Below are 55,943 nucleotides of genomic sequence, written 5' to 3'. Positions count from 1 at the left end.
AGCAGCCGCCAGACCGGCTGCCCGAGCGACTTGCCGAGGATGTCCCAGAGCGCGATGTCGACGGCGCTGATCGCCGCCACGCTCATGCCGCGCCGCGCCAGCTGCGGCATGGCATGACCGGCATGCGCCGCCGTCTCGTGCCGCACGCCGTTGTAGAGCATCTCCCAGATGATGCCGATGTCGGCGGGATCGCGACCGATGAGCTGCGGGCCTATCTCATGGTTGAGCATATGGACGAGCGCGCCATAGCTGCCGGCGCTGCCGGCGGCGTTCTTGCCTTCACCCCAGCCGATCAGGCCGTCATCGGTCTCGATGCGCAAAATGGCGGCGTCGAATGTCGTCACCTGACCGAAGTCGCTGCGATGCTGCTTCGCGACTTCGATCGGAACACGAACCCACCAGGCCTGGACGCTTTTTATGCGCATGTTTTCCCTTCGGTCCTCCGCCCGCCGGGCGGAAGGGACAGGTTTCAATCGGAGGTCACTTGATCAGGGGCAGCAGCGTTTCGGCAGTGATGCGCATCTGGTCGGTGTAGAATTTTTCCGTGAGCAGGCTGGAACCGTGGTCCTGGATGAATTTCAGCTGCTCGGGCGAGATGTCGACCGGATTGCGCTCGACCATGTCCGGATAGGGCGCGGCCGGCGTGCGGTCGACGGGCGCGACGAACTCGTTGGTCAGCGCGCCGTCATAGCCGATTTCCTTCAGCGTACGTACGATCTTCGGCCAGTCGATCTGGCCGAGGCCGGCGGCGAAGCGGTTATTGTCGGCGACATGGAAGTCGAACAGGCGCTTTCCGACCTGACGGATCGCGTCGTAGACGTTAAATTCCTCCATGTGGATGTGGTAGGCATCGAGGCAGACGCCACATTCGGGGCTTACCGCGTCGGCGAGCGCCAGGGCCTGGGCGCCGCGGTTGAAGAGATAGGTCTCGAAGCGGTTGAGCGGCTCGACGGCGATCCTGACGCCGACCTTCTTGGCATGCGTGAAGCATTCGCGCGTGGCGTCGACCACCCAGCCCCATTCCTCCGCCTCGGTGCCGTCCGGCACGACCTTGCCGACGGTCGCGGGCACCAGCGTGATGATTTCGCCGTCGAGCTCGCTCACCATGGTGAGCACGTCCTTGACATATTGGACGGAGCGTTCGCGCTGGCCCTGGTCCCTGGCGGCGAGGTTGCGCTCGCCCAGCATCAGCGTCACCGAACCCCAGCAGCGGATGCCGTGCTCCTTGAGCAGCGCACGCGTCTCCTTGGTCTTGTACTGCTCTGGCTCGCCGGAAATCTCGATCGATTCGTAGCCGAACTTCTTGATGCGCTTAAGCGTCACCTCCAGCGGCTCCGCCCGCATCCAATTGTGCGTCGAAAGATGCATGGTCTATCCTTCCCAGAATTCGCCTGTCACATTTTACCCCGCGACGCCTCCGGTAGAGGCGGCCGGACGACTCCTCCCCAAGGCGTTGCCAGCATTTTCCTCGAAACTGGTTCGACCAATTGGGCCTGCCATGACCTCTACAGCAAATTTTCATGCGCGGCAAGAAGTGGGCATGGGAAGCTCCCCACGTTAGGCAATTCCATGATTTAACGACGCAATTTCGTTCTTTTGGTTGCCGGCAGGACCCCTCCTCCAGCTTTTCAAGCGCTTGACCGAACTGCGGGATTTGGTAATACCAGAATGACATGGCGTTTGGATCCCGGTAGGACTGACCAAACAGGCTGGCCCTCGCTCCAATCGGCGCTATGCTTGGTTCGCGAAAACAATGAGGGAGGATGCCGATGCCGACGACGATGAAGGGGCCCGGCCTGTTTCTGGCGCAGTTCGCGGGCGACGCCGCGCCGTTCAATTCACTGGCTTCGATCACCAAATGGGCGGCCGGCCTCGGCTACAAGGGCGTGCAGATCCCGACCTGGGACGGTCGCCTGTTCGACCTTGAGAAGGCGGCGTCGTCGAAAGCCTATTGCGACGAGGTGAAAGGCATCTGCGCCGACGCCGGCGTCGAGATCACCGAACTGTCGACGCATCTGCAGGGGCAATTGGTGGCGGTGCATCCCGCGTATGACGCGCAGATGGATGGCTTCGCGCCGCCAACGGTGCACAACAATCCCAAGGCGCGTCAGAAATGGGCCGTCGAACAGATGAAGTTCGGCGCCAAGGCATCGCGCAATCTCGGGCTCAACGCCTCGGTGTCGTTCACCGGCTCGCTGGCTTTCCCTTACCTCTATCCCTTCCCGCAGCGGCCGGCCGGGCTGATCGAGGAAGCCTTCGGCGAACTCGGCAAACGCTGGAAGCCGATCCTCGATGTCTATGAGGACAATGGCGTCGATGTCGGTTACGAGATCCACCCTTCAGAGGACGTGTTCGACGGCGCGACCTTCGAGATGTTTTTGGACGCGGTCGGCGGGCACAAGCGCTGCAACATCAACTACGATCCTTCGCACTTCCTGCTGCAGCAGCTCGACTATCTCGAGTTCATCGACATCTACCACGAGCGGATCAAGGCCTTCCACGTCAAGGATGCCGAGTTCAACCCAACGGGACGGCAAGGCGTCTATTCCGGCTACCAGGGCTGGGTGAACCGGGCTGGCCGCTTCCGCTCGCTGGGCGACGGGCAGGTCGATTTCGGCGGCATCTTCTCCAAGCTCGCCCAGTACAACTACGATTCCTGGGCGGTGCTGGAGTGGGAATGCTGCCTGAAACATCCCGAGGACGGGGCGGCCGAGGGCGCCCCCTTCATCCAGCATCACATCATCCGGGTAACCGAGAAGGCCTTCGACGATTTCGCCGCCGGCACGACCGACAAAAAGCTGCTGCGTGCGATGATGGGGATTTGACCCGGGAACTTCCGTGGGAATGTTCGGCCGCGGGGCCGGATGGGGTTGAATTCCAAGTCGCGGCGGACCTTTATATCCCGCCCCGACGCCGCGCGTCGGCCCTCTCCGCAAGGGGGGAGGGTGAGGAGCCAAAGAGGAGAGGACGAAGAATGGTCGGCGCATCGAAGTCGGAAGCGGGAGGCGGCCCGATCCGCTACGGCATGGTTGGGGGCGGGCAGGGCGCCTTCATCGGCGCGGTGCATCGCATCGCCGCGCGCATGGACAATGATTTCGTGCTGGTCGCCGGCGCGCTGTCGTCGGACCCGGCGCGGGCCAAGGCTTCCGCCGCCGAACTCGGGCTCGATCCGCAGCGCAGCTACAGCTCCTATGCCGAGATGGCCAAGGCCGAGGCCAAGCGTCCCGACGGCATCGAGGCGGTGGCGATCGTCACGCCCAACAATGTGCACGTGCCGGCTGCGAAAGCCTTCCTGGAGGCCGGAATCCACGTCATCTGCGACAAGCCGCTGGCGACCTCACTGGCGGAGGCCAAGAAGCTTGCCGCGCTCGTCGAGAAGACCGGCAAGGTGTTCGTTCTGACGCATAATTACACCGCCTATCCAATGATCAGGCAGGCGCGCGAGATGGTGGCCAAGGGACAGCTCGGCGACATCCGCATCGTGCAGTCGGAATATCCGCAGGACTGGCTGACCGAAGACCTCGCCGCCACCGGCCAGAAGCAGGCCTCATGGCGCTCCGACCCCAAGCAGGCAGGCGCCGGCGGCGCGCTGGGCGACATCGGCACGCATGCCTATAATCTTGCCCGCTTCGTGTCTGGGCTGGAGCTGGACTCGCTCTCAGCTGATCTCGACGCCTTCGTGCCGGGCCGCCAGCTCGACGACAATGTCAATGTCATGCTGCGCTTCAAGCCGGTCGGCAACAAGCATCCGGCCAAGGGCATGATCTGGGCAAGCCAGGTGGCGCCTGGCCATGAGAACGGGCTGAAGCTGCGCATCTATGGCTCCAAGGGCGGACTGGAATGGGTGCAGGCCGACCCGAACTATCTTTGGTACACGCCGTTCGGCCAGCCGAAGCAGCTTTTGACGCGCGCCGGCGCCGGCGCGATGCCGGTGGCCGCGCGCGTCAGCCGCGTACCGTCCGGCCATCCAGAAGGCTATCTCGAAGGTTTCGCCAACATCTACCAGGAGGCCGCCCGCGCCATCCGGGCGGCGCGCCGAAAGGGCGGCAAGCCGGCCAAGGACGTGGTTTTCCCGACGATCGCTGACGGCGTCGAAGGCATGGCCTTCATCGAGGCCTGCGTGAAGTCGTCGAAGAAGAATGGGGCGTGGACGAAATTGTAGGCGGCGGCGCCTCCTCACCCGGATTCCCAGCCGAAATGCGAAGGCAATTCGGGGCAATCCGACCTTTCCCCGAGGGGAGAGGAGGCGCCGGTGCCGACGACAATCTCTTCTCCCCACCGGGGAGAAGGTGGCCGCGAAGCGGCCGGATGAGGGGGAGTGTGGCCCGCCAACGCAAGCGGCTGGCCGCAAGTTGGGGAGGGGTGTCGATGAAAATCGGCATGTGCATGTTCTTGTGGACCACCAGCGTCTCGAAGAAGCACGAGGCGTTGCTGAAGGACATCAAGGCGACCGGTTTCGACGGCGTCGAGATACCGGTCTTCGCGGGCGCGCCTGACGACTACAAGAAGTTGGGCGAGATGCTCGACCGCATCGGGCTGGAGCGTACCGCGGTCTCGGCCATGGGCGATCCGGCGATGAACCTGATCTCGCCGGATGCGGCGACCCGCAAGGCCGGCATCGACTACATGAAATGGGCGATCGATTGCAGCGCCGCGCTCGGTGCCGACAGGCTGAGCGGGCCGCTGCATTCGACGCTTGGCACTTTTTCCGGCAGCGGGCCGACGGCTGCCGAGAAGAAGCGCTCGGTGGCCTCACAGCGCGCCATCGGCGACCATGCCGGCAAGAAAGGCGTGACCATCGGGCTCGAAGCGCTCAACCGCTTCGAATGCTATCTCGTCAACACCATGGCCGACCTGTCGGAACATATCGACGCGATCGACCGGCCGCACATCAAGGCGATGTACGACACGTTCCACGCCAACATCGAGGAGGCCGACCCGATCGGCGCCTATACGAAGCATCGCCGCAATGTCGTGCATATCCACATTTCGGAGAACGACCGCGGCGTGCCGGGGCGCGGCAACATTCCGTGGAAGGAGACTTTCTCCGCCATTCGCCGGACTGGCTATGACGACTGGCTGACCATCGAGTCGTTTGGCCGCTCGCTGAAGGATCTGGCGGCGGCGACCAAGGTGTGGCGCGATTTCGCGGAGAGCCCGCAGGCGGTTTATCGCGAGGGGTATAGACATATCAAGGAGGGGTGGAAGAAGGCGGCTTAGGGTGCACCGTCCGACGGGCGCCGCGATCCTTCGCGCCCCCCTCTGTCCTGCCGGACATCTCCCCCACTTGGGGGGAGATTGGCAGCTTCGGCGCTCCGCCCAATTCTGCGACGTAGGATATTGGCGAAAGCCGCGGTGACGGCTAATCTCCCCCCTTGTGGGGGAGATGCCCGGTAGGGCAGAGGGGGGCGCTGTCCCGCCGACCCTTCGCTTGATTCCGTGGCGACGAGCTACCCCCGCTCCGCCTGCAGCCTGTTGTAATCATGCAGCGTGCGGCTCAGTCTTCGGCGCAGGAAGTTCGAGATGTTGTCGAAGATGAAGACGACGAGCAGCGTCAAAAGCACCATGTAGAAGACGTTGGCCCAGTTCGAATTGGTGCGCATCGCTTCCCACAACTTCAGCCCGATGCCGCCGGCGCCGACGGCGCCGATGATGGTCGCGCCGCGGGTGTTCGATTCCCACTGGTAGAGCGTCTGGCTGATGAAGACCGGCACCACTTCCGGCAGCACGCCGTAGCGCTGCACCAAAATGCCGTTGGCGCCGGTCGACAGCACGCCTTCGCGCGGCTTGTCGTCGATGTTCTCCAGCGCCTCGGAATAGGTTTTGCCCAATGTGCCGATCTCGGTGAAGAAGATCGCCGCGCTGCCGGCCAGCGGGCCGGGGCCGAAGGCGCGGGTGAAGAACAGCGCCCAGATCAGCATGTCGACCGAGCGCATGAAATCGAAGAAGCGTTTCAGCACCTGGCTGAGCAGACCGCTCGGCGTGATGTTGCGGGCGGCGAAGAAGGCCAGCGGGAAGGCGACGATGCCGCCGAGCAGCGTGCCGAGGAACGCCATGACGATGGTCTGCAGCAGCTTCGTCCAGACGTCGCCATGCTGCCACTGCGCATTGTTCCAGATGTTGTCGGCGGCCAGGGCGAGGTTCGACGTGCCGGGCTGGAGCTCTGGCCCGGAGAGGATCAGCGAGATGACCTCGCTGGCCGGTTTGCCGAAGAAAGGCGAGCGTGTGTCGAAGACGAAATTCGCCCAGCCGAGGAAGCGCTTGCGCACCTTGACGCGGTCGACGGTGACGCGCACCTCGCCGACAAAGCCCATCCTGGCGACGATCTCGTCGTCGTGGACGGTCACCCAGTCGGGTACCGGACCCGTGACCACCGGCTTGCCGCCGGTCAGCGATATCGGCACGGTCACGCCGTTGGCCGTGATCGTCGCCCGGGTCTTGTCGAAGGTGACGGATTTGGCATCGCCGTCGATCCGGACCGTGTAGGTGCCGTCGGGGTTCTTGACCACCCAGTCCGGGTTGGGGTTCTCGCCAAGCGCCGAGAAGCGCGGATATTTCGGCGTGATCTCGGGCTGGTCGAGGCGGAACTCCGGCTGCAGATCGTAGCTGATCCATTGCGACAGGAAGAGCGGCAGGCGCTCCCAGTGCGACTCGCGCAGCACTTGCGGCAGGCTGAAGAACCACAAGGCGTAGGCGAGATAGAGCACCGTGCCCGCGATCAGCAGCAGCGGCCAGAAGCGCTTGTAAGCCGGCCGCTGGAAAATCTGCGGATGGCGTTCCTCGATTGCGGCGATTTCGTCCACCGTCATTGCCATGGGTCACCTTTAAGGTTGACCATGATCTTGTCCGAAAACCAGTCTCCACTTTCCGCTAACGCGGTCCTTCGGTTCGGGATCATGGTCTAGGCGCTCATCAGGAAAGCCTGCTCGCCGACGAGCTTGCGGCGCAGCCAGGCGGAGAACTGGTCGACGAGGAAGATGGTGACGAAGAGCAGCAGCACCAGCGCCAGCGTCTTGGCGCCGAAGCCGCGCGAGATGGCAAGCTTCAGCTCCTCGCCGATGCCGCCGCCGCCGACCGCGCCCATGATGGTCGAGATGCGCACGTTGATCTCGATGCGGAGCAGTGTGTAGGACATGAAATTGGGCAGCACCTGCGGCAGGTCGGCGAAGCGCACGCGCTCGAACCAGTTGGCGCCGACGGCGCGCAGGCCTTCCTCCGGGCGCATGTCGATGTTCTCGTTGATCTCGTAGAACAGCTTGCCCAGCGCGCCGATCGAATGCAGGCCGATGGCGATGATGGCGGCGACCGGGCCGATCGAGACGATGGCCGCGAACAGGCCGGCAATGACGATCTCGGGGAAGGCGCGCAGCAGTTCCATGAAACGCTTGACGACGAGCCGCAAGATCGGGCTCGGCGTCAGGTTGCGCGCGGCGATGAAGGAGAAGGGAACGGCGAAGACGAAGCCGATGAAGGTCGAGACCAGCGCCACGTTCACCGTGGTCAGCATCAACTCGAAATATTCGGGGATGTAGAAGCCGCCCCAGATATAGACGCGGCCGAGCGGGAAGTTGAACTCCTGCGTGCCCTTGTCGTTGGGCGAAGCGATGTCGAACAGCGCCCGCCAGACGTCGTTCCAGTCCTTCGGAACCAGCCAGCTCAGGAAATCGAGGATGTGCGGCAGCCGGTCGAAGAAGTGGCCGGCATTGGCCTCGTCGGCGAACCACATGGTCGCGCCCATGGCGACAAGCAGCAGGCAGACGCCAAGCGCGGTGTAGAAGCGGCGCAGCGACGTCTGGCGCCGCCAGGCATCGGCCTGCTGGCGGGTCGCGTCGGAATGGATCGTTGTCGAAAGGGTCATGATTGTGAATGCAAAAAGGGCGGCGTTTTGCAGCGCCGCCCTTTTCCTGATGCCTTTAACCGCCGATAGCGGCTTTGCGGGCTTCAATGATGACGTTGTAGAAGTCCGGCTTCACCGGGACGTAGCCGGTGAAGTCGCCACCCTCGACTCCTTCGAAGCAGGCCTTGTCCTTGGCCGGCAGGGCGGTGAAGAAAGCGGCCAGCTTGGCGGTCATATCGTCGCCGAGCGCGGTGCGCACGACCAGCGGGCCATTCGGGATCAGGCCCGAGCGCCACACTTCGACGAAGTCGTTCGGGTCGACGGCGCCCTTGGCGACTTCCTTGTGGAAGGTGCCGGAGGTGTAGCCGTTCTTGAAGTCGCCGATGCCGGAAGAATCGTCCACCGCCACGTCGACCTTGCCGTCGCGGACGGCCAGGATGTTGTTCTCATGGCCGCCGTTGAACTGGGTCGAGGCGAAGTAGGTTTCGTTGGAAGCGCCGGTGTCCTTCGGAATCTGGGTCAGCGGGATCAGATAGCCCGAGGTCGAGTCCGGATCGGCGTAGCCGAGCTTCTTGCCCTTGGCCGACTTGATGTCGGTGATGCCGGAGGACTTCAGCGCCAGGCCGATCGAATAATAGCCGGTCGAGCCGTCGGTCTGCTTGGTGGTGAGGATCGGGGTGACGGCCTTCGGGTCCTTGAGGTAGACGCTGGCATAGCCTGACGCGCCGAGCTCGGCGAAGTCGAGCGTGCCGCCGAGCAGGCCCTGGATGACACCGTCATAGTCGGCGGCCGGGAACAGCGACACCTTCTCGAAGCCGAATTCGGCCTTCAGATGATCGGCGAGGCACTGGTAGTTGCGCAGACGGTCGGTCTCGTTCTCGCCGCCGAGGATGCCGACGCGGAATTCCTTGATGTCGGCGGCGTACGCGGCGCTTGCCGCCATGGCGAGCAGCGAAACCGCCCCAAAAACCATCTTCCTGAACATTTTGATCTCTCTCCTGTTGTTCCGGCTGCGCGCCGGCGGCGTTCTGATTTTTCAAGTCTTGCCGTTGACGCTGGCGGGCGATCCGGGTTGCTCGGCTGAAATCCGCGATTTGCCCGGACCGCTGGGCCGGGCGGCGGAGTCAGTAGCCAGGAAAGGCTGGTTCGAGCGGTCCGGCGGATGCGGTGATCTTCGGCTTGACGGTCACGCTGGTCGACGTGATCGCCTCGGAGATCTCGGCGCCGCTGGCGTCGGCGCCGTAGACGGTGCGCACGGCGTCGCGGTCGAGGTCCTCCGGGGCGCCGTCGAAGACGACCTTGCCGGCGGCCATGCCGATGATGCGGTTGCAATAGGCGCGCGCGGTGTCCAGCGTGTGCAGATTGGTCACCACGGTGATGCCTTCGCGCAGATTGATGTCGCGCAGCGAGTCCATCACCACCTTGGCGTTGAGTGGGTCGAGCGAGGCGATCGGCTCGTCGGCCAGAAGCACTTTCGGCTGCTGCATCATGGCGCGGGCGATCGCCACCCGCTGCTGCTGGCCGCCGGACAGCGTGCCGGCCGGCTGCAGCGCGGTGCGGGCGATATCGAGGCGCTCCAGCGCGGCCACCGCCTCGGCGCATTCGGTTCGCGTGAACAGGCCGAGCAGGTTGGAAAGCGTGGAGCGATGGTTGAGGCGGCCGAGCAGGACGTTGGTCAAGACGTCGAGGCGCGGCACAAGGTTGAACTGCTGGAAAATCATCGCGCAGTCGCGCTGCCAGCGGCGCAGCGGCGAGCCCTGCAGGCTGGAGACCTCGGCGCCGTCAAAAAATATCGACCCCTGGCTGGGATCGATGAGGCGATTGATCATGCGCAACAGGGTCGACTTGCCGGCGCCCGAACGGCCGATGATGCCGACCATCTGTCCGCGCGGAATCGAGATGTTGATGTCGCTGACAGCGGTGTTCTTGCCAAATCGTCGGGTTACGCCGCGGATTTCCAGCGTGGCCGATGATGCTGACATACCAAAACTCCAGTCCGTCGCGGTTTTGCAGGTCTGTTAACCTTCGCTAGCGCAGGCGGATGAAGCTGAGGTGTCGGATTGATGTCAGTTTTGTTACGAGTCACAGGCTTGGGATTCAACCAAGCACCAGCAATTCCTCGAAATGCTTCATGTCCTTGAAGCTGCAGAAGGCCGGAGCCTTCAGCTCGATCACCGGAGCCTCGCGCTCGAGGAACGACAAGCAGTCGTCGAACAGGTCCTGCCAGGCAGTTGCCCGCTCGTCGGCGAGGCGGCGGATCTGATAGGCGAAGGTGATGTGGAAGACGTAAGCGTCGTGGTCCGGATGGCGGTAGCCGAACGGGACGGATAGGGCATCGCGCCAGGCTTTCAGCACCCGGCGGTCTTCCGCGGTGGCGCCGGCGACGGTGAGGCCGGTCGGCACGACTTCGACAATCCGGACCTTGAAGGGGCCATGCCCCTCGAAGCCTTGAAGGCGATCGAGATAGAGGCGGGTCATGTCATCGATGCCGGCATCTAGCCGCACGTCCGCGGGCCAGTAGGGGAGGCGGCGGCGATATTCGATGATGCCCTGGAAGAGCGTCATATGGAGGCTGGAGATCGGCGTGAAAGCGAGCCGATCAGCATCCGGCATGGCGAGCATGCGCTCGCGCACCTCGACAATTGCTGCTTGCGAAGGCGAGCCATCGATCAGATGGCAGACGACGGTGTTGCCCGGCTCGGGGAGGAAGTTGCCCGACGCGTCGTAACGGGTACCGAGATGCGCGGGCGCGGTCGGATTGGAGGCTTCAAAAAATCCGGCGAGCGAGGGTCTGACAGTGGCGAGCATGGCGATCTCCTGGGGAGATTGCGTCTTGTCCGAGTCCTGTGTCAGGGGTGTGAAACAGTATCGGACAGTTGTTAAAGGCAGGGGTTTGCCAAAGGCTCGCGATCGACCTCCAAGAGCTTGTCCATTTCGGCAGTGATCTGCATGCGGTCGGCCGACCTTATTGAGTTGTAGAGCTGCATGCCGTCGCCTTCCGCCTGGCACGAGGCGCTACCGCGCTTTGCGGCTATCGCGCGGACTCGACGCTGCTGGTCTTCCAGAGCCGATGCCGTGGTGTCTGAGTTCCTCACGATAAAAGCCTTTATGCGGTCAATTTGGGACTGAAGAAAAACAAGGAAGTCCCTGTCTTGCTCGGGGGAGCAGGCTTCTCCGATCGCTTCGACCTCGGTGTAAATCATCCAGGCGCATAGGACAGCGCCGCGAGGGTCGCTTTTCGGCTGTTCGGCAAGAGCGTGTCGAGGCAGAAAAGTCGCAACCCCAAACAGACAAAGGCCAACCCATCGTTTCAGCACCCCGACCCCCCACAGCTTTTAAGCGCGGCAAGAATGCAGGCGATAGTAGGCTAAATGCGGAGGCCACGCCATTGCTGGCGGCTACGCAAGTGAGAGCCGGCGCCAATCACTAACCACCATACTTCTCCAGGAAAGCCTCTGCCGACAGCTCGCGAAAATCGTCGAGCGCGGCGCGCAGCCTTGCATGGTCCCAGTCCCACCAGGCAAGCGCCTGGTAGCGTTCGGCGGTGCGGCGGTCGAAGCGCTCGCGGATCGGCTTCGCCGGCACGCCGCCGACGATGGTGTAGGGCGCGACATCCTTCGTCACCACCGCGCCCGCGCCGACCGCCGCACCGTCGCCGACGGTCACGCCGGGCAGCACGGTCGAGCCATGGCCGAGCCATGTGTCGTGGCCGATGGTGACGCGCTTGGCGCGCCGCTGGGCGAAGAATTCGCTCTCGTGCTCGGCATCGTCCCAATAGTCGGAGGCGCGGTAGGTGAAGTGGTGCAGCGTCGGCCGCCAGGTCGGGTGATTGGTGGCGTTGAGGCGCACGCTGGCCGCGATGTTGGAGAACTTGCCGATGGTGGCGCACCAGACGGCGCAGTCCTGCATCATGTAGGAATAGTCGCCGAGCTCGCATTCGGCGACGCGGCTGCGCTCGGCGATCTCGGTCCAGCGCCCGAGCGTCGAATTCTCGACCTGCGCCGTCGGGTGGATCAGCGGCGCCTCCGAAAGCTTCTTCATGCGGCGATCTTTCCGGCGGCGAAGGCTGTGACATCGATGACGCGGTCGGCGACGGCCTCACGCACATCGAGGTCGTGGAAGATGCCGAGCAGCGCAACGCCCGCGGACTTCTTGGCGGCAATGAGCTCGACCACAACATCGCGGTTGCGGGCGTCGAGCGAGGCGGTCGGCTCGTCGAGCAAAAGGATCGGATGCTCGGTGATGAAGCCGCGCGCAATGTTGACGCGCTGCTGCTCGCCGCCCGAGAAGGTCGCCGGCGGCAGCGCCCAGAGCTTTTCGGGCAGGTTGAGCTGCGCGAGCAGGGAGCGAGCCTTCGCCCGCGCGGTCTCGCGATCCTCGCCGCGCTCGACCAGCGGCTCGGCGACGACATCGAGCGCGGAGACGCGCGGCACGGTGCGCAGGAACTGGCTGACATAGCCGATGGTATGGCGGCGCACGGAAAGCACTGTGCGCGGGCTGGCGGAGGCGAGGTCGATCAACCCGCCGCCGTGCTGGACGATAATCTGGCCTTCATCGACGGCGTAGTTGCCGTAGAGCATCTTCAGGATCGAGCTTTTTCCGGCACCCGATGGACCGCCGAGCACCGCGCATTCGCCGGCGCGGATCGAGAAGGAGACACCCGTCACCACCGGCAGCGTGACGCCGTCGCGCAGATGCATGGTGAAGCTTTTGGCGACATCGGAAACGACGAGAGGCGTAGCCATCATCACACCTGCAGGATGGAAGAAACGAGGAGTTGCGTATACGGCGCGCGCGGATCGTCGAGCACGCGGTCGGTGAGGCCGCTTTCGACGACGCGGCCGTCCTTCATCACCATCATGCGCTGCGACAGCAGCCGCGCCACGGCGAGATCGTGGGTGACGACGATGGCCGCCAGCCCGAGATCGGTGACCAGTCCGCGCAACAGATCGAGCAGGCGGGCCTGCACCGAGACGTCGAGGCCGCCGGTCGGCTCATCCATGAAGACGAGCCGTGGCCCGGTTACCAGGTTGCGGGCGATCTGCAGGCGCTGGCGCATGCCGCCGGAAAAGGCGCGGGGCTCGTCGTCGATGCGGTCCTCGTCGATCTCGACGCGCGACAGCCAGTCGACGGCGGTGGCGCGGATCCTGCCATAGTGGCGGTCGCCGACCGCCATCAGTCTTTCGCCGACATTGGCTCCGGCCGACACCGTCATGCGCAGCCCGTCGGCCGGGTTCTGGTGGACGAAACCCCAGTCGGTGCGCATCAGGAAGCGGCGCTCGGCCTCGCTCATCCGGTAGAGCTCGCGCCATTGGCCGTCGCGCATGCGGTAGCTGGCGGTGCCGGAGGAGGGCAGCAGCCTGGTCGACAGGCAGTTGAGCAGCGTCGTCTTGCCGGAGCCGGACTCGCCGACCACCGCCAGGACTTCGCCCGGCCAGAGGTCGAAGGTGACGTTCTCGCAGCCGACGCGCGAGCCGTAGAATTTGGACAGCGCGGAGACGCGCAGCAGCGGTTCGTCGGTCATTCGGCCGGCTCCGTTTTCTCAGAGGCTAGGTGGGTCTCGGGAGCAAGGTGGCCGTGATGGCCGTCGGCCCGCCGCTTCTCGCAGTGGTCGGTGTCCGAACAGACGAACATGTGACCGCCATGGTCGTCCAGGATGACCTCGTCGAGATAGACATTCTCGGCGCCGCACAGCGCGCAGGGCTGGTCGAAGGTCTGCACCTCGAAGGGATGGTCCTCGAAGTCGAGGCTGACGACGTCGGTGAAAGGTGGCACCGCATAGATGCGCTTCTCGCGGCCGGCGCCGAACAATTGCAAAGCCGGCGAACGGTGCATCTTCGGATTGTCGAATTTCGGGGTCGGCGAGGGATCCATCACGTAGCGACCCTCGACCTTGACCGGATAGGCATAGGTGGTGGCGATGCGGCCATGCTTGGCGATGTCCTCGTAGAGCTTCACATGCATGAGGCCGTATTCCTCCAGCGCATGCATCTTGCGCGTTTCGGTTTCGCGCGGCTCGAGGAAGCGCAGCGGCTCGGGGATCGGCACCTGGAAGACCAGCACCTGGTTGGCGGTGAGTGGCTGCTCCGGAATGCGGTGGCGGGTCTGGATGATCGTGGCCTTCGCCGTCTCGGTAGTGACGTCGACCTTGGCGACCTTCTTGAAGAAGGCGCGGATCGAGACGGCGTTGGTGGTGTCGTCGGCGCCTTGGTCGATGACTTTCAGCACGTCGTCCGGGCCGATGATCGAAGCCGTGACCTGCACGCCGCCGGTGCCCCAGCCATAGGGCATTGGCATCTCGCGCGAGGCGAAGGGCACTTGGTAGCCGGGAATGGCAATGCCCTTCAGGATGGCGCGGCGGATCATCCTTTTGGTCTGCTCGTCGAGATAGGCGAAGTTGTAGGTGGCGATGTCGGTCATGGCGATCACGTCCGCTCTTTGCTACATATTTGATGTTCAGAACGCGGGAGCCCGGCCAAATGACTTTCACCGGATGGATGCATTTTGGTGTGCTGTTGCTGCTGTTTGTCGGCATCGCCGCTTTTGCTTTGCGCAAAATGGTTCTTCCGACGCCGAAAGAGCCCCCTCGCGGCGAGACAGTTGGTGGCGCCACCTACGGTGGAAGTGGAGGCTTTATCGGCGGCGGACATTCCGGTAGCGGACACTAAGTTCATTCCGCTGCCTCCCGCTTTTCCTCGGCGACCTTGTTCTCGGTTTCCCGCGCCTCGTATTCGGCGCGCATGCGCCGAACGAGGCCAAGCTCGGCTTGAAAGTCGACATAGTGCGGCAGCTTCAGATGCTCGACGAAGCCGGTCGCCTGCACATTGTCGGAATGCGAGATGACGAATTCCTCGTCCTGCGCGGCGGCGACGACATCCTCGCCAAGCTCGCTGGCGCGCAGCGCCCGGTCGCACAGCGCCATGGCCATCGCCTTGCGCTCGCTCTGGCCGAAGACCAGGCCATAGCCGCGGGTGAACTGCGGCGGCGCCTTGGCCGAGCCCTTGAACTGGTTGACCATCTGGCATTCGGTGACGCGGATCGAGCCGAGCGGCACGGCGAAGGGCAGTTCCGGCACGTCGAGCTCCAGCTCGACCTCGCCGATGCGCACCTCGCCGACGAAGGGGTGGTTGCGGGCATAGCCGCGCTGCGTCGAATAGCCGAGCGCCAGCAGGAAACCCTCGTCGCCGCGCGACAGCGCCTGCAGGCGAATGTCGCGCGCCATCGGGAATTGCAGCGGTTCGCGGGTGATGTCGCCCGGCACGTGGTCAAGCGGCATCTCGCCGTCGGCCTCGATCAGGCCTTCATGGGCAAGGATTGCGGAAACGCGCGGCATGGCTTCCGGCTCGACCGGACGCTGCGCCGGTGCCTCGACCTCGGCGCCGGCGGCAAGCTCCGGATCGAGCAAGCGGTGCGTGTAATCGAAGGTCGGGCCGAGCACCTGGCCGCCTGGCAGGTCCTTGTAAGTCGCCGAGATACGACGCTCGACTTGCATGGCGCCGGTGTCGACCGGATTGGTGTAGCCGAAGCGCGGCAGCGTGGTGCGGTAGGCGCGCACCAGGAAGATCGCCTCGATCATGTCGCCGCGCGCCTGGACGACGGCCAAAGCAGCAAGCTCGCGATCGTAGAGCGAGCCCTCGCTCATCACACGGTCGACGCCGAGCGCCAGCTGCTCGACGATCTGGTCGAGGCGCAGCGCCGGCACCGAGCGGTCGCCGCGGCGGCGGTCGGCAAGCAGGCGGTGCGCATTGGCAATGGCGGCCTCGCCGCCCTTTACCGCGACATACATGTCACGCCTCCATCGACTTGATGCGGGTGGTGCGCGGCAGGCAGCAAAGGCCGCCCGGCGCCGCCAGGATGATATCGACGCCGCGCGGGAAACGCTGGTTGTTCTGCTTCCACTGCTCGACGAAATGGCGCGGCATGCCTGGCGGCGCGATCATCGACGTCTTTTCGATCCCCGGACCTTCGAGCAGCAGCGGCGGGCCCGAGGCAAGGTCGTCGACCAGGAGGATCAGCGTCGTCGAGCGGTCGGGATATTCCTGCGTGCCTTGGGCAAACCCGTCGAGCGCGGCCATCTCCTTCGGATTGGCGATCAGGGCGAAATGCGCGTCGGCGGGCGTGTTGGCCAAAGGCGCGCCGGTGTGGAAGCCGAGCCAGGCCTTGACCGAAGCCTCCGCCTGCAGCGGCGGGTCGAGCCAGACCGGCGTGTCGTTGTCGCAGAGCGAAAGCGCCACGGCGCCGGCGGTCGCCGACAGCGGCGCCGGCGGACGGGCAAGTTGCGGCAGGTTCTGGACCGTGCCCGGACGCGCCATCGCGTCCATGATGGCGCGGAAGACCGTCTGCGCGTTGAACACCGGCTCGGCGAAACCGCCGTCGATCGACTGCGTGGCGATATTCATCAGTCCTCTCCGCGCACCATGGTGAAGAAATCCACTTTCGTGGCCGCCGTCTCGACACGCCGGGTCTCCCGCGCCGCATCGAGCGCAGCGCGCAAGGGCGCGACCAGCTTCGTCTCGACCGCCTCGCGCTGCGCCGGGTCCTGCCAGAGCGCGTCGGCGATCGCCGCGAGCCTTGCCTTGTCCTTGTCGCGGCCGAGCGCATAGGAATGGCCGACCTGGCCGGAGGGCAGCCGCACCGTGGCGCGGGTGACGGTCGCCTCGCCGACATTGAAAGGCGCGCCGCCGCCGCCGATCCGCCCGCGCACCGTCACCAACCCGGTTTCGGGTCCGCGCAAGAGTTCGGCTTCGGAAGGCAGGCCCGACTCCTTCCACAGGCGCGCGATCTCATCGGCTTCGGCATGCGCCAGCGTCGCCATCAAGGCTTTCCGCCCGGCCTGCTCGCGCGCTTCCTGTCCTCGCATCGCATCGCTCCTTGCATTTGAAGATTTGTCTATTGATATAGACAACTATACAAATTATACCTACCTCCTAACGGGAGTCCATGACGGGTGGATGACAGGCGCAGAAAATTGCCCGGCTGGCGAAGAAACGGGGGGATGAATGGTTGGACTGGCGAGCAGCATCGAAAGGCGCAACGGCGTGTCGCTGTGGCGGCAGATCGCCGACAAGATATTGCAGGGGATCGCGAGCGGCGATTTTGCCGAGAATGCGGCGCTGCCGCCGGAAATCGCCCTGGCCGAGCGCTACGGGGTCAACCGTCATACGGTGCGCAGCGCCATTGCGGCACTTGTGCAGGAAGGCGTGCTGAAGGCCGAACAGGGGCGCGGCACCTTCGTCTTGTCGCGCAAGAGGCTATCCTATCCGATCGGCGCGCGCACGCGCTTCTCGGCGGGGCTGCAGGGGCAGACGAGCGAGCGCCACATCGCGCTCCTGTCGTCTTCGACGGAGCCGGCCAGCCGGCGCATCGCCGAGGCGCTGCGCATAGCGAAGGGCGCGGCCGTCATTCGCCTGGAGACGCGCGGCGAGGCCGACGGTCATGCGGTGTCACGCGCAACCACCTGGTTCGACGCCAAGCGCTTCGCCGGCATCGAGGCGGCCATGGCGGAAACGGGATCGATCACCGCCTCGCTGAAGCGCTTCGGCATCAATGACTATCTCAGGCATTCAACCGTGCTGTCGGCGCGCCATGCCGACGCCGACGACCTCGCAGCCCTCGATCTGCAGCCGGGCGCCATCGTGCTGGTCACCATCGCCATCAATGTGACGCTCGACGGCGAGCCGATCCAGTTCGCGGAATCGCGGTTCCCGGCGGAGCGGGTGGAGTTGAGGCTGTCGGCCGGCGACTAGCCGCGCTCAGCCGACTTCGATCACCGCCTTGATCAGGCCCAATTTCTCATGCGTCCATCGCGCCAGATCGCGTGGCGTTGCAGCGAGCGTCGTGCGATGGGTGACGAGTTTGCCCAACGGAACGGCGCCGTTGCGGATCGAGGCCGCGACATGCTCGAAGTCGGCCTTGAGCGCATTGCGGCTGCCGACCAAAGTCATCTCGCGCTTGTGGAATTCGGGGTCGGAGAAGGTGATGTCGTCCTTGACGACGCTGACCAGCACCAGTGTGCCGCCATGCGCGACATGGGCGAAGGCCGACTGCACCGACGCCGTGTTGCCGGTCGCGTCGAAGACGAGGTCGAATCCTTCGCCGCCGGTCGCCTGCCGCACCAGTTCGTCGGCTGCAGCCTTCGAGGTGTCGAGCGCGGCAAAGCCAAGCTCCTTTTCGGCGAAGCCGAGGCGCTCGCTGCTCATGTCGAGCAGGCTGACGTCGAGCCCGGCGATGCGGGCGAAGATCGCCGTGCCGAGCCCGATGGGACCGGCGCCGATGACCAGCGTGCGTTGGCCGGGCGTTCCGAGCGATCTACGCACGGCATGGGCGCCGATCGCCAGGAATTCCACCGCCGCGGCATCGGCCAGCGACAGGCCGTTCGCGGGATAGAGATTCTGCGCCGGCACCAGGATCTCGTCGCACATGGCGCCGTCACGGTGGACGCCGAGCACCTCGATCTTGACGCAGCAATTCGGCTTGCCGTGCCGGCAGGCGATGCATTTGCCGCATGAAAGATAGGGGTTGATGATGACCGGCTCGCCGGTGGCGAGATCGACGCCTTCCCCCTTTTCGACGATGGTTCCGGAAACCTCATGGCCCATGATGCGCGGATAGGCGAGGAAGGGATGCTTGCCTTCGAAGATGTGGTAGTCGGTGCCGCAGATGCCGACATGGCTGACAGCGACACGCGCCCAGCCGGGCGGAGGCGCGCCGGGGTCGGCGCGGTCTTCGAGGACAAGCTCGCCGGGCGAGCGGCAGACGACGGCTTTCATGGCCAGATCCAGTGTTCAAAAAGCAGCGCCGGCCTCGGCATGCGGGGCCGGCGCGGAGTTTCAGGGAGGAGTCATTTGCCCCGGCGGCGCAGGCCGTCGAAGTAGACGATGACGATGATCAGCGCTCCGGTGATGACGCGCTGCCAGAAGGTGTTGACGTTGAGCAGGTTGGCGCCGTTGTTGATCGTCGACAGGATGAAGGAGCCGATCAGCGGCCCGTGCACGGAGCCGATGGCGCCGAACAGCGAGGTGCCGCCGATCACCGACGAGGCGATGGCCTGCAGCTCATAGGTGTCGCCCTGCGTCGGATTGCCGATGCCGATGCGCGAGGCGAGCAGCACGCCGACGAAGGCGGCGAGCAGGCCGGACAGGATGTAGGCCATGAAGATGGTGCGCGGCACGTTGACGCCCGACAGGCGCGCAGCTTCCGCGTTGGAGCCCACCGAGAACAGGTAGCGGCCCCAGCGCGTGTGGTGCAGGAAGATGTAGGACGGGATGGCAACGAGGATCACCATCCAGAACAGATAGGGGATGCCGAAGAGCGAGCCGCGCGAGAAGGCCTGGAACGGATCGCTGTTGATCGAGATCGAATTGCCGTTGGTCATAAGCAAGCCGATGCCGCGCAGCGAGGTCATGGTGGCCAGGGTGATGATGAAGGGCGGCAGGCCCATCTTGACGATACCGAAGCCGTGGAAAAGGCCGATGGCGACGCCGACCAGAAGCGTGATCAGCACCGCAGCCCAGATCGGCCAGCCGGCGTTGATCAGAAGCGCCACCACAACGGTGGTGAAACCGACCACCGCGCCGACCGAAAGGTCGATGCCGCCGGTGATGATGACGAAGGTCTGGCCGACGGCGAGGATGGCGATCAGCGAGCCCTGGCGCAGAAGGTTGGTGATGTTGAGAGCCGTCGCGAAGGAGGGCGTGGCGACAGCCAGCACGATCCACATCAGCAGCAGCAGACCAAGCAGCGTCAGGCCGAAGAGCGCGTTGAAATTGCGCTTGGGTTTTTCGGCGGGGATCGCCTCGGTGCTCATTTTTGTCCTCCCGTTTTTTCTTGTTTCTCGGCCAGAGCCTGACCCAGAATGTCCTCGTGGCTGGCGGTGCGGAATCCATGCGTGGCAACCAGCTTGCCGCGCCGGAACACATGCAGCGTGTCGGCAAGCTCGTAGACTTCCGGCAGATAGGACGAGATCAGGATGATGCCGGCGCCCTTGGACAACAGCGTCGAGAACAGCCGGTAGATCTCGGCCTTGGTGCCGACATCGACGCCCACCGTCGGCTCGTCGAAGATGAACAGCTTGGCGCCATGCGCCAGCCACTTGCCGATGACGATCTTCTGCTGGTTGCCGCCCGAAAGGCTGGAGGCGAGCGCGCTGCGTGTCGGCGTCTTGATGCGCAGGTCGGCGATCTGGCGGTCGGCCTCGGCTTTCTCCTTGGCGCCCGAGATCAGCGCGTTGCTGGAAATGCGCTTGTAGATCGGCAGGTTGAGGTTCATGCCGACCGAGAGGTTGAGACAGAGACCCTGGTCGCGGCGGCTTTCCGGAGCCAGCGCCATGCCGAGCCTTATCGCGTCGTGCTCGGAATTGACCTGGACCTCCTTGCCCTCCCACAGGATCTGGCCGGCCGATTTCTTGTGACGGCCATAGAGCGTGGTGACGAACTCGCTGCGGCCGGCGCCGATCAGGCCGTAGAGGCCGACGATCTCGCCGGCGCGGACGGTCACCGAGACATTCTCGAAGCCCTTGCCGGAGAGGTTCTTCGTCTCGACGATTGTGGCGCCAGGGGTGAAATGCTCCTTGTGGTAGATCTGCTCGATCGAGCGGTTGATCATCAGCTTGACCAGCTCGGGCTCGTCCGTCTCGGCGATGTTGCGGGTGCCGACCAAGGTGCCGTCGCGCAGTACGGAAACGCGATCGGCAAGCTCGAACACCTCCTCCATGCGGTGGCTGATATAGATGATGGTGACACCTTCGCCCTTGAGCCTTCGGATCAGCTTGAAGAGCTGGTCGGCCTCCTTGCGGGTGAGGTAGGCGGTCGGCTCGTCGAAGATCAGGAACTTCGTGCCGCGCACCGTGGCGCGAGCGGCGGCGATCAGCTGCTGCTGGCCGATGGTGAGATCGCCGAGCACGACATGCGCCGGCAGGTCGAAGCCGAGACCATCGATGATCTTCTGTGCGTCCTTGACCATGGCGCGCTGCTGCAGCAGGCCGAAGCGGGATTCCTCCTCGCCGAGGAACATGTTGGCGGCGACGGTGAGGTGGCGGCAGAGCACCACCTCCTGATGCACGGCATTGATGCCCAGCGCCATCGCCTCGTGCGGAGTGGCCAGAGCCACGGGCTGACCTTCCCAGATGACTTCGCCGGAAGTGCGCGGCATGACGCCCGTCAGAAGTTTTATCAGGGTCGACTTGCCGGCGCCGTTCTCGCCGACGATGGCGTGGATCTCGCCCGCCTTGAAGGCAAGGTGCACGGGCTTCAGCGCATGTGTGCCGGGATAGCGCTTTTCCAGGCCGTTGAGCTCGAGGATCGTCCTGCCCGGGGCCAGCGTGGGGGCGGGGTGCAGTTCCTGCGCCGTCGACGTCATGACAATCCTCCCAGATTGGCCTCCCAGATCGGCCTCAACCGTTGGGTACGCAGCGATGCGTCTGACGCGCATCTTGGAGTCGGAGCCTAAATCAGGCCGGCGAATTTCCAAACCGCCTGATGGAAGTTTCCGGGGCGATGCCGCCCCGGAAACGATGTCGCGACACTGCTCAATTGAGCTTCGGGTTGAGCAGCGCGTCGATCTTCGGCTCTTTCATGTTGTCCTTGGTGACGAGGTTGGCCCCGGTATCGACATTGGCTTCGACCTTCTCGCCCTTCGAGGCGGCCAAGGCGGTCTTGATGCCGTCATAGCCCATCCGGTAGGGGTCCTGGACGACCAGGCCGGAGATGACGCCGTCATTCAGGAACTTGATCAGCTTCTCGTCGCTGTCGAAGCCGATCAGCGCCACCTTGCCGCCGAGATTGTTCTCGGCGATCGCCTGGCCGACGCCCTGCGCCATGATCAGGTTGGAGGCGAAGATGCCCTTGAGGTCCGGATTGGCGGTGATCAGGTCGGTGGCGATGTTCAAGCCCGTGGTGGCCTGACCGTCGGCATATTTGTCGGCGACGAGCTGGAGGCCCGGATACTTGGCCTTGATCTGCTCGATGAAGCCTTGCTTGCGCTGCTCGAGCGAGCCGGCGCCGGGAAGAGCGGTGATCAGCGCGACCTTGCCTTCCACCTTGCCGCCATTGGCGGCGCCGATCGCGGCGGCGAGGCCGTCAGCCGCGACGCGGCCACCCTGGACGTTGTCGGTGGTGAGGAAGGAGGTGAAGGCCTTGGAGTCGGCGCCGGAGTCGATGCCGATGACCTTGACCTTGGAAGCCGCCTCGTCGATCGGCTTGCCGAGCGCCTTGAACTCGGTCGGCGAGATGACGATCGCCGCCGGGTTGCTGGCAACGGCGTTCTCGAGGATCGAGATCTGGCCGTTGACGTCGGTTTCTGCCTGGGCGCCGAGCTCCGGCACGTTGATGCCGAGGTCCTTGCCGGCCTTGCGCGCGCCGGCCAGCACGATCTGCCAGTAGAAGGAGGTGGTATCCTTGACGATGATCGGAATGGTCACGTCGGCCGCCGAGGCTGGCGCGGAATGCATCGCGCCGGCAAGCATCGACGCAGCGGCCAACGCCACGAAAGCACGGCGGTTGAGAAGGCTGGTCACGAATTTCATTAGGTTCCTCCCTAAGGTCGCCTGGTGAAGGTTTCGGAAGCTCCATCTGGATAGGCGCGGCCCAAACAGAACTTTATCAATAAAAAACAGATGCCTTTTTTTGATAATGCATCGCCATGATCGATGCAAGCGGCGTCTGTTGCCGTTTGTGTGATGCCGGAGGAGGTTTGGCCGGGTCTGCTGCTCCTCCCTTGGCGGTACATTGGCGCTTCCGTTCCTCCCTGTCGATATGGAACGATAATTTCACTAAACTGTCAATATGGAATATCCATTCCATATTGACGTCGCATGATTGTGAAGGCCTGCGTCCTTGCAGTCGGCAGCGCTGTTCGCCGCGATAAAGTCTTTCGGGCTAAAGCGTTGCGCCCAGATGCCAGGGCACGAACTCGTTGTCGCCGTAGCCGAACGCCTCGCTCTTGGTCTTGCGGCCGGACGCCGTTTCGATGATCAGCTCGAAGATCTCGCGGCCCATGCCGGCGATGGTTTTCTCGCCCGAGGCGATGACGCCGCAATTGACGTCCATGTCCTCTTCCATCTGGTGGTACATGGTCGAATTGGTGGCGACCTTGATCGACGGCGTCGGCCGGCAGCCGAAGCAGGAACCGCGGCCGGTGGTGAAGACGATGACGTTGGCGCCGCCGGCCACCTGGCCGGTGGCCGAGACCGGGTCGTAGCCGGGGGTGTCCATGAACACCAGGCCGCTGCCGGTCACCTTCTCGGCATAGCCGAAGACGCCGTTGAGCGGCGTCTGGCCGCCCTTGGCGACGGCGCCCAGAGATTTTTCCAGGATGGTGGTCAGGCCGCCGCGCTTGTTGCCGGGCGAGGGGTTGTTGTCGATCGAGGCGCCGTGCTTGGCGGTATGGTCTTCCCACCATTTCACGAAGCCGTCGAGCTTGGCGGCGATCTCGGGCGAGGCGGCGCGGTAGGCAAGCAAATGCTCGGCGCCATAGATCTCGGTCGTCTCCGACAGGATGCCGATGCCGCCGCAGCCGGCCAGGATATCGACGGCGGCGCCTAGCGCCGGATTGGCGGTGATGCCGGACATGCCGTCCGAGCCGCCGCATTGCAGGCCGACGACGATCTCGCTGACCGGGATGGGCTCGCGCTTGAGGTGGCCGACTTCCTCGGCGATCTCGGTGAGCACGCCCATCGCCTTCTCGACCGATTTGCGCGAGCCGCCGGCCTCCTGGATGTTGAAATGGCGTTTTCCCGCCGCCACGCCCTTCTGGCCGTAAAGGGTGAGCTGGTTGACCTCGCAGCCCAGCCCGACCATCATCACGCCGCCGAAATTCGGATGGCGCGCATAGCCCGCGAGCGTGCGGTGCAGAACCATCATGCCGTCACCGGTGCCGCTCATGCCGCAGCCCTGGCCATGGACGATCGGCACGAAGCCGTCGATGCCTGGATATTTCGGCAGAATCCTGCGGTTGGCCTCGTCGGCGATGGCGTGGCAGACGGTGGCCGAACAATTAACGCTGGCGATGATGCCGATGAAGTTGCGCGTGCCGGCACGGCCGTCGGCGCGGCGGTAGCCCATAAAGGTGCGCTTGCGGTCGGCCTCGGTGGCGTGCTCGGCCTCGCTCGGCGGCACCACCGGCAGGCGGCCGCTCTCGAACACCAGATTGTGCGAGTGGACATGCTCGCCCGGCGCGATGTCTTGCGTGGCGCGGCCGATCGCCTGCGCGTATTTCACCACCGCTTCACCCGCCGCGATCGGCTTGATCGCCACCTTGTGGCCCGGCTCGATCACGGCGATCGCGGCGGCGCCGCCCGGCAATGGTGTTCCGATCTCGATGCGGCCGTTGGCGACCGCGACATTGTCGGAAGGTGAGAGAAGGATGGTGTTTGCAACGGTCACGGGCGGCTGTCCTGGGTGATCCTGGGAATGCGGGCGGATTGACTTGCGCCCGTTTAAAGGTAATGTCTTTTATCGGGAAAAAACATTTTTGCGTCAATTGTTTTTTCGTTTCGGGCCATGCGCGTTGCTCGGACGCGCGCGATTGCCCTTTTGGCAAGCCGGCGAAAAGCGTTCCGCTTTTCGGAGGCTTGCGCTAGGAACACCGTTCATATCGCGCTTCCGGCAAGCCGCCGCAAGCGTTGGGGATACGGGGCATGTCGAAGAGCAACAACGTCTACAAGGATGCCTACAACCGCTGTCTCAGGCTGCTCGAAGAGTCCAAGAGCCTGCCGTCGGAGCCCGAGCTCGGCACGCTGCTCGGCGTCAGCCGCACCACGGTGCGCAGCATCCTTTCGCGCATGGCGGAGACCGGGCTGATCGCCTGGGACAAGCGCAACAAGACGGTGCTCCGGGCGCCGCGGGCGGAGGATTTCTTCCCCGAGGAGGAGACCGATTCGCTGGCCGAGATCATCGAGCGCTCCTTCATGCGGCGCCTGCTTGCCGAGGGCGCCGAGGCCGGCATGCAGATCAACGAGCTGGAGCTGGCGCGCGAGATCGGCGTCGGCACCACCAGCGTGCGCGAGTTCCTGATCCGCTTCTCGCGCTTCGGGCTGATCGAGAAGCGGCGCAACAGCCACTGGGTGCTGAAGGGTTTCACGCGCGCCTTCGCGCTGGAGCTGACCGAGATCCGCGAGATGTTCGAGCTGCGCTCGGCGGCGGCTTTCGTCGCGCTGCCGGAGGATAGCGCGGTATGGGCCGATCTCGACAGGCTGGAGGTCGAGCATCGCCGGCTTGCCAGCGAAATCGCCACGCGCTTCACCGCGTTCTCGGAGCTCGACGAACGCTTTCACCGGCTGATCCACCGCGCCTCGCACAACCGCTTCATCGTCGACTTCTACGATGTCATCGCGATGATCTTCCACTACCACTATCAGTGGAACAAGGCAGAGGAGCGCCAGCGCAACGAGGTCGCGGTGCAGGAGCACCTCGCCTATATCGCGGCGCTGAAATCGCGCGATCCCGGCAAGGTGGACGCCGCCTGCCGCAAGCATCTGAAGTCGGCGCGTCAGACCCTCTTGAGCTCAATTCCCGAAGGGCGGCAGGCGCAGCCGGCCTAAAACGGACCGATCGTGCCGTGTTGCCGCAGCGCGGTTTTGCCGATTTTCCGGCCGCATCGCCCGTGTTAGGGTCTATCAAGTTTCCGGGAGAGGCTTTGCGTTGGATATCCGGCTGAGACGATGGAGCATGCCGGCCGCGTTTATCGCGGCGCTGCTTCTGTTGCTTCAGTCTTCTCTCGGCGCTTTCGCCTTCGGTGCGCCGTCGCAGCTCGACGCCTTCGGCAATGTCATCTGCACGCATGAAGGCGCCGTAAAGTTCCCTGGCGGGGATCCTCACCAGCAGCATATGCCGGCCTGTTGCTCGTTCGGCTGCAGCATGGTTTCGCCGGCGCATCTGCCGCCGCCGGAAGCAGGCACGGTGGCCGGAACACGGCTTTCCGAGGCGGTCGCCTTCCAGCTTCCGGCCTTCCGGCACCAGGACTTCGCGCGCGACCGCTCCCCGGCCAATCCGCGCGCGCCGCCGGCCATGGTCTGATCCGCGGAACCTTCCGCGAGCCTATTCATCCAAAGATCAGACTGTTCGCGGCCGCATTCCGGCGCGATCCCGCACTCATGGAGCAACCATGTCCAATCGTCTCTCCAAGGCGAAAGCCTCCGCTTATCGCGGCGTGCCGCCGTTCCGCCTCCGGCAGTGTATCGGCCTTGCCGTGCTCGGCCTTCTTCTCCTCCTCGCCTGCGTTCCCGCCGCCCTCGCGCATGAGTTCAAGGTCGGCGATCTCGAGATCGTACATCCCTGGTCGCGGGCGACGCCGCCCGGCGCCAAGGTGGCCGGCGGCTATTTCACCGTGGTCAACAAGGGCAGCGCGGCGGACCGGCTGCTGTCGATTTCCTCCGACATCTCCGACAAGGCCGAACTGCATGAGATGGGCGTCAAGGATGGCGTCATGACCATGCGGCCGGTCAGCGGCGGGCTGGAAATTCCGGCCGGCGGCAAGGTCGCGCTCAAGCCCGGCGCCTATCACCTGATGTTCGTCGGCCTGAAGCGGCAGCCGAAACAGGGCGAGAAATTCCCGGCGACGCTGACCTTCGAGAAGGCCGGCAGCGTCAAGGTCGAGTTTGCCGTCGAAGGCATGGGCGAGACCGGCGATATGGACATGGATCACGCCGAGTAATCCGCCAATCGAAATCGGAGGGACAATCCATGAAGAAATATCTTTTGGCGGCCGGCGCGCTTTGCGCACTCGGGACCAATGCCGCGCTCGCCCATATCACGCTCGAAACGCAGGAAGCGCCTGTCGGCTCCACCTACAAGGCGGTCTTTCGCGTGCCGCATGGCTGCGAGGGCAAGGCGACGACCGCCGTGCGCGTGCAGATCCCCGAAGGCGTGATTTCGGTGAAGCCGATGCCGAAGCCCGGCTGGACGCTGCAGACCAAGAAAGGCAGGTACGAGAAATCCTATCAGCTCTTTGGCGAGACGCTGACCACCGGCGTCAAGGAAGTGGACTGGAGCGGCGGCAACCTGCCCGACGAATTCTATGACGAGTTCGTTTTCCGCGCCTCGCTGGCGGCCGATCTGCCGGCCGGCCAGATGCTCTATTTCCCGGTGGTGCAGGAATGCGGCGACGCCGCCGCGCGCTGGATCGAGATCCCGGCGGCAGGCCAGGATGAGGACACGTTGGAAACTCCGGCGCCCGGCATCAAATTGCTGCCGAAGAAATGACCTCTATTGGCGCGCTCTTTCGGGGCGCGCACCATTTCCTGTTGTGACGGCATGAACGCAGCACTGCCTTCCTCGATGAACCGCATGGATGTCGGGCTGCTTGCCTGGCTGGTGGCGGCGCTGATGGCGATGGCGATATTGGCCGTGCCAGGCCGCGCCTTCGCGCATGCGGCGCTTGTCGCGACCGACCCGGCGGACGGCGCCGTGCTGACGCAAAGCCCGACGCGGTTTTCGCTGACCTTCAGCGAACCCGTCTCGCCGCTGGTGCTCACGCTGGTGCGGCCGGACGGCTCGCAGCTTGCGTTGACATCCTTCCGTCTCAACGACCAGACGGTCGAGATCGACAATCCAGAAACGCTCAAATCCGGCACGCATGTGCTCAGTTGGCGGGTGGTGTCGGTCGACGGCCATCCGGTCGGCGGTTCGGCGCTGTTTTCCATCGGCGCGCCAAGTGCAGCGCCCATGGCGGCCGAAGCGGTCGACCGGACGCCGCGCGCGGCGATCTGGATAGCCAGGCTGTTTCTCTATGCCGGCCTCTTCCTCGGCGTCGGCGGCGCGTTCGCACTGTCCTGGCTGGCCGGGGACCGGCGCTGCGGTCAGCGAATTGTCGCGGCAGCTCTGCTTTTCGGCGTCGTCGCGGCGCCGGTGTCGCTTGGGCTGCAGGGGCTGGACGGGCTCGGCGCCCCGCTCGCCCGGTTTGCGACAGCGGCTGTGTGGAAAACCGCGCTGGAGACAAGCTATGTCTGGACCGTGCTGATCGGCCTGATCGCGCTTGGCCTCGCGCTGCTTTCGCTTGCCGGGCCGTCAGCTCTTCGCAAGCTGTCGGCATCCGCGGCACTGGTCGGCGTCGGCGCCGGCCTTGCCGCGAGCGGTCACGCCAGCGCCGCCGAACCGCAGTGGCTGACGCGGCCGCTGGTGTTCCTGCACGGCACCGCAATCGCCTTCTGGGCCGGTTCGCTGGCGCCGCTCGGCCTGGCGTTGCGGCGAGAGCCCGCGGAAGCGAAAGTGTTTCTGCGCCGCTTCTCCCGCGCGATCCTGCCCGTCGTCATCCTGCTTTCCGCCAGCGGTATCGTGCTGGCGATCATCCAGGTCGAGCGACCCTCGGCGTTGATCGACACGTCCTATGGCCGGCTGCTGCTCTTGAAGCTGGCGCTGCTGCTTTTCCTGTTCACGCTTGCGGCGGTCAACCGCTGGACACTGACGGCGCCCGCCGAGGCCGGCGACACCGAGGTGCAGCGGCGGTTGGTGCGCTCGATCGGCATCGAGGTGGTCATCGTGCTCGCCATCTTCGGCGTCGCCGCCGGCTGGCGCTTCACCCCGCCCCCGCGCGCGCTGGCGATCGCCGCCGCGCAGCCGGTGTCGATCCACATCCACACGCTGGAGGCGATGGCCGATCTCAGCATCACGCCTGGACATGCCGGCGAGGTCGCCGCTTCGATGGTAATCATGACCGGCGATTTCGGCCCGCTCGACGCCAAGGCGGTGACACTGGTGCTGTCGAAGCCCGATTCCGGCATCGAGCCGATCAAGCGGCCGGCGACGAAGCCCGGCGACGGCACCTGGCGCGTCGACAATCTCGTCATTCCAATTCCCGGGCGCTGGAACGCAAGGCTCGATATCCTCGTTTCGGATTTCGAGGTGGTCAAAATCGAAGCGCCGATCGACATCCGGTCCGATTGAGGTCCAGTCCATGTAGAATACGGCCTGGCGGTTGACGGCGCCGCCAAGGCCCGTCATTCATCTTCCGAAACAATGGGCATCGCCCCGAAACGCGGCCACAACAAGCATCCGAAAGCAGGGAAGAAACGATGGAAAAAGCCGAAATCGGCCTGATCGGCCTTGGCACGATGGGTTCCAACCTGGCGCTCAACATCGCCGAGCACGGGCATCGCATCGCCGTCTTCAACCGCACGCCGGCACGCACCGACGCCTTTGTCGAGAGTGCCGGTTCGCTCAAGGAGATGGTCGTTCCCTGCTACAGCCTGGAGGAACTCGCCGCGGCCATCCGGCCGCCGCGGCCGATCATCATCATGGTGTTGGCCGGCAAGCCGGTCGACGAACAGATCGCAGCGCTGCGCGGCGTGCTGTCCGACAACGACATCGTCATCGATGCCGGCAACGCCAATTTCCGCGACACGATGCGCCGCTTCTCGGAGCTGTCGGGCTCTGGCCTCACCTTCATCGGCATGGGCGTTTCGGGCGGCGAGGAGGGCGCGCGCCATGGGCCCTCGATCATGGTGGGCGGCACCGAAGAGTCCTGGAAGCGCGTCGAGAAAGTGCTGACCGCGATCTCGGCCAAGTTCAAGGACGAGCCTTGCGCCGCCTGGCTCGGGCATGACGGCGCCGGCCATTTCGTGAAGACCATCCACAACGGCATCGAATATGCCGACATGCAGATGATCGCCGAGATCTACGGCATCCTGCGCGACGGTCTCGGCATGGCACCCAAGGAGATCGGCAAGGTGTTCGAGGAATGGAACAAGGGCCGCCTCAACTCCTACCTGATCGAGATCACGGCCAAGGTGCTCGCCGCCGACGATCCGAAGACCGGCAAGCCGGTGGTCGACGTCATCCTCGACCGCGCCGGCCAGAAGGGCACCGGCAAGTGGTCGGTGATCGAAGCGCAACAGCTCGGCATTCCGGCCACCGCCATCGAGGCGGCGGTCGCGGCGCGCGTGTTGTCCTCGATCAAGGACGAGCGGCAGGCGGCGGAAAAAGCCTATGGCAATATCGGCGTCGAAAAGATCTCCGGCGACAAGGCCGCGCTGCTCAAGGATCTGGAGCTCGCCTTGTTCGCCGGCAAGATCGCGGCTTACGCGCAGGGCTTCGCGGTGATGAGCGGCGCCTCGAAAGAGTTCAACTGGAACCTGCCGATGCCGACCATAGCCAAGATCTGGCGCGCCGGCTGCATCATCCGCTCGCAGATGCTGGACACGATGGCGGAAGCTTTCGGGTCAGGCACCGCCTCCACCAACCTCCTGATGGCGCCGGCCTTCATCGCCATGATGAAGGAGGCGCATCCGTCGCTGAGGCGCATTGTGGCCCGCGCCTCCGAAGCCGGCTCACCGGTGCCGGCGCTGTCCTCGGCGCTCGCCTATTTCGACAGCTACCGCCAGGGCCGCGGCACGTCGAACCTGATCCAGGCGCAGCGCGACTTTTTCGGCGCGCATGGGTTTGAGCGGATCGGCGAGCAGGGCGCGTTCCACGGCCCGTGGGGGAGCGGGGCTGCCTAGAGCCAGGTGAGGCCGGCCTGCAAATGGCGGCTTCCTGCGCTTCCGGTGCTCACGTACTTTAAGTACGCTCCGCTCCGGTTCTCGGAAGCCACCATTTTCGACTCGGCCTGACCTGCCTCTTAAGTCGCGCCGATCAGCCGCGATAAGGCAGAACCTCGCTCGGCGTGCTGAGCGACTGCAACGTGCCTGGATCGGCGCCGCCGATCCAGCCGAGCACGGCGCGGGCGAGCTCGGAGCCGGCGAGGCGGAAATTCTCGTTGACGACGAGCAGTTCCCGCCGGAACAGATGCAGCAGCTCCGACGATTGTTTCGACACCACGTCGACGTCGCGGCCGAGCTTCAGCCCGGCATCCTCGATGCCGGCCACCACGGCGAGCGTCGCCGCGGCGGCGCTGCTGACGAAGCCGTCCGGCCGGTCCTTGCGTCGCATCAGTTGCGCGGTCCGCATCCTGATCTGCTCGATCGACTGGTCGATGGAGACGGTGTTGAACGGCACCTCTGACGCGCTCACCTCGCTCAGCGCATCGGCAAAGCCGTTCACCGTGTGGCGGTAATAGGTGAGGCCGACCGGTGGCGTCACAAGCGCCAGCCGGCTGCGGCCCTTGCGGGCGAGCGCGCGGACGGCTTCGCCGGCAAAGGCGTAATTGTCGAAGTCGTGATAGGGATGCACCAGGCCCATGTCCGTGCGGCCATGCGTGGCGAAGGGAATGCCGTGCTCCAACATGTAGCGCGCCCGCGGATCGTTGGGCTGGGTGCGCGAAATGATGACGCCATCGGCCGAGCCCGTCTCGACCAGATAGCGCACCGGATCGAGCGGGTCCTGCGAGCGCGAATAGGGCGTGACGATCAGATGGTAGGGCGTGTCGGCGATCACCTCGGTGACGCCGTAGATGATGTCCGAGACGAAGCTCATCAGTTCGTGCTCGGTGTTCAGCACAAGCGAGATGACGTTGGTCTTGCCGGTCCTCAAGCGCACACCGGCGCGGTTCGGACGATAGCCGATCTGCTTGGCGACGAGCTGGACGCGACGCCTGGTCTCGGCACCGATCTCGGGCGCATCCTTCAGCGCGCGCGACACCGTCGTGACGCCAAGTCCGGTCATGAAGGCAAGCGTCTTCAGCGTCGGCCGCTCCTTGCCCGACGTTTCGTCGTCGCCCTTCCTGGTTATCCGTCTATCCATTCGTCCCGCCCGTCAGGCGCATAGCAGCCGCGGGACCGACCGGCAATCGTGCGATGTCGACAATTGCGCGCCCCTTAGCTCGCGGCTGGGCTCAATATACTGAAACGTTACAGGTTGCCAATCTTCGAGGTCGATCGAAGTGGCCGGGACCTTGACACTCCGGAAATCGGGAAGAGCCAAAAGTCGCTGGAATCGCAAAGAAATATCGGTTTTGGTCCGATTTTGCCACCAATCGACCGATCGATCTTCGGTATTGCTCTGCCGGGCGAAAGATTTTGTTCGCAGCTCGAAAAAATCTCAATCTGCCTTGAAGCGAGGGGTTGCCTATGCGGATCATTTGCCGTATCGAAAATCTGTAACGTTTCAGATTCTGGGAGGAAGCCGAAATGCGATACAAATTCCTGACTGCCGCCTTTGCCGCGACGGTTGCGCTCAACTTCGCCGGTCCGGCGGCCGCGACCGACCTGGAAGTCACCCATTGGTGGACTTCGGGCGGCGAGGCGGCGGCGGTGGCCGAGCTTGCCAAGGCATTCGACGCGACGGGCAATCACTGGGTCGACGGCGCCATTGCCGGCTCCGGCGGCACGGCGCGGCCGATCATGATCAGCCGCATCACCGGCGGCGATCCGATGGGTGCCACCCAGTTTAATCACGGCCGCCAGGCCGAGGAACTGGTGCAGGCCGGGCTGATGCGCGACCTCACCGATATCGCCACCAAGGACAAGTGGACGGAGGTGGTGCGGCCGAAGAGCCTGCTCGATAGCTGCACCATAGACGGCAAGATCTATTGCGTGCCGGTCAATATCCATTCCTGGCAATGGCTGTGGCTGTCCAACGAGGCTTTTCAGAAGGCCGGGCTGCCGCTGCCGAAAGACTGGAATGAATTCGTGGCGGATGCGCCGGCGCTGGAAAAGGCCGGCATCATCCCGCTCGCCGTCGGCGGACAGGCCTGGCAGGCCTCCGGCGCCTTCGACGTGCTGATGGCCGCCGTCGGCGGCACCGACACCTTCCTCAAGGTCTACAAGGACAAGGACGCTACCTTCGCAGCCGGTCCGGAGATCGCCAAGGTGTTCAAAGCGGCGGACGACGCCCGCAAGATGGCCAAGAACACCAATGTGCAGGACTGGAACCAGGCGACCAATCTGGTCATCACCGGCAAGGCCGCCGGCCAGATCATGGGCGACTGGGCGCAGGGTGAGTTCCAGGTCGCCGGCAAGACCGCCGGCAAGGACTATACCTGCCTGCCCGGCCTGGGCTTGAACGAAGTCATCGCCACCGGCGGCGACGCCTTCTACTTCCCGCTGCTCAAGGACGAGGCCAAGGCCAAGGCGCAGGTCGTGTTGGCCGAAACCTTGCTCGATCCGAAGACCCAGGTCGCCTTCAATCTCAAGAAGGGCTCGCTGCCGGTGCGCGGCGACGTCGACCTCAACACGGCGAATGACTGCATGAAGAAGGGCCTCGCCATTCTCGCCAAGGGCGCCGTCATGCCGTGGACGGACCAACTGCTCTCGCAAGACACCCAGAAGCAGAAGGAAGACCTGTTCTCCGAATTCTTCGCCAAGCCCGATATGAGCGTCGAAGAGGCGCAGAAGCGCTTCGCCGAGATCATCGGCTCGGCGGACTGACGACCGGCGCCCCCGCCGGCTCCCGGCCCCCAGCCTATCGGGGGCCGGGAGCGTGACGCCCGCATTGTCCCAGCCCGGCTGCCGAGATGAGCAACAGCGAACGCCCGAGCAAGCTTTTCCGCAACCTCAACGCCAAGATCGCGTCGATCCCGATGGTGCTCACCGCGCTGATGGTGTTCGTCGGCGGCACGGCGTGGACGGTGCTCTATTCCTTCACCAATTCGAAGCTGTTGCCGCGGCTCAACTTCGTCGGGCTCGATCAGTATCACCGACTCTGGTCGACATCGCGCTGGTTGGTCTCGATCGAGAACCTTCTGATCTACGGCGCGATCTCACTGGTGTTCTCGCTGGTCATCGGCTTCCTGCTTGCAGCCCTTCTCGACCAGAAGATCCGCTTCGAGGACACGTTCCGCACCATCTTCCTCTATCCCTTCGCGCTGTCCTTCATCGTCACCGGACTGGTCTGGCAATGGCTGCTCAACCCGGATTTCGGCGTACAGCGCGTCGTGCGCGACCTCGGCTGGACGAGCTTCAACTTCGACCCACTCTACAATTCCAGCATCGTCATCTACGGCATTTCGATCGCGGCGCTCTGGCAAGGCACGGGGCTCATCATGTGCCTCATGCTCGCCGGCCTGCGCGGCATCGACGAAGACATCTGGAAGGCGGCGAGGGTGGACGGCATTCCCGCCTGGAAGACCTATCTCTTCATCGTCATCCCGATGATGCGGCCGGTCTTCATCACCACGCTGGTGATCATCGCCGCCGGCATCGTCAAGGTCTACGATCTCGTCGTGGCGCAGACCAGCGGCGGCCCTGGCATCGCGTCGGAAGTGCCGGCCAAATATGTCTATGACTACATGTTCTTTGCCCAGAATCTCGGCCAGGGCTTCGCCGCCTCGACCATGATGCTCCTGTCGGTGGTGATCGTCATCGTGCCTTGGGCATATCTGGAATTCGGAGGCAAGAAGCGTGGCTGACGTCGCCTCCCTGTCCACCAGCGCGCAAGCGCTGCGCCGCCATGCCACCGGCCCGAGCGGGCCGAAGCCGCGGCACGTGCTATCGCGCCGCAACATCTTCCTCTACGGCACGCTGATCGTGGTGGCTCTCTACTATCTTTTGCCGCTCTACGTGATGATCGTCACCTCGCTGAAGGGCATGCCGGAAATCCGTCTCGGCAACATCTTCTCGCCACCGATGGAGATCACCTTCGAGCCCTGGGTGAAAGCCTGGGCGAGTGCCTGCACCGGGCTCAACTGCGACGGGCTCTCGCGCGGCTTCTGGAATTCGGTGCGCATCACCGTGCCGTCGGTGTTGCTCTCGATCGCGATCGCCTCGGTGAACGGCTATGCCCTGGCCAATTGGCGCTTCAAGGGCGCCGATACCTTTTTCATCATCCTGATCGTCGGCGCCTTCATCCCTTACCAGGTGATGATCTATCCGATCGTCATCATCCTGCGCGAAATCGGCATCTACGGCACACTGACCGGCCTGGTGATCGTGCATTCGATCTTCGGCATGCCGATCCTGACGCTGCTCTTCCGCAATTATTTCACCTCGATGCCGGAGGAATTGTTCCGCGCCGCGCGCGTCGACGGCGCCGGCTTCTGGGGCATCTATCTGCGCATCATGCTGCCGATGTCGCTGCCGATCTTCGTCGTCGCCATCATCCTGCAGGTGACCGGCATCTGGAACGACTTCCTGTTCGGCGTCGTCTACACGCGCCCGGACACCTACCCGATGACGGTACAGCTCAACAACATCGTCAACTCGGTCCAAGGCGTGAAGGAATACAACGTCAACATGGCCGCGACCATCCTGACCGGCCTTGTTCCGCTTATCGTCTATTTCGTTTCCGGCAAGCTCTTCGTGCGCGGCATCGCCGCCGGCGCGGTGAAAGGATGATGATGGACATCGCCAATCCCAGCGTTTCGATCCAGGACCTGTCGCTCAATTTCGGCGCCGTCTCGGTGCTGCAGACGCTCAACCTGGATGTCGCCGAGGGCGAGTTCATCGTGCTGCTCGGCCCGTCCGGCTGCGGCAAGTCGACCTTGCTCAACTGCATCGCCGGCCTGCTCGACATTTCGGAGGGCCGCATCTTCATCAAGGGTAAGAACGTCACCTGGGAAGAGCCGAAGGACCGCGGCATCGGCATGGTGTTCCAGTCCTATGCGCTTTATCCGCAGATGACGGTGGAGCGGAACCTTTCCTTCGGCCTGCGCGTCGCCGGGGTGCCGAAGGACGAGATCGCCAAGCGCATTGCCCGCGCCGCCGAAATCCTGCAGATCGAGCCGCTGTTGCAGAGGAAGCCTTCGGCGCTGTCGGGCGGCCAGCGCCAGCGCGTGGCGATCGGACGCGCGCTGGTGCGTGACGTCGACGTCTTCCTGTTCGACGAACCGCTCTCCAATCTCGACGCCAAGCTGCGCTCGGAATTGCGCGTCGAGATCAAGCTTTTGCACCGCCGCTTGCAGAACACGATGATCTACGTCACCCACGACCAGATCGAGGCGATGACGCTGGCCGATCGCATCGCGGTGATGAAGGGCGGCGTGATCCAGCAGCTCGACGCGCCGCAGACGATCTACAACCGCCCCGTCAACCGCTTCGTTGCCGGCTTCCTCGGCTCGCCGGCGATGAACTTCATCGACGGCAGGCTGGAGAAAGATAGCGGCGACTGGCACTTTGCCGTCGAGGACGTGCGCATCCCGCTTGCAACCTATGCCTTCGAGAAGGAGCCGACGCCGGGCCCCGCCGTGTTCGGCATCCGGCCCGAGCATGTCGCCTTCAACAGCGGTACGGGCTGGCCCTTCACCGCGATGGCCAATGTCGAGGTCGTCGAGCCGATGGGTTCCGACACGCTGGTATGGCTGAAGCTCGGGCAGCAGAACTTCACCGTGCGCGTCACCTCCGAACGCACGCCGAAAAACGGGGACGCGGTCAGCATCGGCTTCGATCCGCTGCGCGCCTCGCTTTTCGACGCCCAAACCGGCAACCGGATTTAACCTCCCAGGACCAACAGCACGGACAGGACAGATGAACTGGTCATTCCAACTCTACAGCGCCCGCAATTTCCAGCCATGGAACGGCGTGGTGAAAATGCTCGGCGAGCTCGGCTATAAGCAAGTGGAAGGCTTCGGCGGCGTCTATGACGACCCGAAGCCGTTCCGCGCCGAGCTCGACAGGAACGGGCTGGCGATGCCGACCGGGCATTTCTCGATCGACGCGCTGGAGAATGACTTCGACGGCGTGCGCAAAATAGCCGATGCGCTCGGCATCACGCTGCTGATCTGCCCCTATCTGATGCCCGATCAGCGCCCATCCGACGCCGCCGGCTGGCGCGGCTTCGGCGAACGCCTGGCCAGGGTCGGCGAGGTCGCGAAGAAGGCCGGCTATGGCTTTGCCTGGCACAACCACGATTTCGAGTTCAAGGCGCTTGCCGACGGCTCGCTGCCGCAGGACCACATCCTGTCCGCCGCGCCCGACATCGGCTGGGAAATGGACGTCGCCTGGGTGATCCGCGGCGGCGCCGATCCGTTGCCCTGGATCGAAAGACACGGCAAGCGCATCGTCGCCGTCCACGTCAAGGATATCGCCAAGCCGGGCGAGGGGCTGGACGAGGACGGCTGGTCCGATGTCGGCCACGGCACGGTCGACTGGGCGGGCCTGTTCAAGGCATTGCGCGCCAAGAGCGCGGCGCAGTATTTCGTCATGGAGCAGGACAACCCCAACGACATCGAGCGCTATGCCCGACGCTCGATCGCGGCAGCCAAGAGCTGGCAGGAGTAATCGAAAATGGCAGATAAACTTGGCGTGGGCGTCATCGGCTGCGGCAACATCTCGAAGGCGTATTTCTCGCTGGCGCCGCTGTTTCGCGGCATCAAGATGCGCGCCTGCGCGGACATCAACATGGAGGCCGCGCAGGCACGCGCGAAGGAGTTCAAGCTGCGCGCCGAGACGGTCAGCGACCTGCTCAGGGACGACGAGATCGACATCATCGTCAATCTGACGATCCCGGCCGTGCACTATGAAGTCTCCAAAGCGGTGCTCGACGCCGGCAAGCACGTCTATTCGGAAAAACCCTTCGTGCTGTCGATCAAGGAAGGGCTCGATCTCAAGAAACGGGCCGAGAAGAAAGGCCTGCGCATCGGTTCGGCGCCGGACACGTTCCTTGGCGGCGCGCACCAGCTGGCGCGCGAGCTGATCGACAGCGGCAAGCTCGGCAAGATCACCAGCGGCACCTGCCATGTGATGGGCCACGGCATGGAGCACTGGCACCCCAACCCGGATTTCTTTTTCCAGCCGGGCGCTGGTCCGGTGCTGGACATCGGGCCGTATTACATCACCAACCTGATCCAACTGATCGGACCGGTGAAACAGGTGGCGGCCTTCGCGACGACGCCGGCCAAGGAGCGGACGATCTCGTCGAAACCGCGGGCAGGTGAAAAGATCCCGGTCAACACGCCGACCACCATCCACGCGCTGCTCGAATTCGCGAACGGCGCGGTGATCACGCTCAACACCTCCTGGGACGTCTGGAGCCACGGCCATGCGCCGATGGAGCTCTACGGTGAATTGGGCACCGTCTTCGTGCCGGATCCGAACTTCTTCGGCGGCGAGCTGCGCTTCACCGACGCGGCCAAGCCGGTGAAGAAGCTGCCGAAATGGAACCATCCGTTCGGCGTGCCGAACGAGATGCACGGCCAGGGCATGATGGCCAACTACCGCACCGCCGGCCTTGCCGACATGGCGATCGCGATCGCCGAAGGGCGGCCGCATCGCTGCTCGATGGAGCTGGCGCTGCATGCCGTCGACGTGATGACCGGCATCCTGCGCTCCGGCGAAAGCGGCAAATATGTCGCCATGCAGACGAGCTGCGAGCGGCCGGCCGCGCTCGGCGTCAAGGACGCGAAGGCGCTGCTGGCGAAGAAAAACTAAAGCATGTCTCTCGAAAGTGGGAACCGGGTTCGGGGCAAAGACATGCGCAAAGTCACAAGTCTAAAGCGCGGCGAGCGCGATCGCGACGCGCTTTAGCCGGCAACCCCTCTCCCCGTTTCGGCGGGGAGAGGGTAAGGGTTAGGGGCAAGCATCGATTCAAATTCATCGCCGCGCCTGCCGCGTCGCTTCGAGCCCGAGGACTATTCCATGCCCTATGTCGCCGCCGAGAACCGCTACGAGGCAATGATCTACAACCGCTGCGGACGGTCGGGCCTCAAGCTGCCGGCGATCTCGCTCGGGCTGTGGCACAATTTCGGCAACGACACGCCGCACCGGACCAAGCAGGCGATCGTGCGCAAGGCATTCGACCTCGGCATTACGCATTTCGACCTCGCCAACAATTACGGACCGCCGCCCGGCTCGGCGGAAACCGCTTTCGGCGAAATCCTGCGCACCGATTTCGCCCCTTACCGCGACGAGATGATCATCTCGACCAAGGCCGGCTACGAGATGTGGGCCGGCCCCTACGGCGAATGGGGCAGCCGCAAATATGTGCTGGCGAGCCTCGACCAGAGCCTCAAGCGGATGGGGCTCGACTATGTCGATATCTTCTATTCACACCGTTTCGATCCCGAGACGCCGCTCGAGGAAACCATGGGCGCGCTCGATCATGCGGTGCGCTCGGGCAAGGCGCTCTATGCCGGCATCTCGTCCTACAATTCGCAGCGCACGCGGGAAGCGGCCGACATATTGCGGCAGCTCGGCACGCCCTGCCTGATCCACCAGCCGAGCTATTCGATGCTCAACCGCTGGGTCGAGGAGGATGGATTGCTCGACACGCTGGAGGGGCTCGGCATCGGCTCGATCGTGTTCTCGCCGTTGGCGCAAGGCATGCTGACCGACAAATATCTCGGCGGCATCCCCGAAGGGAGCCGCGCCAGCCAGGGCAAATCGCTCAAGCCCGCCTTCATCAACGACAAGTCGATCGCCAACATCAAGGCGCTCAACGCCATCGCCGCCCGCCGCGGCCAGACGCTGGCGCAGATGGCGCTGGCCTGGGTGCTGCGCAAGGGCAGGGTGACGACGGCGCTGATCGGCGCCAGCCGGCCGGAGCAGGTCGAGGATTGCGTCGGCGCGCTCAAGGCGCTCGAGTTCTCCGATGCCGAGCTCGCCGAGATCGACACTTATGCGCGCGAGTCCGACATCAACCTGTGGGCGGCATCGGCCGAACGCAAGGGGCCGCCGCGCAAGTAGGCTGGCGAACCATCTTCGCCCGACCCGTGCCGGAAGGGCCAAGCTGCGGAAACAGTGGCAAAATCGATCGTTCGTCGCTATCTCAGGGGAATTGAAGTCGTTCGCATCGGGATCTGATGCGGGCGCCGATTGGGCGAACACAATGACGGCAAGAGATGCGCTGACCAAGAACCAGCTCTGCGTGCTCGAGAAGCTCGAGGCGTCCAGCGGGCCGCTCAGCGCCTATACGCTGCTCGACCAGTTGCGCGAGCGCGGTTTCCGCGCGCCGCTGCAAGTCTACCGGGCCCTCGACACGCTGGTGAAATCCGGCTTCGTGCATCGGCTGGAAAGCCTCAACTCCTTCGTCGCCTGCGCCGAGCCGCACGACCACAGCCATTCGATGACCGCCTTCGCCATCTGCGACAATTGCGGCCAGGTGACCGAGATGTCCGACCATGATGTCGACCATCGGCTGGACGAATGGGTGCGCTCGACGGGATTCGCCGCCAAGAAGGCGGTGATCGAGTTTCGCGGCGTGTGCGCGAAATGCAGGGCTGAAGCGGCGTAAGTGCGCCGATATTCAGGTGAGGCCGGCCTGCAAATGGCGGCTTCCTGCGCTTCCGGTGCTCACGTACTTTAAGTACGCTCCGCTCCGGTTCTCGGAATGCACCCAGTTTGGTCGCTTCGCGCCCGTCTTCGACTCCGACTCGGCCTGACCTGAATCTCGACGCACTTACCGGGCGTGATGCCGGTTAATGCGCCTCGTCCCAGTTGTCCGCGGCCCGGGCGTCGACATGCAGCGGCACGGACATCGAGACCGCCGGCATCGGCGCGTTCTCCATCACCTTGCGCACCACCGGAATCGTCGCCTCGACCTCCGCTTCCACCGTCTCGAAGATCAGCTCGTCATGCACTTGCAACAGCATGCGGGCCGACAGCTTCGCCTTTTCCAGCGCCTCCTCCATATGCACCATGGCGCGGCGGATGATGTCGGCCGCGGTGCCTTGCAGCCTGGCGTTGATCGAGGCGCGCTCGTTGAAGGCGCGGATCGAGGGGTTGGACGACCTTATCTCCGGATAGTGGATGCGGCGGCCGAAGATGGTCTCGACGAAGCCGTTCTCCCGCGCATAGGCCTTGGTTTCCTCGATATAGTCGCGGATGCCCGGGAAGCGTTCGAAATAGCGCTTGATATAGGCGCTCGCCTCCTCGCGCGGGATCGACAGCTGGTTGGCGAGACCGAAGGCCGAGATGCCGTAGATGATGCCGAAATTGATCGCCTTGGCGCGCCGGCGCACTTCCGAAGGCATGCCCTCGACCGGCACGTTGAACATCTCCGACGCGGTGATCGCATGGATGTCGGCGCCGTCGGCGAAGGCCTGCTTGAGCTGCGGGATCTCGGCGACATGGGCAAGCACGCGCAGCTCGATCTGGCTGTAGTCGGCCGAGACCAGCTTGTGGCCCTTTTCGGCGATGAAGGCGGTCCTGATCTTGCGCCCTTCGGCCGTACGCACCGGGATGTTCTGCAGGTTGGGATCGGAAGACGATAGCCGCCCGGTCGTCGTCGCTGCCAGCGCGTAGGAGGTGTGGACACGGTTGGTGTCGGGATTGATGAAACCGGGCAGCGCGTCGGTATAGGTCGATTTCAGCTTGGTGAGCTGGCGCCAGTCGACGATCTTGCGCGGCAGCTCGTGGCCCTCGGCGGCGAGGTCTTCCAGAAGCTGCGCTGAGGTTGACCATTGGCCGGTCTTGGTCTTCGAGCCGCCCGGCAAGCCCATCTTGCCGAACAATATGTCGCCGAGTTGCTTCGGCGAGCCGATGTTGATGCGCTCGCCGACGATCCCGTAGATCTCTTCCTCGACGCGGGCGGCGCCCTGCGCCAGCTCGCCCGACAGTCTCGACAGGATCTGGCGGTCGACCGAGATGCCGCGCTGCTCCATCCGGGCCAGCACGGGCACCAGCGGCCGTTCCAGCCGCTCATAGACGGAAACCAGGCCCTTGGCGGCCAGCCTCGGCTTCAGCACCTGCCAAAGCCGCAGCGCCAGGTCGGCCTGCTCGCCGGCATAGGCGGTCGCGCGCTCGATATCGACCTGGTCGAAGCCGATGGCGCTCTTGCCCGAGCCGGCAAGTTCCTTTTTCGTCGCCGGCGCGTGGCCGAGCCACTTCTCCGACAGCGACGCGAGGTCGTGGCCGCCGGAGGTGCCGGCGTCGAGCACGTAAGAGATCAGCATCGTGTCGTCGAACGGGCCGACCTCGACGCCGTGCCGGCTCATCACGACGATGTCGTATTTCATGTCCTGCACGATTTTCAGGACCGAACGGTCCTCAAGCAGGGGCTTGAGCAGCGCCAGCGCCTTGCGGACCGGGATCTGGTTCTCCACAAGGCCGCCGCCGAGCAGGTCGCCGTTGCCGCTTCTGTGGGCGAGCGGCACATAGACGGCGCGGCCCGGCGCGATCGCCATGGACAGGCCGACGAGATCGGCACGCATCGGGTCAGACGAGGTGGTCTCGGCGTCGAAAGCGAGGATGCCGGCGTCGCGGGCTTCGGCAATCCAGGCCTCGAGCGCGGTCGTGTCGCGAATGGGCGCGTAGGCCGAAGGGTCGATCTTGCGCGCCGACGCCTGTTCCAGCCGCAGCGCCGACAGCAGCGATGGAGTATCGCCTTGCGGCGGCGCGTCCTCGCCCCTGACCGGCGCGGCCGGCTTTGCGGCATCGTCCGACGCGGCGGCCGGTCGTGGCGCCGGCGGCGCGCCCGCGCCGACATCGGGGCCGTGCGCGGTATCGGCGCGCTCGATGGTGACGGCGGAGGCCTGGACGTCGCCGATTTCGGTTGCGGTCGCCTCGGCGACGCGCCGCGTCAGCGTGGTGAACTCCATCGTCTTCAGGAAGCCGATCAGCTTCGGCCCATCCGGCTCGTGCAGGATCAGGTCGTCCAGTCCTTCCTTCAGCGGCACGTCGTTCTTCAGCGTCACCAGCTCGCGCGAAATGCGCGCCTTGTCGGCATTGGCGATGATGGTCTCGCGACGCTTCTCCTGCTTGATCTCGGAAGCGCGCGCCAGCAGCCCATCAAGGTCGCCGAACTGTTCGAGCAATTGCGCCGCGGTCTTCGGTCCGATGCCCGGCACGCCCGGCACGTTGTCGATCGAGTCGCCGGTCAGAGCCTGCAGGTCGATCATCTTTTCCGGCGGCACGCCCCATTTCTCGATCACTTCGGGGACGCTGATCCGGCGATCCTTCATGGGATCGTACATACGGACCGTCGGACCGACGAGCTGCATCAGGTCCTTGTCGGAGGAGACGATGGTGGTGTCGGCGCCGACCTCGCAGGCGAGCCGGCAATAGGTGGCGATGATGTCGTCGGCCTCGAAACCCTCCATCTCGATACAGGGCAGGTTGAAGGCCACGGTCGCCTGGCGGATCAGGCCGAATTGCGGGATCAGATCTTCCGGCGGGGCCGAGCGGTTCGCCTTGTATTCCGGGTAGAGATCGCTACGGAAGGTTTTGGAGGAATAGTCGAAGATGACGGCGAAATGCGTCGGCGCAATGCCCACGCTGGTGTTGCGGGCGTCCTGCATCAGCTTCCACACCATGTTGCAGAAGCCGAGCACGGCGCTGGTCGGCAGGCCGTCGGATTTGCGGTTGAGCGGCGGCAGCGCGTGGTAGGCGCGGAAAATGTAGCCGGAGCCGTCGACAAGGAAGAGGTGATCGCCTTTTTTCATGCCGGCAGGGATAGCGCGGCCGGGCTTCGCGGTCCATGCCAAAGGCGGTGGAACCCACCGGTTCGGGCAACACCCCTGACAGATCCTGTCCGGCAAAGCGCGTCGCGCTGAAACCGATTCAGGCGACGCGCTTTGGGTCTTTTTGTTGGTGCATGTCGTTTTCCCAAAACCGCCGCACACTTTTGGGCGACATGCACGGAAAATCTGCCGCTCACGGGCATGTTACAAAAGTGTAATTTTCGTGCCCTTGAATCGCCACGTTCACAGACCCAAATACACGTCATCGGCAGTTTTCGCCGAAGTCCGGAGTAAGGCCCGTCCCCCGCCTATCCCGGGCAAACTGCGGCAGCCTATCCCCCCTCTCCGGGCTGCCGCAACGTTTCGAGTAGAGACCGCCGTGGTTCCCCCTCCACCACGGCGGTCTTCTTTTATCTTCTGGCAGCGATTGCATCTTGGTCTAACAATCGCGGCTTTTCGTTCTCGGCTTGGCCCTTTAGGGTCTGGCCAAAATCGAAAGGCAAAAAGCATGTCCAGAATCTCCCCCGTCCTCGAACGTCTCGACCAGAATCTCGACCAGAGCCTGGAGCGGCTGTTCGGCCTGCTCGGCATCAAGTCGATCTCCACCGATCCGGCCTTCGCCGCCGACTGCCGCAAGGGTGCCGAATGGTTGGTCGCCGAGCTCAAGCTGATCGGCTTCGAGGCGAGCGTGCGCGACACGCCCGGACATCCGATGGTGGTGGCGCATCACGAGGGACCGCCGGGCGCGCCGCATGTTTTGTTCTACGGCCATTACGACGTGCAGCCGGTCGATCCGATCGAATTGTGGGAAACCGATCCGTTCGCGCCCTCGATCAAGGAGGTCGAACCTGGCCGCAAGGTGATCACCGGGCGCGGCTCCGCCGACGACAAGGGGCAGCTGATGACCTTCGTCGAGGCATGCCGCGCGTGGAAGCAGGTGCATGGCAATCTGCCCTGCCGCGTCACCATCCTGTTCGAGGGCGAGGAGGAATCCGGCTCGCCGTCGCTGAAGCCGTTCCTGGAGGCCAACGCCGCCGAGCTGAAGGCGGATTTCGCGCTGGTCTGCGACACCAGCATGTGGAACCGCGAGACGCCGTCGATCTGCGTGTCGTTGCGCGGCATGGTCGGCGAGGAGGTCACCGTCAAAGCGGCCAGCCGCGACCTGCATTCGGGCCTCTATGGCGGCCCGGCCGCCAATCCGATCCGCATCCTGGCCAAGATTCTCGCTGACGTGCATGACGAGAATGGCCGCGTCACCATTCCGGGCTTCTATGACGGCGTCGAGGAGACGCCCAGCCAAGTGCTCAAGTCCTGGGAAGGGCTGGGCGAGACGGCCGAGACTTTCCTCGGACCGGTCGGCCTTACCATTCCGGCCGGCGAGAAAGGCCGCTCGGTGCTCGAAATGACCTGGGCAAGGCCGACGGCCGAGTTCAACGGCATCATCGGCGGCTACACCGGCAAGGGCTTCAAGACGGTGATCGCGGCCGAAGCGTCGGCGAAAGTGTCGTTCCGGCTCGTCCACAAGCAGGACCCGAAGAAGATCCGCGCTGCCTTCCAGGCTTTCGTGCGCGAGCGCATTCCCGGCGACTGCTCGGTCGAATTCCATCCGCATGGCGGTTCGCCGGCGATCCAGCTTTCCTACGACTCGCCGTTCCTGGCGAAGGCCAAGGACGCGCTCTCCGACGAATGGGAAAAGCAGGCGCTGACCATCGGAAGCGGCGGCTCCATTCCCGTGGTCGGCGATTTCCAGACCTATCTCGGCATGGAATCGCTGCTGGTCGGTTTCGGCCTCGACGACGACCGAATTCATTCGCCGAACGAGAAATACGAACTGACCTCCTTCCACAAGGGGCAGCGGTCCTGGGCGCGCATCCTCGATGCGCTGACGCGTTGAGGCGAAAATCGCGAAAGAGGTGAGATTCAACTTTCTGTTGATTTTTCTCCGGATCGCGGCGAGGACGGGTGGCCAGCGCAACGCGCCGCCGCCTGCTGGCGCATCCCAAGCGATGCGCGGCATTGCGGCCGCGATCCGGAGAAGAGAATGACCGATATCCGTTTCCACAAGAACGATCTGCCGGACCTCGCCCGCTACAATGTGGGTGCAGTGGCCATCGACACGGAAACGCTGGGACTCAACCCGCATCGCGACCGGCTCTGCGTGGTGCAGATCTCGCCCGGCGACGGCAGCGCCGACGTCATCCAGATCGCGCCGGGCCAGAAGAAGGCGCCGAACCTCGTCAGCCTGTTTCGGAACCGCGCGATCACCAAGCTGTTCCATTACGGCCGCTTCGACATCGCCGTGCTCTATCATACCTTCGGCGTGATGGCGGAGCCGGTGTTCTGCACCAAGATCGCCTCGCGGCTCGTCCGCACCTACACAGACCGGCACGGGCTGAAGGACCTCTGCAACGAGCTGCTCGGCATCGGCCTGTCCAAGGCGCAGCAATCCTCGGACTGGGCAGCGGAGACGCTCTCGCCCGAGCAGCTCGAATACGCCGCCTCCGACGTGCTTTACCTGCACCGCCTGCGCGAGGTGCTTGCGGGGCGCCTGGCGCGCGAAAACCGCACCAAGGAGGCGGATGCCTGCTTCCGTTTCCTGCCGACGCGCGCCAAGCTCGACCTGATGGGCTGGGCGGAGGAAGACATCTTCGCGCATAGCTGACGGAACCCGGCGCGTCGAAAGGACGTTGGAGCCGGTCTATCGGGGGCCGGTTCGTGGAGGGAGTGAGATGGCAGAACGCAAACCGATAGAAAGCGCGCCGAAGGACGGCTCGAAAGTCACTATCCTGTGGAAGGACGGCAACGGCGTCGTCAACGAATCCATCGGCCAGTATCGCGACGGCGGCTGGTGGGTCTACACCGACAGCGACACGCAAAAGAAGGTCGATCCGACGAGCTGGCGTCCGGGCTCCGACGACGACGACCAGTAGGCGACCGCTGCCCGCCATTTCAAAGCAGGCGTGAGATTTAAAGCAATTCCAGGAAAAGTGTGGGCGGTTTTCCGTCCGGAATTGCGTCAAAACAAAGAGATAGGGCATTTCACCGTGAAACCGTGAAATGTTCTGGTCGCAACGAGGGGACGCGAATGAGGCAGAACACGCTCTATCTCATCATCGGTGTGCTGATCGCGGTGATCATCGCGCTCGGCATCTATGTCTATCGCGAGCATACCAAGCCGAAGGGCGTCGAGCTCAAGATCGACGACAAGGGCATTTCGATCCAGCAGAATTGACCATGGCAGCCGGGACAGGCCGGCGCCGTGAGGGACCAGACTGGCTTTGCGAGACGACATTGCGCCGGGGGGATTTCGGCCGGAGATACAGGGACTGCGCGGGCTCGCCGTAGCCTTTGTGGTGATCTTCCACATCTGGCCGGCAGCGCTTCCCGGCGGCTATGTCGGGGTCGACATCTTCTTCGTCATCTCCGGCTTCCTCATCACCGGCCTGCTCACGCGCATGGCGCTCAGCGAAGACGGCATCTCGCTGGTCGGTTTTTACACGCGCCGGGTCAAGCGGCTGCTGCCGGCGGCGATCGTCACGCTCCTGGTCACGCTCGCGGGAACGCTGCTGTTCGTGTCGGACGCGTGGTGGGAAGAAACCGCCAGGCAGGTGATCGCAAGCGCGCTCTACGTGCAAAACTGGCGGCTTGCCGAGCTGGCCGTGGACTATCTCGGCGCCGAGGACGCGCCGAGCCCCGTCCAGCATTTCTGGTCGCTGTCTATCGAGGAGCAGTTCTATATCGTCTGGCCGGTGCTGATGATCGCGGCGCTGTGGTGGGCCAGGCGTCGCGGACATTCACCCGTGCGCATGCTTATCGTCGTGCTCGGCGTGGTCATGGTGGGCTCGCTTGCGGCTTCCCTCGCTCTCACCCGATCCGACCCGGCATGGGCCTATTTCGTCACTCACACCCGGGTCTGGGAACTGGCCCTTGGGGGATTGCTGGCACTGACGCTCGATCGGTTCCGTCCGAGCGCGCATATACGGAATGCGATGGCTGTCGCCGGCATGCTGGCGGCGCTGGCATCGGCGGTGCTGTTTTCAAGGTCGACCGATTTTCCAGGCTTCAAGGCGCTGCTGCCGACGCTCGGCGCGGCTCTGGTCATTGCGGCCGGCAGCGTGCGCATGGGGCGCTTCCGCGGGCTGGACACCGCCGCGCTGCGCTATATCGGCGATCGCTCCTATTCGATCTATCTGTGGCATTGGCCGCTGATCATATTCTACGTGGCGCAGCGCGGCCCGGTCGGCCTGGTCGATGGCGTTCTCATCATCATCGCCACCCTGGCCGTTTCCGGTCTCTCCTACCGCTTCGTCGAACAGCCCTATCGCCATTCGCGCTCATCGCTGGCATGGCGGCCGCTGATCGACGGCTCGGTGGCGGTGGGGTTGTGCGTGGCGGCGGCCGGCGGACTCGTCCATGTCATCGACCGGCAGCCCATCGACACCAGCCTGATCGGGACGCCGAATTATCCGGGACCCGCGGCCTTGCTGGCGAACGCCGTCGTCCCCCAGGGCGTCAAGCCGCTGCCAGCCTTGAGCAAGATCGGCAGCGATGTGCCGGTCATCTACAAGATGAAATGTCACCGGGAGCAGGGGAGCATCGACGCGACCGGCTGCCAGCTCGGGGACCCCACGGGGACGAGGACCATTGTCGTGATGGGCGATTCCCACGCGGCGCAATGGGTGCCGGCAGTCGACAAGATAGCCAAAGACAGAAAATGGAAGCTCGTCAGCTTCACCAAGGCGGCCTGCCCGGTGACCCGGGTCACCGTCCTTAACGGCGGCAGACCGTATGAGCAATGCGCGCTGTGGCGGGAGAAGGTTCTCGCCGAAATCGCGACGTTGAAGCCCGATCTCGTGATCACCAGCCAGAGCAACTACACCGACGTCGCGCAGGCCGCGATGATCGAGGGATTGCGCAGCGTCTGGAGCGAGCTCGCCGGCGAGGGCGTGCGCGTCGTCGCGATCCGCAACACGCCGTTCAGCCTGTTCGATCCGCGCGATTGCCTCAGAACCGATCCGGGCAAATGCGTCAATCCGCGCAGCGAGGTCGAACGGGAAAACATCTACGCGCTCGCCGCCCGATCCGTGGCGGGGGTGAGCGTGGTCGACATGAACGACGCGCTATGCGGCAAGGACAGTTGCCCGGCGGTGGTCGGCAACATCGTCGTGCTGCGCGACAATCATCACCTGACAGCGACCTACGCGCTGGCTCTGGCTCCCTATCTGGCCAAGGCGGCAGGTCTTTGAGCAATCCGTCTACCGGCAATGGCACCCTGCATGCCGTCTGCGCGATGCAGGCAAGACACCGATTCAGAAAATCCTAAGAGTTTTCAAAAGGCTGCATAAACCCTGCTTTAACCCGCCTTTAAACCGCCGCATCTAGTCTTCAACCCGAACGCCATCGGCATCGGGGACAGACAGCAAGAGCGCATGGCGAACCGCAGGGACAGTCGCATCGAACCGAGCTTCGAGGGATCGCCGCGCGCGAAATCCTCCGATGGCTTTTCGGTGAGCGAGGAGGATCGCGTCGTGCCGCGCACCCGCAAATCCGCTGCAAAGGGCAGATCCGCAAAGGCGAAATCGCGCGGTCGCGGCCGCGATCGCAACCGGCGCGGGCTGCTCGGCATCGCCACGCGCCTGGTCTACTGGTGCTTCGTGCTCTGCATATGGGGCGGCATCGCGGTGGCCGGCGTCATCGTCTATTACGGCGCCAAGATGCCGGCGGCGACGACGTGGTCGGTCCCGGATCGTGCGCCGAACATCAAGATCGTCTCGGTCGATGGGCAGCTTATCGCCAATCGCGGCGCGTCCGGGGGCGAGGCCGTCGGCCTGCACGAAATGTCACCCTATATCCCGGAGGCCGTCGTCGCCATCGAGGATCGGCGCTTCTATTCGCATTTCGGCATCGACCCGATCGGCCTGTCGCGCGCCATGGTCACCAATTTGCTTGGCGGGCATTTCTCGCAGGGCGGCTCGACGCTGACGCAGCAGCTGGCCAAGAACCTGTTCCTGACGCCGGACCGCACACTGGAGCGCAAGGTGCAGGAAGTGCTGCTGGCGCTCTGGCTCGAGCACAAGCACAGCAAGGATCAGATTCTCGAAATGTACCTCAACCGGGTCTATTTCGGTTCGGGCGCCTATGGCGTCGAGGCGGCCTCGCGGCGCTATTTCGGCAAGAGCGCGCGCGACGTGACGCTTTCGGAAGCGGCTTTGCTGGCGGGCCTGCTCAAGGCGCCGTCCAAGCTGTCGCCGGCGCGCGACCCGAAGGCGGCCGAGGAGCGGGCGCAACTGGTGCTCGCGGCCATGCGCGAGACAGGCAAGATCAGCGACAAGGAATACAAGACGGCGCTGAGCGCGCCGGCGACGCGCGCGCCATCCTATTGGACCGGCTCGGAAAATTACGTCGCCGATACGGTTATGGACGAGCTTCCGGACCTGATCGGCGACGTGCGCGGCGACATCGTCATCAACACCACCGTCGACCTCAACCTGCAGAAGCTCGCCGAACAGTCGATCCGCCGGCTGATCGACGAGAGCGGCAAGAAGCTCAACGTCACGCAAGGCGCGCTGGTGTCGATCGACGATTCCGGCGCGGTGCGCGCCATGGTCGGCGGCTATGATTACTCGACCAGCCAGTTCGATCGCGCCTCGGAAGCGCGACGCCAGCCGGGCTCCGCCTTCAAGCCCTTTGTCTACATGGCGGCGCTGGAGGCCGGCCGCACGCCGGACAGCATCCGCAACGACGCGCCGATCAAAATAGGCAAATGGACGCCCGACAACTACGGCGGCAAATATTACGGCAAGGTCACGCTGGCGACGGCTCTGGCCAAGTCGCTCAACTCTGTGGCGGCACAGCTCACCATGGAAGTCGGCCCCGACGCGGTGGTCGAGGCCGCGCATCGCATGGGTATCCAGTCCGACCTGCAGGCCAACACCTCGATCGCGCTCGGCACCTCGGAAGTGACGCCGTTGGAATTGACCGCGGCCTATGTGCCCTTCGCCAATGGCGGCTACAAGCCGGACATCCATTTCATCCAGCGCATCACCACAGCCAGCGGCAAGGTGCTCTACGAGGGCACCGCCGGCAGCGCGCCGCGCGTCATCAAGGCCGATATCGTCGGCATGATGAACTCGATGATGACGGGCACCGTCGAGGTCGGCACCGCCAGGAAGGCCGCGTTCAACTGGCCTTCGGCCGGCAAGACCGGCACCAGCCAGAACTCGCGCGACGCCTGGTTCGTCGGCTACACCGCCAACCTTACCACCGGCGTGTGGTTCGGCAATGACGACGGCAGCCCGATGAAGAAGGTCACCGGCGGCGCCTTGCCGGCGCAGGCCTGGCATGAATTCATGGTGGCCGCGCATGAAGGCGTGCCGGTCAGGCCACTGCCCGGCACCTGGAAGTCGACGCCGTCCGACACGATCGTGCCCGACGAGATCCCGTCGGCGGACGCCTCGCAGCCGCCAGCGCCGCCCGCGGCCGTCGGCCAGCCTGCGCCAGCCGCTCAGGCGCCCGCGCCGGTGCCGGCGCGTCAGGCACGCCCGGCCCAGACGGTTGATGCCGACGGGTTCGACATGCCAAGCGACAGCGGCACCACCGCCTCGGTTGGGCATCCGGTGCCGCCCGGCGATGTCGGCCGACCGAAGAAAAGGCGGCAGACCTCGATCCTCGACATATTGAGCGGGGGCTGAAGCGGCACTTCGCCTCTCGCAATGGCTGCCGCCTTCGGCTACATGTCCGGCCGGAGACAGAACCATGGCCGAGACCGACAGCAGAAAAACCATCGTGCTCACCGGCGCCAGCCGAGGCATCGGCCATGCGACGGTGAAGCGCTTTTCGCGCGAGGGCTGGCGGGTCATCACCTGTTCGCGCCAGGCCTTTGCCGAGGACTGCCCATGGCCGGCCGGCCCCGAGGATCACATTAAGGTCGACCTCGCCGACCAGGAGGATGTCGGCATCGCGATTTCGGAAATCCGCCACCGGCTGGAAGCGCATGGCGGGCAGCTGCACGCGCTGGTCAACAATGCCGGCATCTCGCCGAAGCTGAAGGACGGCAGCCGGATGAATTCGATCGACACGCCGATGCATGTCTGGCGTGATGTCTTCCAGGTCAATTTCTTCGCGCCGATCATGCTGGCCAGGGGCCTGTTCAAGGAATTGGCCGCCGCCAAGGGCTCGATCGTCAACGTCACCTCGATCGCCGGGACGCGCGTGCATCCGTTCGCCGGCACGGCCTATGCGACGTCCAAGGCGGCGCTCGGCTCGCTGACGCGCGAGATGGCGCATGACTTCGGCCCGCACGGCATCCGCGTCAACGCGATCGCGCCGGGCGAGATCGACACCGCGATCCTGTCGCCCGGCACCGACAGAATAGTCGAGACGATCCCGCTGAGAAGGCTGGGCGCCACGTCGGAAGTGGCCGACATCATCTACTTCCTGTGTTCGGGCCAGTCATCTTACGTGACCGGCTCGGAAATCCACATCAATGGCGGCCAGCACGTCTAGAGCGTTTCACCGTTTCACGGCAACGGCGAAACGCTCTATCCTCTTGTTTCCATGCAATTCCGAACGGAAAACCGCTCACACTTTTCCTGGAATTGCTCTTGCGGCTTACGTCAAGCCACGGTGAGGACGGCCTTGCCGCTGAAGCTGCGCTGCCTGAGCGCGTCCAGGGCCCGGCCGATGTCCGTCCACGGCACGGTCATGGCCACGCGGGTTTCCAGCCTGCCGGCCGCGGCCAAGTCAAGCAGCCAGGCGATGTCGGCGCCGATGGCCAGGCCGGACGTGTAGTAGGCGAAAGTCTGTAGCTTCGCGCCTTCGTGGCCCGGAACAAACTGACGGAATCCGATCGGCGTGAGCTCACCGCTGCTCGAGCCGAACATGACGATTGTTCCGCCCGGGGCGACGCGCTCGATTGCGGCGGCGAGGCTCTTGCCGCCGACCGACTCGGTAATCAGCGAAAAGGATCCCTCGGCCAGGTCGATGGACTCCACGACCTGCCCGGCGCCCAGGCTGCGAAGATCATCGTGATGCCTGGCCGAGGCGATCGCCGTCACCGAAGCGCCTTGCTCGCGGGCGATCTGGACCTGAAAGCGGCCGACCGCGCCGCTTGCGCCGGTGATCAGGACCCGCTGGCCCGCCAGGTTTCCGCCATGGCGCAAGGTCCTCAGCGCCGTCGTGCCAGCCACCGGCAACGTGGCGGCGGAGGCGAAGCTGACAGCGTCGGGGATGACGGCGAGGCGGTCGGTCGGGACGGCGACATATTCGGCCCAGCCGGCCTGGTCGACCAAGGCGGCGACGCGCGTGCCCGCGGCCGGTCCGGAGCCGTCGGCCGCCGCCCGTTCCACAATGCCGACGATGTCCTGGCCGGGGATCCAGCCATCGGGACGTATGGCGAGCAGGCGGAGCTCGCCACGATTCAACGATGTTGAATGAATTGCCACCAATGCTTCATTTGCGTTGCAGTTTGGCCCGTCGATCTCGACGAGCTTCAGCCGGCTTGGGCTGGGAGAAGAAATGGCCAGAGCGAGCATGGGCCTACCTTTGAAATTGGCGTCTGAGACGCGATCGACTGCGGATGCCGGCATGACTCTATCGACTTTTGTGTTCGAAAAATTTAGAGATAAATCCAAATGATCGCTAAAAGACGTCAATGATGAGACAGCCACTTCGCTGGCCCTGGCTGGATTTCGATGTCGATCAAGTGGCCGCGCCGGCGATCGCCGTTGGCGTCGATGTCACCGAGACCAGGGCCGAGGTGCGCGAGCATTGGCATCGCAAGGGGCAGCTCGTCTTCGCACTCGGCGGCGCCGTCACCTGCCGCGTTCCGAACGGGCTCTGGATGGTGCCGCCGCATTGCGGGGTGTGGGTGCCGAGCCGCCTGGAGCACAGCAATATCGCGACGGCGAATGCGCGGATTTTCTTCGTCTATATCGAGCCGGGCGCCGCCAACCTGCCGGATCGGTGCTGCACGCTTTCGATCTCGCCGCTGCTGCGCGAGGTGATCGTCGAACTTTCGGAGTGCGCGCCGGACGACGCGCGATGCGATTTCCTGGGAAAGGTCCTGCTCTCCGAACTGCCGCTTATGCCGGTCCAGCAATTACACCTGCCGATCTCGGCCGAGCCGCGGCTGCGCCGGATCGCCGAAGCGCTTGCCGACAACCCCGCCGATCGCGGCACGCTGGCGCAGTGGGCGGACCGCGTCGCGCTGAGCGAAAGCAGCCTGGCGCGTCTTATCGTCAGGGAGACGGGATTGAGCTTCGGCCGCTGGCGCCAGCAACTGCACCTGATCGTCGCGCTCAAGGAACTGTCATCCGGCGCCAGCGTGCAGCAGGTGTCGGGCGATCTCGGCTATCAATCCGTCACCGCCTTCATCACCATGTTCAAGAAGGCGCTGGGCAAGCCGCCGGCGAAATATCTCAGCGATATCGCGCAGAACGGCGGTTCTGCCTTCGTCGCCTGAGGCGCGTCAGGCGGGCTGCGGATCGACCCCCGTGGCAAGCTCGGCCGGACCGGTGTTTTTGCCGGTCACCACCTCGACAATCCCCCTCGCGATCTCGCGCTCGCCCATGATCACGGTGTCGGCGCCCAACCCTTTCAGGTGCTCGACCTCTGCGTCGGAATGAGCGCGGGCAATGACGTTGATCGCCGGATTGGCCGCGCGGGCCCTGAGCACAACCTGCCCTGCCTCGAAGGCATTGGGGATGGCGAGGATCAGCCGTTTCGCGCCCTCCGGATTGGCGGCCGCGAAGACATCCGCATTGGCGGCATTGCCGGCGACGGTCTCGACGCCGTCGTCGCGCAGCTTCGCCAGCGTCTTGTCGGCGTCCTCGATCACCAGGAAGGGCAGGGCGGCTTCCTTCAACGCCGCGCCCACAAGGCTGCCGACGCGGCCATAACCGATCAGGATGGAATGGCCGGCAAGCGCGGTCCTGGGCGGCGGGCCGTCCTCCTTTGCCGGAGCTGCCTGGACCGAAGCGACCTGGCCGGGCTCGGTCGCCGGGCCGATCGGTTTTGTCTCCTCGGGAGTGGCCGTCTTGCCGGCGCGCTTTTCCAGCCAGGGCTTCATCCAGTCGACGACGAGGAACATCAGCGGATTGAGCAGGATCGACAGGATCGCGCCGGCCAGGATGAGGTCGCGGCCCTGTTCGGGCAGCAGTTTCAGGCCGACGCCGAGCTCGGCCAGGATGAAGGAGAATTCGCCGATCTGGGCAAGGCTCGCCGAAATCATCAGCGCGGTCGCGATCGGATAGCGGAAGGCGACCACGATGACGAAAGCCGCGATCGACTTGCCGATAATGATGATCGCTAATGTGGCGAGGATCGGCAGGCCGTTGCTGATCAGGCTGAGCGGGTCGAACAGCATGCCGACCGAGACGAAGAACAGCACCGAGAAGGCGTCGCGCAGCGGCAGCGATTCTTCCGCCGCGCGGTGGCTGAGCTCGGATTCGCTCATGATCATGCCGGCGAAGAAGGCGCCGAGCGCCAGCGAGACGCCGAACAGCTTCGCCGCGCCGAAGGCGACGCCGAGCGCGATCGCCAGCACCGAGAGCCGGAACAATTCGCGCGAGCCGGTATGGGCGACGTAGTGCAGGATCCACGGGATGACCCTGCGGCCGACCACCAGCATGACGACGACGAAAGCGGCGACCTTTGCGAATGTTGCGCCGACGACGCCCCATATGCCGTAGCTGGCGGGCAACGAAAGCAGGCTCGCATGGTCTTCGACCTGCGGCTGGCCGCCAAGCACGCCCGCGAGGGCCGGCAACAGCACCAGCGCCAGCACCATGGCCAGATCCTCCACGATCAGCCAGCCGACGGCGATGCGGCCGCGCTCGGTCTCGATCAGCCGCCGCTCCTGCATGGCGCGCAAAAGCACCACGGTCGAGGCGACCGAAAGCGCCAGGCCGAAGACCAGGCCGGCCCCAAGCGACCAGCCGAGCAGCCAGGCAAGCCCGACGCCAAGCAGCGTGGCGAAGCTGATCTGCACAACGGCGCCCGGCACGGCGATGGCGCGGACAGACAGAAGGTCCTTCAACGAAAAATGCAGGCCGACGCCGAACATCAAAAGGATGACGCCGATCTCCGCAAGCTCGTTGGCGAGGCTGGCGTCGGCCACGAAGCCCGGCGTGTTCGGACCGACCAGGACGCCGGCGACAAGATAGCCGACGAGCGGCGGGATGCGGAAACGGTTGGCTAACGCCCCGAAGACGAATGCAAGCCCCAGACCGGCGACGATGGTGGCGATAAGGGGCGTGTCATGCGGCATTGTCTATGGAGCGCCTTTCGAAAATTCACGATGTCGGATGGGCGCCCGCCGAGGCTGTCGCCTTCGGCAATATGGTGGAGGGAGCGGCGACGATGCAACCACCGCCGCGCAGAAATCGACGATGAGGCAGCGCGCGGACCGGAAAATCGGCGGTCTGCCGACAAGGGGACGGTTTTCGCAGACTCGATTTGGCCCCGAAGCTGCTTGGCTTCCGCCGGTTTATGCCGCCTGCAGAAGGGTCTCGATGTCGGTAACGGTATGGTTGGTGAGCGTCTTGGGAATTTCGGCCTGCACCCTCTCGCTGACTTCCTTGTGCAGTTTCTGGCGCATCTCGCCGAGCACCTGTGGCGGCGCGATCAGCACAATCGCGTCGAACGCGCCGCGATGCGCAAGCTTGTAGAGCCGATCGGCGATCTCGACAGCGAAGCGCTCCTTGCCGAGACGGTGCCAATCGGTTTCTTCGACGGCGCTGCGGGGACCTTCGTTGCTCTGGCGGCCCGGCTTGTCCGTGCCTTGCTCGCGCGTCGCGGGGTTCTCCTGTTCCATCTCCTGCACCACTTCCAGATTCGGGAACTTGCTGTCGCCCTGGTTGCGCAGGAAGAGCGCCTTCTCGCCATCGGCCACGACGACCCACAATCCGTGCTTCAGCTTGACGCTCATGGCCTTTCTCCTTGCTTGCATTGCTGTCGATCGACGGCGCTC

The 55,943-nt window shown here is 64.4% G+C and carries 53 protein-coding genes (1 of these 53 cut by a window edge); 27 read left to right on the top strand and 26 right to left on the bottom strand.

Translation table 11 applies throughout. From position 1 onward, the window contains the following. Together MJ8_RS28045 and MJ8_RS28040 are read right to left on the bottom strand one after the other, a co-directional pair. Positions 1–425 carry the start of a mandelate racemase/muconate lactonizing enzyme family protein gene (locus MJ8_RS28045; protein WP_201411840.1) on the bottom strand. 745 nt of this gene lie to the left of the window's left edge, so the window shows 425 of its 1,170 coding nt (coding positions 1–425); the start codon lies at positions 423–425; its stop codon lies beyond the left edge, outside the window. A gap of 55 nt (positions 426–480) precedes the next feature. Further along, positions 481–1,368, bottom strand: coding sequence for a sugar phosphate isomerase/epimerase family protein (locus tag MJ8_RS28040; RefSeq protein WP_201411839.1), 888 nt, complete (start codon positions 1,366–1,368; stop codon positions 481–483). Between the two features lie 401 nt (positions 1,369–1,769). Between MJ8_RS28040 and MJ8_RS28035 the strand changes: the two genes are divergently transcribed. The 3 genes from MJ8_RS28035 (at position 1,770) to MJ8_RS28025 (ending at position 5,220) form a co-directional block, all read left to right on the top strand. Then, entirely contained in the window at positions 1,770–2,825 is a 1,056-nt protein-coding gene (locus tag MJ8_RS28035) for a sugar phosphate isomerase/epimerase family protein (protein WP_201411838.1), read from the top strand. Positions 2,826–2,974: 149 nt separating this feature from the next. Further along, positions 2,975–4,162: a Gfo/Idh/MocA family protein gene (locus MJ8_RS28030; protein WP_201411837.1), complete on the top strand. Its 1,188-nt coding sequence runs from the start codon at positions 2,975–2,977 to the stop codon at positions 4,160–4,162. Between the two features lie 206 nt (positions 4,163–4,368). Beyond that, positions 4,369–5,220 carry a sugar phosphate isomerase/epimerase family protein gene (locus MJ8_RS28025; protein ID WP_201411836.1) on the top strand — a complete coding sequence of 284 codons (852 nt, stop codon included), beginning with the start codon at positions 4,369–4,371 and terminating at the stop codon, positions 5,218–5,220. 230 nt (positions 5,221–5,450) lie between these two features. Here MJ8_RS28025 and phnE (MJ8_RS28020) read toward each other — a convergent pair whose 3' ends face one another. The 10 genes from phnE (MJ8_RS28020) to MJ8_RS27975 all read right to left on the bottom strand — a co-directional run bounded on the left by phnE (MJ8_RS28020) (position 5,451) and on the right by MJ8_RS27975 (position 14,257). Further along, a complete protein-coding gene (gene phnE, locus MJ8_RS28020; RefSeq protein WP_201411835.1) occupies positions 5,451–6,815 on the bottom strand; it encodes a phosphonate ABC transporter, permease protein PhnE in 1,365 nt (454 codons plus the stop codon). Positions 6,816–6,901: 86 nt separating this feature from the next. After that, a complete protein-coding gene (gene phnE / locus MJ8_RS28015; RefSeq protein ID WP_201411834.1) occupies positions 6,902–7,858 on the bottom strand; it encodes a phosphonate ABC transporter, permease protein PhnE in 957 nt (318 codons plus the stop codon). Between the two features lie 55 nt (positions 7,859–7,913). Further along, on the bottom strand, positions 7,914–8,822 hold the full coding sequence (gene phnD, locus MJ8_RS28010) for a phosphonate ABC transporter substrate-binding protein (RefSeq protein WP_201411833.1): 909 nt from the start codon (positions 8,820–8,822) through the stop codon (positions 7,914–7,916). A 139-nt stretch (positions 8,823–8,961) separates the two neighbouring features. Next, positions 8,962–9,819 carry a phosphonate ABC transporter ATP-binding protein gene (gene phnC, locus MJ8_RS28005; protein WP_201411832.1) on the bottom strand — a complete coding sequence of 286 codons (858 nt, stop codon included), beginning with the start codon at positions 9,817–9,819 and terminating at the stop codon, positions 8,962–8,964. A 115-nt stretch (positions 9,820–9,934) separates the two neighbouring features. Continuing rightward, on the bottom strand, positions 9,935–10,645 hold the full coding sequence (locus MJ8_RS28000; RefSeq protein WP_201411831.1) for a DUF1868 domain-containing protein: 711 nt from the start codon (positions 10,643–10,645) through the stop codon (positions 9,935–9,937). A gap of 71 nt (positions 10,646–10,716) precedes the next feature. Then, positions 10,717–11,040: a hypothetical protein gene (locus MJ8_RS27995; RefSeq protein WP_201411830.1), complete on the bottom strand. Its 324-nt coding sequence runs from the start codon at positions 11,038–11,040 to the stop codon at positions 10,717–10,719. 223 nt (positions 11,041–11,263) lie between these two features. Beyond that, positions 11,264–11,878: a DapH/DapD/GlmU-related protein gene (locus tag MJ8_RS27990; RefSeq protein ID WP_201411829.1), complete on the bottom strand. Its 615-nt coding sequence runs from the start codon at positions 11,876–11,878 to the stop codon at positions 11,264–11,266. Next, positions 11,875–12,582, bottom strand: coding sequence for a phosphonate C-P lyase system protein PhnL (gene phnL, locus MJ8_RS27985; RefSeq protein ID WP_201415609.1), 708 nt, complete (start codon positions 12,580–12,582; stop codon positions 11,875–11,877). The genes MJ8_RS27990 and phnL overlap by 4 nt, the downstream gene beginning before the upstream one ends. 2 nt (positions 12,583–12,584) lie before the next feature. Continuing rightward, positions 12,585–13,361 carry a phosphonate C-P lyase system protein PhnK gene (gene phnK / locus MJ8_RS27980; protein ID WP_042640728.1) on the bottom strand — a complete coding sequence of 259 codons (777 nt, stop codon included), beginning with the start codon at positions 13,359–13,361 and terminating at the stop codon, positions 12,585–12,587. Beyond that, the gene (locus MJ8_RS27975) at positions 13,358–14,257 is read right to left on the bottom strand and encodes an alpha-D-ribose 1-methylphosphonate 5-phosphate C-P-lyase PhnJ (RefSeq protein WP_201411828.1); all 900 of its coding nucleotides are present in this window, start codon (positions 14,255–14,257) and stop codon (positions 13,358–13,360) included. The genes phnK and MJ8_RS27975 overlap by 4 nt, the downstream gene beginning before the upstream one ends. A gap of 59 nt (positions 14,258–14,316) precedes the next feature. Between MJ8_RS27975 and MJ8_RS27970 the strand changes: the two genes are divergently transcribed. Next, positions 14,317–14,505 (top strand): hypothetical protein, encoded by a 189-nt coding sequence (locus MJ8_RS27970; protein WP_201411827.1) that lies wholly within the window; start codon positions 14,317–14,319, stop codon positions 14,503–14,505. Between the two features lie 2 nt (positions 14,506–14,507). Here MJ8_RS27970 and MJ8_RS27965 read toward each other — a convergent pair whose 3' ends face one another. The 3 genes from MJ8_RS27965 to phnG are packed head-to-tail and all read right to left on the bottom strand — an operon-like array spanning position 14,508 to position 16,697. Continuing rightward, complete coding sequence (locus tag MJ8_RS27965; RefSeq protein WP_201411826.1) at positions 14,508–15,623, bottom strand: carbon-phosphorus lyase complex subunit PhnI; 1,116 nt, start codon at positions 15,621–15,623, stop codon at positions 14,508–14,510. A gap of 1 nt (position 15,624) precedes the next feature. After that, on the bottom strand, positions 15,625–16,236 hold the full coding sequence (gene phnH / locus MJ8_RS27960) for a phosphonate C-P lyase system protein PhnH (protein WP_201411825.1): 612 nt from the start codon (positions 16,234–16,236) through the stop codon (positions 15,625–15,627). Then, on the bottom strand, positions 16,236–16,697 hold the full coding sequence (gene phnG, locus MJ8_RS27955; protein ID WP_201411824.1) for a phosphonate C-P lyase system protein PhnG: 462 nt from the start codon (positions 16,695–16,697) through the stop codon (positions 16,236–16,238). Before phnG ends, phnH begins: the two co-directional genes overlap by 1 nt. Before the next feature lie 139 nt (positions 16,698–16,836). Between phnG and phnF the strand changes: the two genes are divergently transcribed. Next, positions 16,837–17,583: a phosphonate metabolism transcriptional regulator PhnF gene (phnF, locus tag MJ8_RS27950; protein ID WP_201411823.1), complete on the top strand. Its 747-nt coding sequence runs from the start codon at positions 16,837–16,839 to the stop codon at positions 17,581–17,583. A 6-nt stretch (positions 17,584–17,589) separates the two neighbouring features. On the opposite strand, the gene MJ8_RS27945 is transcribed toward phnF, so the two are convergent. The 6 genes from MJ8_RS27945 to MJ8_RS27920 all read right to left on the bottom strand — a co-directional run bounded on the left by MJ8_RS27945 (position 17,590) and on the right by MJ8_RS27920 (position 24,216). Beyond that, the gene (locus MJ8_RS27945) at positions 17,590–18,606 is read right to left on the bottom strand and encodes a zinc-binding alcohol dehydrogenase family protein (protein WP_201411822.1); all 1,017 of its coding nucleotides are present in this window, start codon (positions 18,604–18,606) and stop codon (positions 17,590–17,592) included. 71 nt (positions 18,607–18,677) lie between these two features. Further along, complete coding sequence (locus MJ8_RS27940; RefSeq protein WP_042640741.1) at positions 18,678–19,643, bottom strand: ABC transporter permease; 966 nt, start codon at positions 19,641–19,643, stop codon at positions 18,678–18,680. Next, positions 19,640–21,193 carry a sugar ABC transporter ATP-binding protein gene (locus tag MJ8_RS27935; RefSeq protein ID WP_201411821.1) on the bottom strand — a complete coding sequence of 518 codons (1,554 nt, stop codon included), beginning with the start codon at positions 21,191–21,193 and terminating at the stop codon, positions 19,640–19,642. Before MJ8_RS27935 ends, MJ8_RS27940 begins: the two co-directional genes overlap by 4 nt. A gap of 169 nt (positions 21,194–21,362) precedes the next feature. Next, positions 21,363–22,358 (bottom strand): ABC transporter substrate-binding protein, encoded by a 996-nt coding sequence (locus tag MJ8_RS27930; protein WP_201411820.1) that lies wholly within the window; start codon positions 22,356–22,358, stop codon positions 21,363–21,365. A gap of 76 nt (positions 22,359–22,434) precedes the next feature. After that, complete coding sequence (locus tag MJ8_RS27925) at positions 22,435–22,635, bottom strand: hypothetical protein (protein WP_201411819.1); 201 nt, start codon at positions 22,633–22,635, stop codon at positions 22,435–22,437. Positions 22,636–22,710: 75 nt separating this feature from the next. Beyond that, positions 22,711–24,216, bottom strand: a complete 1,506-nt coding sequence (locus MJ8_RS27920; protein WP_201411818.1) for a UxaA family hydrolase — start codon at positions 24,214–24,216, stop codon at positions 22,711–22,713. Between the two features lie 254 nt (positions 24,217–24,470). On the opposite strand from MJ8_RS27920, the gene MJ8_RS27915 reads away from it, so the two are divergent. The 6 genes from MJ8_RS27915 to gndA all read left to right on the top strand — a co-directional run bounded on the left by MJ8_RS27915 (position 24,471) and on the right by gndA (position 30,266). Further along, positions 24,471–25,373, top strand: coding sequence for a GntR family transcriptional regulator (locus tag MJ8_RS27915; protein ID WP_201411817.1), 903 nt, complete (start codon positions 24,471–24,473; stop codon positions 25,371–25,373). A gap of 127 nt (positions 25,374–25,500) precedes the next feature. After that, positions 25,501–25,848, top strand: coding sequence for a DUF2946 family protein (locus tag MJ8_RS27910; RefSeq protein ID WP_201411816.1), 348 nt, complete (start codon positions 25,501–25,503; stop codon positions 25,846–25,848). 88 nt (positions 25,849–25,936) lie between these two features. Beyond that, positions 25,937–26,485: a copper chaperone PCu(A)C gene (locus tag MJ8_RS27905; protein ID WP_201411815.1), complete on the top strand. Its 549-nt coding sequence runs from the start codon at positions 25,937–25,939 to the stop codon at positions 26,483–26,485. A 29-nt stretch (positions 26,486–26,514) separates the two neighbouring features. Further along, positions 26,515–27,033, top strand: a complete 519-nt coding sequence (locus MJ8_RS27900) for a YcnI family protein (RefSeq protein ID WP_201411814.1) — start codon at positions 26,515–26,517, stop codon at positions 27,031–27,033. 51 nt (positions 27,034–27,084) lie between these two features. Further along, positions 27,085–28,713, top strand: a complete 1,629-nt coding sequence (locus MJ8_RS27895; protein WP_201411813.1) for a copper resistance CopC/CopD family protein — start codon at positions 27,085–27,087, stop codon at positions 28,711–28,713. A gap of 128 nt (positions 28,714–28,841) precedes the next feature. Beyond that, positions 28,842–30,266: an NADP-dependent phosphogluconate dehydrogenase gene (gene gndA / locus MJ8_RS27890; protein WP_201411812.1), complete on the top strand. Its 1,425-nt coding sequence runs from the start codon at positions 28,842–28,844 to the stop codon at positions 30,264–30,266. 133 nt (positions 30,267–30,399) lie between these two features. Here the strand turns inward: gndA and MJ8_RS27885 are convergent, their stop codons facing one another. Next, positions 30,400–31,446: a LacI family transcriptional regulator gene (locus MJ8_RS27885; protein ID WP_201411811.1), complete on the bottom strand. Its 1,047-nt coding sequence runs from the start codon at positions 31,444–31,446 to the stop codon at positions 30,400–30,402. A 386-nt stretch (positions 31,447–31,832) separates the two neighbouring features. On the opposite strand from MJ8_RS27885, the gene MJ8_RS27880 reads away from it, so the two are divergent. The 8 genes from MJ8_RS27880 (at position 31,833) to MJ8_RS27845 (ending at position 39,807) form a co-directional block, all read left to right on the top strand. Continuing rightward, entirely contained in the window at positions 31,833–33,071 is a 1,239-nt protein-coding gene (locus tag MJ8_RS27880; RefSeq protein WP_201411810.1) for an ABC transporter substrate-binding protein, read from the top strand. 86 nt (positions 33,072–33,157) lie between these two features. Then, a complete protein-coding gene (locus MJ8_RS27875) occupies positions 33,158–34,051 on the top strand; it encodes a carbohydrate ABC transporter permease (RefSeq protein ID WP_201411809.1) in 894 nt (297 codons plus the stop codon). Next, on the top strand, positions 34,044–34,976 hold the full coding sequence (locus tag MJ8_RS27870; RefSeq protein WP_041006562.1) for a carbohydrate ABC transporter permease: 933 nt from the start codon (positions 34,044–34,046) through the stop codon (positions 34,974–34,976). The genes MJ8_RS27875 and MJ8_RS27870 overlap by 8 nt, the downstream gene beginning before the upstream one ends. Then, a complete protein-coding gene (locus MJ8_RS27865) occupies positions 34,976–36,073 on the top strand; it encodes a sn-glycerol-3-phosphate ABC transporter ATP-binding protein UgpC (protein ID WP_318528221.1) in 1,098 nt (365 codons plus the stop codon). Before MJ8_RS27870 ends, MJ8_RS27865 begins: the two co-directional genes overlap by 1 nt. A 31-nt stretch (positions 36,074–36,104) precedes the next feature. Continuing rightward, on the top strand, positions 36,105–36,857 hold the full coding sequence (locus tag MJ8_RS27860; RefSeq protein WP_201411808.1) for a sugar phosphate isomerase/epimerase family protein: 753 nt from the start codon (positions 36,105–36,107) through the stop codon (positions 36,855–36,857). Between the two features lie 6 nt (positions 36,858–36,863). Beyond that, positions 36,864–38,006: a Gfo/Idh/MocA family protein gene (locus MJ8_RS27855; RefSeq protein ID WP_201411807.1), complete on the top strand. Its 1,143-nt coding sequence runs from the start codon at positions 36,864–36,866 to the stop codon at positions 38,004–38,006. Between the two features lie 207 nt (positions 38,007–38,213). Then, the gene (gene mgrA, locus MJ8_RS27850; RefSeq protein WP_201411806.1) at positions 38,214–39,260 is read left to right on the top strand and encodes an L-glyceraldehyde 3-phosphate reductase; all 1,047 of its coding nucleotides are present in this window, start codon (positions 38,214–38,216) and stop codon (positions 39,258–39,260) included. A gap of 142 nt (positions 39,261–39,402) precedes the next feature. Further along, positions 39,403–39,807 (top strand): Fur family transcriptional regulator, encoded by a 405-nt coding sequence (locus tag MJ8_RS27845; protein WP_041003614.1) that lies wholly within the window; start codon positions 39,403–39,405, stop codon positions 39,805–39,807. A 184-nt stretch (positions 39,808–39,991) separates the two neighbouring features. Here the strand turns inward: MJ8_RS27845 and polA are convergent, their stop codons facing one another. After that, positions 39,992–42,955 carry a DNA polymerase I gene (gene polA, locus MJ8_RS27840; protein WP_201411805.1) on the bottom strand — a complete coding sequence of 988 codons (2,964 nt, stop codon included), beginning with the start codon at positions 42,953–42,955 and terminating at the stop codon, positions 39,992–39,994. Between the two features lie 526 nt (positions 42,956–43,481). Between polA and MJ8_RS27835 the strand changes: the two genes are divergently transcribed. The 7 genes from MJ8_RS27835 to MJ8_RS27805 all read left to right on the top strand — a co-directional run bounded on the left by MJ8_RS27835 (position 43,482) and on the right by MJ8_RS27805 (position 51,478). Further along, positions 43,482–44,867, top strand: coding sequence for a M20/M25/M40 family metallo-hydrolase (locus tag MJ8_RS27835; RefSeq protein ID WP_201411804.1), 1,386 nt, complete (start codon positions 43,482–43,484; stop codon positions 44,865–44,867). A gap of 147 nt (positions 44,868–45,014) precedes the next feature. Then, a complete protein-coding gene (locus tag MJ8_RS27830) occupies positions 45,015–45,635 on the top strand; it encodes a ribonuclease D (protein WP_201411803.1) in 621 nt (206 codons plus the stop codon). A 67-nt stretch (positions 45,636–45,702) separates the two neighbouring features. Then, entirely contained in the window at positions 45,703–45,903 is a 201-nt protein-coding gene (locus MJ8_RS27825; RefSeq protein ID WP_201411802.1) for a hypothetical protein, read from the top strand. 155 nt (positions 45,904–46,058) lie between these two features. Further along, positions 46,059–46,205 carry a hypothetical protein gene (locus MJ8_RS27820; RefSeq protein ID WP_040987330.1) on the top strand — a complete coding sequence of 49 codons (147 nt, stop codon included), beginning with the start codon at positions 46,059–46,061 and terminating at the stop codon, positions 46,203–46,205. A gap of 46 nt (positions 46,206–46,251) precedes the next feature. Further along, positions 46,252–48,219, top strand: coding sequence for an acyltransferase family protein (locus MJ8_RS27815; RefSeq protein ID WP_201411801.1), 1,968 nt, complete (start codon positions 46,252–46,254; stop codon positions 48,217–48,219). A 183-nt stretch (positions 48,220–48,402) separates the two neighbouring features. Beyond that, on the top strand, positions 48,403–50,664 hold the full coding sequence (locus tag MJ8_RS27810) for a transglycosylase domain-containing protein (protein WP_201411800.1): 2,262 nt from the start codon (positions 48,403–48,405) through the stop codon (positions 50,662–50,664). A 64-nt stretch (positions 50,665–50,728) separates the two neighbouring features. Further along, positions 50,729–51,478 carry an SDR family NAD(P)-dependent oxidoreductase gene (locus tag MJ8_RS27805; RefSeq protein WP_040990340.1) on the top strand — a complete coding sequence of 250 codons (750 nt, stop codon included), beginning with the start codon at positions 50,729–50,731 and terminating at the stop codon, positions 51,476–51,478. Between the two features lie 110 nt (positions 51,479–51,588). Here the strand turns inward: MJ8_RS27805 and MJ8_RS27800 are convergent, their stop codons facing one another. Next, positions 51,589–52,506: a zinc-binding dehydrogenase gene (locus tag MJ8_RS27800; RefSeq protein ID WP_201411799.1), complete on the bottom strand. Its 918-nt coding sequence runs from the start codon at positions 52,504–52,506 to the stop codon at positions 51,589–51,591. A gap of 122 nt (positions 52,507–52,628) precedes the next feature. Between MJ8_RS27800 and MJ8_RS27795 the strand changes: the two genes are divergently transcribed. Further along, complete coding sequence (locus MJ8_RS27795) at positions 52,629–53,435, top strand: AraC family transcriptional regulator (RefSeq protein WP_201411798.1); 807 nt, start codon at positions 52,629–52,631, stop codon at positions 53,433–53,435. Positions 53,436–53,441: 6 nt separating this feature from the next. Here MJ8_RS27795 and ybaL read toward each other — a convergent pair whose 3' ends face one another. Both ybaL and MJ8_RS27785 read right to left on the bottom strand, forming a co-directional pair. Then, a complete protein-coding gene (ybaL, locus tag MJ8_RS27790; protein ID WP_201411797.1) occupies positions 53,442–55,241 on the bottom strand; it encodes a YbaL family putative K(+) efflux transporter in 1,800 nt (599 codons plus the stop codon). Between the two features lie 219 nt (positions 55,242–55,460). Beyond that, a complete protein-coding gene (locus MJ8_RS27785) occupies positions 55,461–55,901 on the bottom strand; it encodes a host attachment family protein (protein WP_201411796.1) in 441 nt (146 codons plus the stop codon). Positions 55,902–55,943 lie beyond the last annotated feature (42 nt).

It is taken from the genome of Mesorhizobium sp. J8 (assembly GCF_016591715.1).
GTDB lineage: Bacteria > Pseudomonadota > Alphaproteobacteria > Rhizobiales > Rhizobiaceae > Mesorhizobium.
Note: the sequence above shows the minus strand (reverse complement) of the source record. Positions and strands in the feature narration are given on the sequence as shown.

Bases quoted from the DNA above. Each gene is read 5' to 3' on its own strand.
- MJ8_RS27795 (WP_201411798.1), top strand. From the start codon at position 52,629: ATGAGACAGCCACTTCGCTGGCCCTGGCTGGATTTCGATGTCGATCAA.
- MJ8_RS27970 (WP_201411827.1), top strand. From the start codon at position 14,317: ATGACTTTCACCGGATGGATGCATTTTGGTGTGCTGTTGCTGCTGTTT.
- polA (WP_201411805.1), bottom strand. From the start codon at position 42,955: ATGAAAAAAGGCGATCACCTCTTCCTTGTCGACGGCTCCGGCTACATT.
- MJ8_RS28025 (WP_201411836.1), top strand. From the start codon at position 4,369: ATGAAAATCGGCATGTGCATGTTCTTGTGGACCACCAGCGTCTCGAAG.
- MJ8_RS28030 (WP_201411837.1), top strand. From the start codon at position 2,975: ATGGTCGGCGCATCGAAGTCGGAAGCGGGAGGCGGCCCGATCCGCTAC.
- MJ8_RS27935 (WP_201411821.1), bottom strand. From the start codon at position 21,193: ATGACGTCGACGGCGCAGGAACTGCACCCCGCCCCCACGCTGGCCCCG.
- MJ8_RS27820 (WP_040987330.1), top strand. From the start codon at position 46,059: ATGAGGCAGAACACGCTCTATCTCATCATCGGTGTGCTGATCGCGGTG.
- phnE (WP_201411834.1), bottom strand. From the start codon at position 7,858: ATGACCCTTTCGACAACGATCCATTCCGACGCGACCCGCCAGCAGGCC.
- MJ8_RS27855 (WP_201411807.1), top strand. From the start codon at position 36,864: ATGGCAGATAAACTTGGCGTGGGCGTCATCGGCTGCGGCAACATCTCG.
- MJ8_RS27900 (WP_201411814.1), top strand. From the start codon at position 26,515: ATGAAGAAATATCTTTTGGCGGCCGGCGCGCTTTGCGCACTCGGGACC.
- ybaL (WP_201411797.1), bottom strand. From the start codon at position 55,241: ATGCCGCATGACACGCCCCTTATCGCCACCATCGTCGCCGGTCTGGGG.
- phnL (WP_201415609.1), bottom strand. From the start codon at position 12,582: ATGGCTACGCCTCTCGTCGTTTCCGATGTCGCCAAAAGCTTCACCATG.
- MJ8_RS27895 (WP_201411813.1), top strand. From the start codon at position 27,085: ATGAACGCAGCACTGCCTTCCTCGATGAACCGCATGGATGTCGGGCTG.
- MJ8_RS27865 (WP_318528221.1), top strand. From the start codon at position 34,976: ATGATGGACATCGCCAATCCCAGCGTTTCGATCCAGGACCTGTCGCTC.
- phnD (WP_201411833.1), bottom strand. From the start codon at position 8,822: ATGTTCAGGAAGATGGTTTTTGGGGCGGTTTCGCTGCTCGCCATGGCG.
- MJ8_RS27990 (WP_201411829.1), bottom strand. From the start codon at position 11,878: ATGAAGAAGCTTTCGGAGGCGCCGCTGATCCACCCGACGGCGCAGGTC.
- MJ8_RS27995 (WP_201411830.1), bottom strand. From the start codon at position 11,040: ATGATTTACACCGAGGTCGAAGCGATCGGAGAAGCCTGCTCCCCCGAG.
- MJ8_RS27805 (WP_040990340.1), top strand. From the start codon at position 50,729: ATGGCCGAGACCGACAGCAGAAAAACCATCGTGCTCACCGGCGCCAGC.
- MJ8_RS27945 (WP_201411822.1), bottom strand. From the start codon at position 18,606: ATGAAAGCCGTCGTCTGCCGCTCGCCCGGCGAGCTTGTCCTCGAAGAC.
- phnE (WP_201411835.1), bottom strand. From the start codon at position 6,815: ATGGCAATGACGGTGGACGAAATCGCCGCAATCGAGGAACGCCATCCG.
- MJ8_RS27885 (WP_201411811.1), bottom strand. From the start codon at position 31,446: ATGGATAGACGGATAACCAGGAAGGGCGACGACGAAACGTCGGGCAAG.
- mgrA (WP_201411806.1), top strand. From the start codon at position 38,214: ATGCCCTATGTCGCCGCCGAGAACCGCTACGAGGCAATGATCTACAAC.
- gndA (WP_201411812.1), top strand. From the start codon at position 28,842: ATGGAAAAAGCCGAAATCGGCCTGATCGGCCTTGGCACGATGGGTTCC.
- MJ8_RS27930 (WP_201411820.1), bottom strand. From the start codon at position 22,358: ATGAAATTCGTGACCAGCCTTCTCAACCGCCGTGCTTTCGTGGCGTTG.
- MJ8_RS27860 (WP_201411808.1), top strand. From the start codon at position 36,105: ATGAACTGGTCATTCCAACTCTACAGCGCCCGCAATTTCCAGCCATGG.
- MJ8_RS27880 (WP_201411810.1), top strand. From the start codon at position 31,833: ATGCGATACAAATTCCTGACTGCCGCCTTTGCCGCGACGGTTGCGCTC.
- MJ8_RS27975 (WP_201411828.1), bottom strand. From the start codon at position 14,257: ATGACCGACATCGCCACCTACAACTTCGCCTATCTCGACGAGCAGACC.
- MJ8_RS27940 (WP_042640741.1), bottom strand. From the start codon at position 19,643: ATGAGCACCGAGGCGATCCCCGCCGAAAAACCCAAGCGCAATTTCAAC.
- MJ8_RS27825 (WP_201411802.1), top strand. From the start codon at position 45,703: ATGGCAGAACGCAAACCGATAGAAAGCGCGCCGAAGGACGGCTCGAAA.
- MJ8_RS27845 (WP_041003614.1), top strand. From the start codon at position 39,403: ATGACGGCAAGAGATGCGCTGACCAAGAACCAGCTCTGCGTGCTCGAG.
- MJ8_RS28040 (WP_201411839.1), bottom strand. From the start codon at position 1,368: ATGCATCTTTCGACGCACAATTGGATGCGGGCGGAGCCGCTGGAGGTG.
- MJ8_RS27800 (WP_201411799.1), bottom strand. From the start codon at position 52,506: ATGCTCGCTCTGGCCATTTCTTCTCCCAGCCCAAGCCGGCTGAAGCTC.
- MJ8_RS27810 (WP_201411800.1), top strand. From the start codon at position 48,403: ATGGCGAACCGCAGGGACAGTCGCATCGAACCGAGCTTCGAGGGATCG.
- phnH (WP_201411825.1), bottom strand. From the start codon at position 16,236: ATGAATATCGCCACGCAGTCGATCGACGGCGGTTTCGCCGAGCCGGTG.
- MJ8_RS27910 (WP_201411816.1), top strand. From the start codon at position 25,501: ATGCCGGCCGCGTTTATCGCGGCGCTGCTTCTGTTGCTTCAGTCTTCT.
- MJ8_RS27905 (WP_201411815.1), top strand. From the start codon at position 25,937: ATGTCCAATCGTCTCTCCAAGGCGAAAGCCTCCGCTTATCGCGGCGTG.
- MJ8_RS27965 (WP_201411826.1), bottom strand. From the start codon at position 15,623: ATGTATGTCGCGGTAAAGGGCGGCGAGGCCGCCATTGCCAATGCGCAC.
- MJ8_RS27830 (WP_201411803.1), top strand. From the start codon at position 45,015: ATGACCGATATCCGTTTCCACAAGAACGATCTGCCGGACCTCGCCCGC.
- MJ8_RS27835 (WP_201411804.1), top strand. From the start codon at position 43,482: ATGTCCAGAATCTCCCCCGTCCTCGAACGTCTCGACCAGAATCTCGAC.
- phnG (WP_201411824.1), bottom strand. From the start codon at position 16,697: ATGCGAGGACAGGAAGCGCGCGAGCAGGCCGGGCGGAAAGCCTTGATG.
- MJ8_RS27915 (WP_201411817.1), top strand. From the start codon at position 24,471: ATGTCGAAGAGCAACAACGTCTACAAGGATGCCTACAACCGCTGTCTC.
- MJ8_RS28035 (WP_201411838.1), top strand. From the start codon at position 1,770: ATGCCGACGACGATGAAGGGGCCCGGCCTGTTTCTGGCGCAGTTCGCG.
- phnC (WP_201411832.1), bottom strand. From the start codon at position 9,819: ATGTCAGCATCATCGGCCACGCTGGAAATCCGCGGCGTAACCCGACGA.
- MJ8_RS28000 (WP_201411831.1), bottom strand. From the start codon at position 10,645: ATGCTCGCCACTGTCAGACCCTCGCTCGCCGGATTTTTTGAAGCCTCC.
- phnF (WP_201411823.1), top strand. From the start codon at position 16,837: ATGGTTGGACTGGCGAGCAGCATCGAAAGGCGCAACGGCGTGTCGCTG.
- phnK (WP_042640728.1), bottom strand. From the start codon at position 13,361: ATGACCGACGAACCGCTGCTGCGCGTCTCCGCGCTGTCCAAATTCTAC.
- MJ8_RS27785 (WP_201411796.1), bottom strand. From the start codon at position 55,901: ATGAGCGTCAAGCTGAAGCACGGATTGTGGGTCGTCGTGGCCGATGGC.
- MJ8_RS27925 (WP_201411819.1), bottom strand. From the start codon at position 22,635: ATGGAATGGATATTCCATATTGACAGTTTAGTGAAATTATCGTTCCAT.
- MJ8_RS27875 (WP_201411809.1), top strand. From the start codon at position 33,158: ATGAGCAACAGCGAACGCCCGAGCAAGCTTTTCCGCAACCTCAACGCC.